Source organism: Sinorhizobium sp. GQ132 (genome assembly GCF_059758575.1).
This window is the reverse complement of the sequence record NZ_JCAXDX010000018.1, coordinates 1-55,073: the sequence shown is the minus strand read 5'-3', so window position 1 is coordinate 55,073 and position 55,073 is coordinate 1. Positions and strand designations below refer to the sequence as shown.

The following is a 55,073-nucleotide window of genomic DNA, read 5'->3' as shown; positions in this document are numbered from 1 at the left end:
AAGTTTTGCGATGCTGCGCGGATTACCAGCCATAACATCATCTTAGTCGACGACCGCGACCCGGCCGAATGATGTGACCAAGGTGGAAGCCCCTGCGACCGCCGCCTAGATCGGCCGGGGCATGACTCGAAGGAGCCAAAGTGAAATGTCATACTCCGCTCGATTGTCGTCGTCAGAGGCGCAGGCGCGTCGGCTGAAGATCGGTTTCATCCTTACCCGCTCCTTCACCCTGTCAGCCTTTGCGTTGTTCGTCGACACTCTCCGGCTTGCGAGCGACCAGCTCGATCGATCAGGTCGCGTCCTCGCGGATTGGCAGGTCCTCGGCAGCACGAGGCACCTGATCACCTCAAGCTGCGGCGTCCAGGTCGCTCCCACATCGGATTTCGTCGATCCCGGTGAGTTCGATTACATTGCTGTCGTTGGTGGCCTTCTCAGGGTCGAGCAGCCGGTCGATTATGAAACAATCCGGTTTCTGAAGCGGGCCGCTTCGAAAAACGTTCCCTTGATCGGTCTGTGCACCGGCTCCTTCATTTTGGCGGAAGCAGGCCTGATGAAGGAACGCCAGACCTGCGTGAGTTGGCTTCACTACCACGAATTTCGCGAACGATTCCCTGACCATGACGTCCGACCGGACCGGCTGTTCAATCTCGACCGCAAGCGCGGCTCCTGTGCAGGGGGGAGCAGTGCCGCCGACCTCGCGGCTGCCTTGGTGCGGGCCACATCAGCCGGGACGCGGAGCGCAACGCTCTGGAAGTCCTGCAGATCGAAAAGGCCCGAACTCAGTTCGACATCCAGACGCGACAGCCGTTGCATGACTATGTCAACGACAATCGTGTCATGGCCACTCTAATAAATATGGAGCAGCATCTTGAAGGTGGGATCACCATCGAGCAGCTTGCGGCCTCCGTGGGGCTGTCACGTCGCCAGCTTGAACGGCTGTTTTCCGAGAAGGCGGGGATGTCTCCCGCGCTTGCTTTCCGGCGCCTCCGGTTAGACCGGGCAAAACAGATCCTGCTGACGAGCAGGAAACCCATAATCGAGATCGCGCTTGACGTCGGATTCGTGAACACCTCGCACTTTACCAAGGAGTTTCGGCGGACCTACGGCCGAACACCCGCGGAGATGCGAGATTTCGCGGCACGGGACGACAAGGGGTCGAAAGCAATCGCGGAGGTGAGCTCTCTAGCCTTAGTCTAAATTAGATTGCGCTGTGTGTGCCGGTGCGATGAATTCCTTGCGTGAGACGGCGAGGTGTGCCCCTAGGCTCGCCTCGAAGCGGCTGATGGAAATTGGTGCGATGGCGTTCTGCGAGCGCTGACGTTTGTGGCGGCCGTCTACGCGCCGGAGCGCTTCCGCTCATCCCGCGCGGTGCGGCCGCACTTCGGATTGACTCCGAAGAAATCTCAGCAGACCCCATAGAGCAGCGGCAAAGCTCCGACTGCGGACAGAGAGGCATGAAGCGCAAAAGGGATTGATGCAAGGGAGAATCTAATCCAAGTGCAACATTGACGGGTGAAGAGTAGGGCACTACGCGCATTCGCGCAAATGCGCCATGAAGACCTCGGTGGGCGTTCGATAGCCCAAGCACTTGCGCGGGAGCGCATTCATATGTTGGGCGAGGGCGACGAGCTGTTGCTGACTGACAGCGGAGAGATCGGTATGGCCAGGCATGCCGCATCGCAATTCCGAGCCGGAAAGGTGAGGGCTAATCGACTTGCGCATCGGGCTCGGGATGGCCTTCGACAAGGAGCGTCCGACCGCCGGGCGTGACGGCATCATTGTCATCGCCTGGGCGCTGGCGCAGGGGAGGTGAGACGGTCCCGCTCAGAAGAGCGCTTTGCTGAGAGAGGGCGGTCCAGGGTTCGGTTCTCGGTGGATGCTCTAGCTGACAGCAATGTTGCCCAATCTGCGCGTCCGGCAGGGCTTGCTGACGCCTAGTTCGACGGTGGACATTATCCCACTCCGAGGCAGCGCCGGTAGGCGGTCACTAAGCCACGCTTACTGAGCAAGTCGCATGCGGCAATACCAAGTCCCCATAATAGCCGCAGCACCCGCCAGCGCCCTCGGTCCTTTTGTCACACCGCGGAACGAAGCCCTGACCATTTCGGATTCAGGTGCAGGGCGAGGATATCGGTGAAGCCAAAGCTTACGGCTGGAGGATCGCAGCCTGGTGCTGATGCATGCCGCCTGATCCAAATCAAATGGGAACAAAGCGCCGAGCCGCTCGTTCGAGCGCCTGTGGGGGGGCAAGTCGCGTCCTCCAAACCGGGAGACCCCGCATGGGCAGTGCAAAGGACAAAGTGGCCGGCAAGGCCAATGAGCTCGCTGGTAAGGCCAAGCAGGCCGCAGGCGATGCAACCGACAACAACTCGCTCCGCGCCAAAGGCGCGGCGCAAAAGGCAAAGGGCGGTGCCCAGCAAGCCAAGGGAAAGCTAAAGGACGCAGTTAAAGGTGCTGTCGACAAGACTTAAGGCATTGAAGCTGCGGTTGGTGCAAAGGTGCGAACCTGTTCCTGCGCCTGCCGGAACAGGTTTCTCTTGCCGCCCATTGCGGGCGCAGAACATGCCATTCGTCGTCGCAAGCGCTTATGACTGACCGACCAGCATACCGGCAGGGGTTCATCCGTGCCTTCATTCCTGCCCTTCGAGAAAGATGCGCACGGTTTGGGAAGAGGCATCCGGACCATGCGGATCTGTATACGTTCCAGCGAAGTGGCCGCCGGACCAGGCTTGGCCGGCGTCCTCCACAAGCCAGCATTCCAGCGCCGGGCTATCCGCGCTGTCCGCGACGATGGTTCTTGCATACGGCCGCCCGCCGGTGGATCGGTCAGCTTTCTTCCGGACGGCCCAGCCCGCGCCACTTGACGTTACCGCCTCGACGATCCGATCGGCGTTAGAAGAATGCACCGTCCGGTCCACACTTCCTTGAAACACGATCGTCCGGAGCCGGTGCCGATTGGCAAGCCGCTTCGGACTGGATGCAAGGCCGCCATCGTCGCGCATCGCGGAGAAAGCGGACACGACGGCGTCGACCGACCCGTAGGCGAGGCCGGAATGGCTTCCCGCGGCTGAATTGAGATCGATGCAGGTCTCGCCCGTGACCGCCGCCATTGCGCCCCCTGCCGATGGGCCGACCACGAAGGTTCGACCGCGATCGAGGCCGAGTTCCGATATGACCTCGGTGGTGATTCCCGCAATGATCGAGGGTTCGCCCTCGTCGCGCATCTGGTGGCGGGCCTGAACCAGTTCCAGCAGGACGACGCGTTTTTAGCACGGTCGGTAGTTCCTCATCTGATTATCGAGTGCGCTCTTAACGTGATAGAAGGAGGCTGTAACGTGGTTCGTAGGCCAACGAGGAGGTCACCATGCCGCCGAAAAAAGGCACCAAGGAGTACCAGAACGAAATTATCAGAGTGCACTACGGCATCAACAACCAAACGCTTGGAGTACAGTCAGTCTGGGAGACACGCGGCGGTAAGCTGGCCTCGATGTCTGCCGGTCACCACTTTAGGCACCAATGTGTTGCTGGAAATATCGGTCACTCGGACGCGGTGTCCGTTGTCTTCGACCTTACCGGCGTTTTCACGCTGCCCGTGGATGTTGAGAACCATCCACTTGTGAACGAGCTTGAAGAGAGGGCCTCGATCATGCGTGCCCAACGAGCTCACGGCGCCTGCCGTGAAGTCATCTCGATCGTCGGCGCCAAGTGAAATACCGGGCTGCTCCACGCGAATGCGGTCGTGGCACCCGTCGGGCGTCAAATTAACATTGAACGATATGCGCGAAGGTGTCACCGACCGTTAAATGATGAAGTCTCGATCCACAATGAACGTGGCCCGTGCATTCTTCTCCTTTCAGGATCTCGGTAGCGATCAAGAGAGGTCGGCAGTCAAGTGCCAAATGTTCTTGCTAAACATTGAAGTCCGCTCACGCCGGGACCTGCGCAAAGGGGCGTTGCAACCCCTGAGCCGGTTGGACGATGTAACCGCCGCGGCATTGTTCCCTTGGGTTCGGTTCGGTGCTCGACAGGGAGCGTTCTGGCTGCGGTGCTTATGAGAGGTGAGTGGAGGAGAGAAAGATGGCAATCGTTCAATACCCCCTAAATATTACTGGACTTTTCCCGCTGTTTGCAAGAAGGTGTCTTTTTAAAAGTCTCTACATTATTTTTAGTAAGTTTTCGTATTGCCGCTCCTTATTACTCTAGTGAAGCTCGCGGTTCGCGGGCTTTGCTATATTCCAAGAAGTTCCGGAATAACCAAGAATGTCACCGAGTGCTCACCCAAAGGGTCCTGAAACTCAAACGGCAAGCGTCAGAAAAGGACGAGCGGAGGCGAGCGGAACTGGAAATCACCAGATGCCCGGAGGATATTACCCAATCCCCCTCTGCTACGGTACTTCTGCGGTTGAGACAGAACGCCCGCGCTGCAGCGAGAAACATGCTTGCGTCAGACGGGTGACGCTGAAACTCGGCCATCAGGAAATTTGCAACGTCTTGAGCACCTTTCCGTTCGGCGAAACCTCAAACTCGACACAAACCGACGCGTATACGCATCGAAGGACACGCACTTCGGCCCTGCTCGAGGTTGCGACGATATCGTCGGAACAGCCGCGCATCGTTCAATCCGAAGCTTTTTGCAACGTATTGAGAACCCGCACTGCCCGTGCTGCGTTTGTGGGGTTAAGCCCTGCCATCGTCCAAAGGCCTATCCTTACTGTCTCTCCCGTAAAAACGTGGTGAATCGTATAGGTGCCGTCCCCTTCGAAACGGCGGCCGTATTGATAGAGTTGTCCAGATCTGTCGGGCGCACCGCCTTCAGACTCCCATACGCTAAGGGCGAGCGCGTGCTCCTCGTTTTTTGTCTTCCTCTTGTGGCCCTCCTCGGGCTTGCCAGTAGCGGGAGCGGCGATCGTCTGTGAGGAGACGGCATTGCCACGTTCAATAGACTCCAAGTTGTCTTCCCCGCTGACGCGTTCCTGGCCGAGTTCGTCATTGCGAATGCGATACTGGTGCCAATCGGATGTCAAGGGCAGTTTGGCTGTGATGCGATAGGTCGTTGCCGCGCCGGGCGAGATATACGCGCGATTCTTGAGGCGCACGGTCACGCCGATTGGAAAGCGATGGTCACGCATTGGATTGGCCTTTACAGGTTGGATCAAGTCACGGCGTCGCGCCGATCGACTGCTATGAGGCCTTCGAGTTCCTCTGGATCGATCGGCACAAGGCGCATTCGATACTTGTTCTCGGTTGTTGCCGGGAGCGTGATGAAAGTTGCCACGCGACGATAGGCCGTCCAGGGGAGACCTTCGATCAGTTCCTCGTCTTCATCGACGACGTAGTCGCCGGCAGTGACCATCTCAGATAGTCCTGATATCCAGAATGGCTTATCAAAATGGACCGTTCGGTGTTTTGTTCTGGCGAACATGATTTGAGTCCTCTGCGGGATTTGAAAGTGGGCCGGATCGGTACAGTTGCGTTCCAGATCGGTGAGCTTACCGTGCCGATGTCTCTTCTAGCAGCGGAAACTCCCGCCGACATCAAGGGGAAATAAATACACCGCCATTGCGGCATTACCAAGTCACCATGCAATAATTCACGGAAAGACCGAATAAAACACTCGTTTGTTCGCAATAAAATATTCCAAAATAATTTGATTTGTTCTGCATATCCACGAATTAGCGTAAAGCGATCGTCACAAATAATAGTCTATTTACATTGTGAACATTAAGGCGCAAAATGGAAAATCTGGATTGCAACTGGCTCTTGGTTAGAGCGCGGGCCCGCCTCGATCCCGATAATCAACCGATTAAAGGGAATAAACTAATGACATTCGAACAGATTCTTGAAAGAACGAAACCCTATGCGATCGGCCTGGTGGTAGGGCTTTTTGCTGCACCCATCGTCGGGTTCAATGCGGGATGGATTACTACCACGACGGCCAGCGCGCAGGCGGCCGAGACAGCCAGAGTGGATGCGCTCACGGGTATTTGCTCAAGTGCCGCAGGGCGAATGGCAACCGCCCGCAGCACAGACCTGGCCACGTTCAAGGGCTACGACAATCGTGCGAAACGCGACGAGTTCGTCGCGGTGATTATGGCCGACATTCAGGTTCCGGCGGACATCCTCCCCCAGATCAGCTCGAGCTGTAGCCGCTCATTATCTTGAAGCAACGCGAAATGCCATGCTTTGGGCATCTCAAATATTCTACAATCAGGAGGTCGAAATGAAAAACCTCATTCCCGCTCGCTTCTATACCTATGATTTCACGCGTCTGGTCGCGATGATTGCCTTTACTCTGGCGATTGCCGTAATCGTCTATTCGGTCCTTTTCGGGAGCATTCTATAGGCGCGATCATGCGTGCATCCGTTCAATGAAGCTGCAAAGCATCCTGGACCGGCGTTCAGGGTGCCGAGCCATTGAATGAAGCCGACAAGTTATCCCGACATTAGCTCTTCGGGCGAGTAAAATGGCCTCGACATCGGAAGAGTTCGTCGGATCCTCGAGATGACACAGCCTCAGGCTTTCGCATTCGCCATCCTGATCGGCCTGATGGTCGCTTTCATATGGGGACGCCTCCGCTACGACCTCATCGCAGTTCTCGCGTTGCTTGCCGCAGTTTTCGCCGGCATCGTGCCGCACAAGCTAGCGTTCTCCGGCTTCGGGGACGACGTTGTCATTATCGTCGCCAGCGCACTCGTCGTAAGCGCCGCGATCGAGCGCAGTGGTGTCATAGAGGCATTGCTTCATCGCGTGGCGCCGAGCGTGACCTCCGTGCAGGGCCAGGTTGTTATTCTGGTGGCAGCCGTCACGGTTCTGTCCGTCTTCATCAAAAATATCGGCGCGTTGGCGATGATGATTCCGGTCGCGTTCCAGATGGCACGCCGTTCGAAAGCATCCCCTTCGTCATTTCTTATGCCGATGGCGTTCGGCTCCTTACTCGGTGGGCTCATCACCCTCGTCGGCACATCTCCCAATATTGTCGTATCACGGATGCGTGAGGAACTGACGGGCCAGCCTTTCAGCATGTTTGATTTTACCCCTGTCGGTATTGGTATTGCCGCAGCGGGGGTGGTTTTCCTGGCCTTCGGCTATCGGCTGCTTCCCCGAGACAGAGAGGCGGTGTCTACGATGGAGAAGGCACTGAATATCAAAGACTACATGACGGAAGCTCGCATCACTGCGAATTCGCCCGTCGTCGGGAAATCGATCAGTGATTTGTCTACTTTGCTGGATGACGAGGTCCTGATCACAGGGCTCGTTCGAAATCAGGTCGAGCGCCTTTTGCCACTGCCGGATCTCGTTCTCCAGCAGGACGATATCGTATTGCTGGAGGGAGATCCTGAAGCGCTGGAGCGAGGTATACGGCGCGCGCGCCTGGAACTGGAGGGGCACAACCGTCCCACCGAAGCAAAAGGAGTCGACGAAGAGATTGCCGGAATTGAGGTGGTAGTCGGTCCGAGATCAGTTTTGATTGGGCAAACGGCCAAGCGCTTGGCGCTGCATGACCGATTCAACATCAATTTGCTCGCGGTAAGCCGGAGTAGCCAGCGCTTCACCGAACGTTTGCGCGACATCGCGTTGAGACCGGGTGACGTTCTCGTTTTAAAGGGCGATCTCGTGCTTCTCCCGACCAAGCTGATGGAACTCGGTCTTCTTCCATTGGCCGAACGGGAGATCCGCCTTGGCAATCCGCGAAAACGCCTGATGCCCATGCTGATCCTAGCCGGTGCTATGGCGCTCACCGCATTGGGTGTACTGCCTGTTGCCACCGCGTTCTTCGCCGCTTCTGTTCTGACGGTCTTGTTTGGTGCCCTTTCACTCAGAGAAGCCTACGAGGCTATCGACTGGCCAATTGTCATAATGCTTGGCGCTCTCATCCCAGTCAGCGAGTCCATCCGTACCACCGGTGGTGCCGATCTTATTGCCGGCGCCCTCACTCAGCTTGCCGGCGCCTTGCCCCTCTTCGGCGCGCTTGCAATGATCATGGTGGTCGCAATGGCGGCGACGCCGTTTTTGAACAATGCCGCCACCGTTCTCGTCGTCGCCCCAATCGCAGTTACCCTTGCTCATCGCCTTGGCTACAATCCGGACGCCTTTCTGATGGCAGTCGCGGTAGGGGCAGCTTGCGATTTTCTCACGCCCGTCGGACACCAGTGCAATACTCTGGTTCTGGGTCCTGGTGGTTATCGCTTCGGCGACTATTGGAAGTTGGGGCTGCCGCTCTCGTTTATTGTGGTCGTGCTGGGTGTGCCTCTGATCCTGTTGTTTTGGCCGCCAGCTTAGTGCGTCGCGCCGATGCAGCGCGTCTGTCGCGCGATATAGCCGCCGGTACAACTAGAGAATGCGGATCGGCATTCTGCGGCAATGTCCTATCCCCTTCATAACGGTCCCGGGCGATGGACGCAGAACAAGGATGCGCAAGGGACCTGTCGCCAGCAACGCCGGTGGGCGCCTGCACTATCGTCTGTTAGGAGACGTTAGCAAGGTCAGCGCCATAAAACCGAGTGCTGCCGATATGACAGAAGCGCCGAGCACACCCAGCTTGACAGGGTTCAGAAGCTCGGGCTCGAAAGCAAGCTCGGCAATGAACAGAGCCATGGTGAAGCCTATCCCGGTCAGCAGACTGCCGGCCGCCAATAGGCTCCAGGATAGCTGGTCCGGGCGGCTCGCGAGGCGAAGTTTCACGGCGAGGAAACTGAAGAGCACAATGCCAGCCGGCTTGCCGACCACGAAGGCGACGACAATTGCGATTGTGAGGTGAACGTCGAAGTTTGCATCCTCTATCGGGACGCCCGCGTTGGAGACGGCAAAGAGCGGCATGATTGCGAATGCGACCCAGGGATGGAGGGCGATCTCGAGACGCTCGATCGGCGACACTGCTTCGCGGGTCGCGACGCCTGCCCGATGGAGGTCGCCGCGTGACGCCGTGTCACGGCTGCGATGGTCGCCGGGGGGATGGGCGATCACCCGGTCGAGTATCGCGTGGAGGCGGATCTCGCTTACCCACCTTCGCGCCGGCGTCATCAAGCCAAGTATCACCCCGACGAGCGTCGCGTGAACCCCCGATGCGTCGAATGCCAGCCAGATGGCGCTACCCATCGCGAAATAGACCGGAATGCTGCGGATGCCCAGAAGCGCAATTCCTGCGACGAAGGCAAATCCGAGTCCCCCGGTTCCGAGTGCCACCCAATTCAACGGTTCGCCATAGCCGACCGCCACGATCAATATTGCGCCGATGTCGTCAAAGATCGCAAGAGAGAGCAGGAACAGTCGCAAGCTCCCAGGTACGCGCGAACCGAGCAAAGCAAGGCATCCGATGACGAACGCCGTGTCCGTGGACATAACGGTGCCCCAGCCGCTCGCACCCGGCCCCCCGCCGACAAGCAGCAAATAGATTCCGGCCGGTGCAACCATCCCCCCGAGAGCGGCGGCGACGGGTAGAGCGGCCATTCGCGGATTGCGCAGCTCCCCCAGCACCAGCTCGCGCTTCAGCTCAAGGGCGATGACGAAGAAAAAAAACGTCATCAGCCCGTCGTTGATCCAGTGCTTCAGCGAACGATAGATCCCGATGTCGCCCAGTCTGACACCCGCGGGTATCTCCCAAAAGGCGAGAAACGACGACGACCACGCGGTATTTGCGAGGCCGAGCGCCAAGAGCGTACTGAGCAAAAGGATAATGCCTGCGGTGGCCTCGATCCGCAGAAACCGCATAAACGGCTTGGTAAGCCGATCTGCCGGTTCCCTGGGAAGCCTTGAGAGACTGTCGTTCATACCGTGAACCACTCCTGCGGTATTGATCGCGACTGGCAAATGTCTCCAGCGACTATTGCGAGGCCGAATCCCATAAAGTCAACACCGGACGACCTTAGGACGGGCGGCCGATAGACTTGATGACATCGGCCGCTCACGGCCTCGACAAACTAAGAATCCTGCCGGTCCGCCGGCACCGGCGACCCAAGAGATCGCGACAGGGATGTCGGCACATCGGGGGGTCAATGTCGCTTCGGGACCGCGAATATCGGCCGCTCGGTCTCGTGGACCGCAGCAGGCCTACGAACGCGGAAGAGTTTGGATGCTTTTAGCGGAAATGGGCGGCCGTCAGCGTGTAGCAATCGCGGCGACCACCCGAATAGGCCTTCCGAGCGACATCGTAGACGGACGAGCGCAATGCGTCGAAAGCAGAAAGGAGCTTCGATTCAGAGATTTTCGTTCTGCCCAGTTCGGCATCGGCCACCACGAGCGCGTCAGCCTCGACGAAAAACCTCACCTCAAACATACCCTCGTGGCCAAGGAAACGGACGGCGTTTCTTTTTTCATCGAAGCTGCGGCTCGAATTTGGAAATAACAGCGTCATATTCAGCGTGCCTCTGTTTCGCACGACGTTAAAGGCGTGGGTGCAGATCGGACTGCCCCGTCTCCTCCAGCGTTCCGTATGCGAAGGTTATGGTCGACACGCGCCAGTGAAGTGGGCGGTGCCTAGGTATAGCAGGTTTGAACGAAGCGACTCTCCACGCCCGCGCGGCGCAAAACCTCGCTCCTAATCGTGGTGAATGGCAGGTCCTGTGAGGCGGCGAACCCAAACCTCAGCCAGATCAACGAGTTGCATATATGTGCCTGAATTGGGCTTTAAACAAGGCGCTTGGGTCTTCCGGACGCCGAATCCGACTGATTGTTCCATCTGTGTGAACGTCGCCGAGACCAGAGACGGCGATAGCACTCGCGAGGAATCAGGAACATCCAGACGCACGCAGCGTTCTGTTTCAGAGGCTTGATGCACTGGGAGGTGATGATGAGAAAGCGCTCTCGCAAACTATCGCCTGAGGTGCGCGCGGCGATCAGCGCATTTTTGAACGGGTGTCTGAAAGAAGCGCGGCCATTTGCGACCTCTGAAGCCCTTGGCGCGGTGCGGCGCATGTTTCCTGACCTGGATATCTCAGATATAGATCTCATGGCCGCCATCAGCAGCGAAGCAGCTTTAGCGGGTTTCGACGTAGACACCCCAGAACCAAGGTTTGCGCCGCGCATGCGGGATTCGCTCGAAGAATGGGACAATGAAGGCGGCGCAGTCGACAAACTGCCGCGCGGCGAAACTCAAGGCAGGCATGGCAATGACACGGACGGCAAAGGACGGCGGGCAAAAGCGATCAAGGAGAGAAATGAGCTTCTCTAGCACGGCACAGCGAGAGGCTCAGAAGTTCGGTATCGCGAACTTCTCAACCCCGGCGTAATTTTTTAGGGCCTGTGCAAAGGCGAGCCTGGTGCGAACGAAGCCGCTCGCACCGCTGAGTAGTCCTTCAGGAAAGCCGGTGAGGGTAGAAGCGCCCATGCCTTTTCTCATCGCGCTCATCTTGGTCCTTCGGCGGGACCCACCTGGTGCCTCCGGCACTCTTGACCCTCCGATCGAGCGCGTCTTTACGAATGAAACTTAGACGATTGCTATTTGCATGACCAAGGCGCAGTGTGCCGACCTTCGGTAGCAAATTTTACGGGCGCTGCTGTTTGAGGGCTAGCAGGCCCTGGCCCCAAGGAAAGGAGGACGTCATGTCTTCCGTCGAAAACAATATCTCACCCGCCGATTTTGAGATGATCCGATCCGTCTTGGACGATGCCGGCTACGATGCCGGCGTCCTTGTCCAGGATCAGTGTTTGTTCGACACGGCGGCGTTGCTCGTGACCAAGCTCTTCCTGTCGGGTGTAGACTCCCGGTCGGCACTAGCGGCGAAGCTGGAGTGCCAACTGGGCAGAGCCGGCAAGCACAGACAAGCGTGCAGCCTGTCGCGGTCGCGCTACGCAATTCAAGGTCTTCCGCTCGAGCTACAGGCGAACAAGTCATAAGCGGTGGCTATTTGAGGCTCTTCGACTGCCAACGAGTGTTTCTCGAGCTTGCTTATTCGAGCCAAGTTCATCGGCAGGCTCCGGGAGTGATCGCGAAGGTGCAAACGGTTGAATAAGGAGTGCACTCAATGGCACCAGGTAATGAACAAAGTAGGGAAGACCGGATCCGCGAACGTGCCCATGAAATCTGGGAGCGCGAGGGTCGCAAAGATGGTGATCACGAGCGCCATTGGGAGGAGGCGGAAAAGGAAATGAGAAAGAAAGAATCCGGCATAGGTCCCTCCGCGATCCCATCTGGGCCGGGCGATCCCGGCGGCCCGCAAGGAGGGGTCCGGCACTAGACTTGCAAGGACAACAATCGAGGGCGACACTCGGGGACACGAATCCCGAGCCGGGGAACTGAACCAAATCTTGGTCACAAGCAAGCGAGGTGCCCATCGTTAGGGGCGCCCCGCAAAGATTGCATAATGTATCAACGGGAACGGCGCTGTCGCCGGCCGAGTCCGTGTGAATTCGGCATGAGACAGTCGCGGCGGCTCTAGAATGTCATGCGTGTGCATTACATTGGCGATGAAGGAGATTGCACATGGCTTCAAATGCACTTGTTCAGACTCGGATCGATGCCGAGGTCAAAGAGCGCGCCACGGCGGTTTTAGAGAACATGGGTCTGACGGTCTCGGACGCTGTTCGAATCCTGTTAACTCGAACGGCGAATGAGGGCGCCCTACCGCTGGAACTCTTCAGCCATAGCGAGGTGCACGACGCTTGGTTCCGCGCCAAAGTGTTGCGGGCACTCGAGGACACCCGACCCGATGTCGACGATGCCGACGCCGAGGCGCACTTTCGAGAGCGCCGGGCGGCAGCTTTGGGCAAGGCTGCGGCGGGTGATCGATGAGGCTCGTCTGGGCGCGATATGCGCTTGACGATCGCGACACCATCTTCAGTTACATCGAAGGGAGAATCCGAGGGCGGCGGTCCACGTCGACGAGGAGATCGTCAGCGCGGTACGTCGTCTGCTTTCCGGAAAGCGACCGCCCTGGCCCGGGTTGCCGGAACTCGAGAGCTTGTTATCCCTCGGACCCCCTACATTGCAGCCTACATGCTAATGGCGGATAGAATTCGAATTCTGCGTGTCCTGCATGCGCACCCAGAATTGGCCCAGCGAGCTCGACGACGAGTAGAAGCAGCCTCCCTTATCGCGTCGTGGCCCCCTGCGGTTCTCTGAGCACGCCGATTATCGCGAGGTCGACGGTTCGATCCCGTTCAAGGCGAGGCCTTCACACACACGCTGATCTCCACCGCCCGTCACGCCGCAATATGCGCGACGTTACTCCCGTTCGTCCTCAGCATCGCCTCACGGATCTGCTGCCGCAACCATGCGCAGCCAAGATCGCTGTCCGTCTGAAGCGGCCAAACCATTGCCACGGGTGGAAACGAAAGCTCCAGTGGCACCGGGCTCACCTCAAGTCCCAGCAGCGGTCCGTAACGAAGTGCAATGCGCGATGATACGGTGGCAATCACGGCAGATGAGCGTGCCGTGGCCAATATCGACATGAAATCGGGTGCTGCCGCTACCACCTCCAGTTCTGCGCCCGCGTGTTTCAGCGCATCCTTGACGCAGCCATGCAGGCTGTCTGTCTGTGAGATCACGGCGTGTTGTGCGGTCATATAAGCATCGAGGCCTACCGGATTCGAAACCTTCAGCAATTGTGGATTGAAACAGCACAAAACGCTGGACTGATACAGCGGCTCGCAATGGTGCCGTGAATCGGGCAGATAGCTGCACCCCACGGACAGATCGACGACGCCGGCCTCCAGCATCGCGTCAACCTCCTGGGCATCACCACCGCGGGCCAGAATACGGATGCCCGGCGCGATATCGCGCAGCCGAGCCGTCAGATCGGGAAGCAGTAGCAGTTCCACCTCGCTGGAAAGCCCCAGCCGGAACGTGCGCCGTTCGGTGGCCGGATCGAATGCGTCTGCCATCAACACGGCCGCCTGCGCCTGTCGCAGAGCCTGCCGCACCGGGCCGGACAAATTGAGCGCCCGTGCGGTGGGCTTCATCACCTGCCCTACACGGACGAAAAGCTCATCCTGAAACAGTGTGCGCAGCGTGGATATATTGTGGCTCATGGCAGGTTGTTGGATTTTCAAGCGCTGCGCAGCACGTGTCACGCTCATTTCTTCCATCATCGCATCGAAGGCAACGAGAAGATTGAGGTCGAAGGAACGAAGATTGAAATGATCGATGACTTGCATGACCGATATCGATTTGATTGCTGACCGAGACATCCTTAGCTGAAGAGCAGGAACTTGCAAGCCGTTCCGAACCATCTTTCAAGGAGCAAACCCATGCCATCCCGTCGTTCCATTCTCAAAGGCGTTTTGTCCGGCATCATCGCTGCACCCTTCGGCGCACCGTCGCCCGCCTTCGCCAAGGCACCTTATGCCGCTGTTCAGGCGCCCGGTTTCTACCGGCTGAAAATCGGCTCCGTAGAGGTCACGGCCCTGTCGGACGGCACGGTCGCCCTGCCGCTGGCTAAGCTGTATACCAATACCAGCCAACAATATGCCCAGAACGTGTTGAAGGATGCCTTTCTGCCGGAGCTCGTACCAACCTCCGTCAACGCCTTCCTGGTCAACAACGGCGATAGGCTGATACTGATCGATGCGGGCACCGGTGCCTATCTCGGGCCATCGCTCGGCAAACTCGTGGCCAACATCGAGGCTTCCGGTTACAAGGTGGATGACATCGATGATGTCATCCTCACCCATATTCACACCGATCATTCCGGCGGGTTGATGAGCAATGGCAAGCATACCTTTCCGAACGCCACATTGCGGGTCAATGAGCGGGAGGCCAAATTCTGGCTAAGCCCGAAGAACGCCAGGGCAGCGACCGGCATCGTCAAGCAGCATTTTCGCGAGGCGGACCAGTGCGTAACGCCTTACGTCAAAGCCGGAAAATTCGAAACCTTCGCGGATAACGCAGCGCCCGTTCCCGGCCTTGGTTCCATTCTTTATGCGGGACATACACCGGGTCACAGCGCCATCACGTTGGAAAGCGAAGGCCAGAAGATCGTATTCTGGGGCGACATCACGCATGGCGATATCCTGCAATTCGATGAACCCGGCATCGCAATCGAATTCGATATTGACCAGAAGGCCGCCGTTGATGCGCGCGACATTGCGTTCCGACAGGCGGTGGCAGGCAAATATCTGGTGGCAGGCGCACACATCGCCTTTCCGGGCATCGGACATGTCCGTAAAGACAGCACCAATTGCGACTGGCTACCTGTCAACTATTCGTAGTTCTGACGACCGGCTATCCTCCAGTGAAACGCGCGGATCAGGCAATCGCCGGGAGAGGCTGTCGTGATGGCTGCCGCGCCGAATCCGCTCAAGGCGAGGAATAAACAGCCGACACTACGGACGGGCGCTCAGCAGCTTGCCGACTGCCTCGGTTGGGTGGAAGGCGGTCGTTCCGTCTTGCTCATCGGGACGAGCAGGTAGCGCCAATAGCGGAAATCAACCCAACGTACCTGCGAACCGTTCTGGCCACCTCTCGCGTTGGAAGACCTCGCTGCCCTCAGCCAAATGCCAGCTGAGTGCCTCCAGGGACTGCGCCACGGCCTCTCGTCCGGCTCTTCAAAGCGACCACGCCCGCTTCAATATCTGCCGAGGCCACTGTTCTGGGGACGCCCAGAAACTGCGCGGTACGCAAACCGCCTTTGGGGACGATGCCTTTCGCGATCGTGTTCGCGATATCGCTTGCGCCAGTAAAGTCGTCGGCGATCACTCCCAAAAGCACTTGCTACTCCCTTCTTTCCCTCGCCGAGCCAGGAGCCTGCTACCCTCGCTCCGCCGCCATCCTGCTTTCAACGCGTGTTAGGGTGGCCGCCTACCGGCCAGCCGTCTCTTTAACCGTTAACATTTCCTCGGCACCGGAGCGGGCATTCAAGGCAGAAGCGACGCGAAGCACACCGAGTTCGGGGCTGGTCAGTATCGGCACCCTGGTCTCGCTCATCTCATTCAGGGCATTTGCCATCGATGCCTGAGCAAGAACAACCACATCAACGCTGTCGACCAGAGAAGCAAGGCCTTCGCGGATCATTGCATCATGTGCCGCCCTGTCCCCGCTTCGCAATTTATCAAAGGCCCCCTCGCAAAGACGGTTGGTCAGCGAGACATGGAGGCCCATCCTCTCGGCATGGCGTTCAATCAAGCCGGTCGTGGGGCGCAGCGTGGTTGCCAGGGTCGCCAAGACGCCAATTCGGTTGCCGCGCTGCAGCGCCTCGATTGCCATCCCATCATCAACGCGGAAGAGCGGTACCGGACACAGGGGCAACGCGACGTCGACGGCGGGGCCGAGCGAGGAACACGTGACGAGCACTGCCGAAGCCCCTGCATCCACCGCAGACCAAATCTGAGTCGAAAGTCGCCGGATCGCCTGATGTGATAGCGCGCCTTCGCGGATCGTGTTTGCCAACAAGCTCTCATCCACCATGTTGAACGAGCGCCAGTCCCGCAGATGCAGACCTACGAGTTCATTGAACACGGGAATAATACCGGGGACCGTATGGATCATCGCGAGCTTGGGGAGCTCATCATAGTCAGTGGTCATGGCGTTTAGACTCTGCTTCTGTTCGTGCTGCTCTTCAATCTGAATTCATGCAGACGGGAGTGAATGAGACTGATCGAACCTGCCCTGGTTGGCCCGGAATGGGCTCGAGGGACGCTGTCGACGATGTTCCGTAGCCTATCGTGCTCAGTGCAGTAGTTTTTGCCGTCGCCGCCACCGGAAACGGAATTTCCCGCTGTCTGTGCATCCCCACTCGATGCATTCTGCGCTCTGACCTCAGATAACTTTTAGCCTCATGCCAAGGTCACTTCAGGTCAGCGATGTCTCCACTTCTCAAACGAATCTACAGCGATCAAGGGCTCCCCGCCAAGGCGGACGTCGTCGTCATCGGCGGCGGCATTATCGGGGCAACGGCGGCATTCTTTCTCGCAGAGCGGGGCTTATCGGTTGCTTTGGTAGAAAAGGGTCAGGTCGGCTGCGAGCAGTCGAGCCGCAATTGGGGCTGGTGCCAACAAAATCGGGATGAGCGGGAGCTGCCGCTATCAGGTGTCGCCTTGCAGCTGTGGAGCGAGTTTCAGTCCAAGATCGGCGAGGACGTTGGGTTTCGCCGATGTGGTTTGCTCTACGCCACAGACAACCCCAAGCAACTGGCGGAATGGGAAAGCTGGCGTGACTTGGCCCGGCGCTTCAACGTCAACACCAGGATGCTCAGCGCCCAACAGGCCGCTGCGGCGATCCCGGCAAACGGCCGGCGATGGCTCGGTGGAGTCCATTCTATCGATGATGGGAAAGCTGAGCCCGCAATCGCCGCGCCGACGATCGCTGAAGGTGCGCGCAAACTCGGCGCGACGATCCACCAGGAATGCGCTGCGCGAGGCCTTGATCTGACAAACGGCGCGGTGTCCGGGGTGATAACCGAAAAGGGCGTGATCCGAACAGAGGCGGTTCTCTGCGCGGGCGGTGCCTGGACGTCGATGTTTTGCCGCCAACACGGCGTGCTCTTTCCACAAGCGAGCGTGCGTCAGACGGCGCTTCGTACCCGGCCCACCTCCGATCTCGGTGAGGCAATCTATACGCCGGAAGTTGCGCTCACCCGCAGGTTGGACGGTAGCTACACGCTGGCGATCAGCGGCCGAGCGATGCTCGACATAACGCCACAAGGTCTTCGCTATGCGCGCTGGTTCATGCCTATGTTCGTGAAGCGTCTGAAGGCGGTCCAGTTCGGGATCGGCGAATCCTTTTTCAAGGGTCCGGAAGCGCTCGGAAGCTGGAAGGGGAACGGAACGTCGCCGTTCGAAAAGACGCGCGTACTTGATCCGTCCCCGAACCGTCGAACGGCCGCCGCCATCCTGAAGCGGGTAAGGGAGCAATTTCCGGCTTTGGCTGGAGTGGAAATCGCCGACAGCTGGGGAGCCTATGTGGATTTCACGCCCGATGCGGTGCCGGTCATCTCGCAGGCCGACGGCGTCACTGGTCTCTATTTGGCTGCGGGCTGCTCTGGTCATGGCTTCGGACTTGGGCCCGGCATCGGCCGGTTGGCCGCGGACTTGGTTGCCAACGATACGCCTTGCGTCGATCCTACGCCCTTCCGCCTGTCGCGCCTTGTCGACGGTTCGAAAGTCAAAGTGGGTGCTATCTGATTGGCAAGCCGATCCCAGGCCTTGAGATGATGTCTTAGGGACGAACCCGCCAATGGATTCTTACGTGATCGTCGTCGGCGGGCACTTTGACGTGCCCCCAGAAAACGCCAGGGCATAGACACCCTCTGATGGCCGCTTAGAGCCGACACCAGAATTTCCGGTCTGTCTCCACGAGCGACTGCAACGTGTCCGGAGCCGCTCCTCACGAGCTCTATGCACGGCTCGCTGCGAGGATGTTCACGTTCTAGGCCAAGAAGATCGCATAATGTATCGACTGCGATCGCGAGTGCTGGTGTTCGCGGCTGTATCCTAAGACAGCATTTCGAGACCGTGCTTCTGGACGATTGAAAGTAGCTTCAATGCTGGGCCGCTTGGCCGCTTGGCGCCGGTTTCCCACTTTTGCACCGTCGATTCACTGGTATTTAGATAGCGCGCGAACACTGGCTGGCTGACATGATTGTTCTCGCGCAGCGCCTTGATCTCGCTTGGCATCAGCTCCTGCGGGATGGACAGGCAAGTGTCATCGAAGGTTTTCATGGTCGCCTTGTCGATCCTGCCTGCCCTATACATGTCTTCGACGGCGCTATGGATCGCCTCAAAGGCATCGCTCTTGAACTTGCGCTTAGTTGCCATTGCAAATCTCCAATAGGGCGCCGGTCTTGATTTCGACATCAAGCTCGGCCTGCGTCTTGCGCCGATAAAGATCGGCGAGCTTCCGAAAAGCCAGGAGCTCGTCGTCATCGATGTTTGCGCCATCCTTTTTTGCAAACAGATATGTGAACACCCAGTACTCACCGGCTTTCGCCAGAACGACCGAACGATGCATGTTGTCGTTGGGCCGCTTCTTGAACACGCCGCCACCGAGATCATCAGCCTCTCCGCGTGCGACTTGCGCAATCGCCTTGCAAAGGGCATTGTCGGAGATCCGCGGCTTTTTTCGCTGCTTTGGAAAACCGTTTTAAAAGTCCGTTCTGACATCGCTTTATATAGCACTTAGTGCTACGCCTATCAAGTTGTCGGGAAGAATCGTAGAGACTACCCCGCTTCCCATACCTGATTCAAAATCCGGGCGGCAAGCGCCGCCTTATCTTGGGGCAGGAACCGACCGTAGTGATTGGCGACCGTCTCCGGTGTGTCCTGGATTGCGTAGCTCGCCTGCTCATAGGATCCGGTCGGCTTGAGGATACCCGAAGGGTTGCGCGCCTTTGTTGTGGGTTCGCGTATCGTGCTGCGGGGCCCTTTGGATCAGTGGTGTGGGCGCGGGGTGATCATGCTCGATCGGTCGTTCCTGGTCGACCCAGCGGATGACCGCCTCGAGGCTGGATCGCAGGCCTCTCTTGAGCGCGGGCGTCATTTCGTCTTCCAGCCCGCAGGCGTCGTAAACGGATCGCCAGTCTATACGGCCCATCCGCGTCAGCGGATGTTTTCGATGAAGGATTAAGCTGGAGAGATAGGGCTTAATGTTCTCAAGAGCCCGCCGAGATACAAGCGGGGAGATGGGGACATCGCAGTCGGTCATCCAGGCATCGGCCCCGGCGCATATCGTCGAAAGCGGCATTCCGACAGAAGCGCTGCTCGCCTATATCGCGGTTTCCAAATATGGCGACGGGTTGCCGCTTTATCGACAGGAGGCGATCTTCCTGCGCGAACATGTCGAAGTCGACCGCGGGATTATGGCGCGGTGGATGGGCAAGCTCGGGTGCGAACTCGAGATCCTCGCGGACTACATCTCAGCCTGTCGGGCGAAATGAAAAATTGACCCCCCCCGATTCGCTTGACACAGCCAGATCAAGAGAGGCGAACGAATATTCGCTGACGAGACGACATTGCTCACTTGTTCCCGGATCGGGGTCGGCAGAGACAGCGTATTTGTGGGCGTACGCGCGGGACGACCGACCGTTCGGTGGCAGTGGACCGCCTATGGTTGCCTATCGCTTTGAAGACAGTCGATCCGGTGATTGTGTTGCTCGGCATCTCGAAAGCTATCGCGGCATCCTGCAGATTGACGGATACACTGCCTATAACCGTGTTGCCCGACCTGACCGCGGAAACGACGGCGCTCTTTTGGCGGGGTGCTGGGCGCATAGTCGACGTCGGTTTGACGAGCTGCACGCAAACGACAGCTCAAAGGTCGCAACGGCGACAATCGAAAAGATGGGCGCACTTTGGTCGATTGAGGAAAAGGTGCGCGGACAAAGGCCCGATGTTCGCGTTGCCGCCCGTCAGGAGGCCTCCGTTGCAGTCGTTGCCGATCTCTACACACTCTGGCAGGACACGCTGCCCCGCATCTCTGGAAAATCAAAGCTCGCCGAGGCCATTCGCTATGCCCTTAATCGGCGGGAAGCCTTCGAACAGTTCCTCCATGACGGCGCATCGAGATAGACTCCAACATTGTTGAGCGTGCAATCGGGCCTCAAGCAATTGCTCGGGAGAATAGCCTATTTGCCGGAAATGCCGGCGGCGGAAGAACTTGGGCCACGCTCTCTACGCTCATCCAGTCCGCCAAGATGAACGAAGTCGATCCGCTGGCCTGGCTGACGCAGACGCTTCAGCGTATCGCCGCAGGTTGGCCATCGAGCGATCTCGACGCTCTGATGCCCTGGAACTTCAAGAAGTAACGGCCTCACGTCACCGCTTACGAGGCATACGGGGTCCTAAATGACGTTTTGGTTGGTGCCCTAGCATCGACCTCGACGGTGATGATCGCAGCACGACAGCTGGGAGTGTCCGAGCGAACGCTTCACCGGCATGTGCGCAAGCGAACCGGGGAAGCACCTTCGTTCTGGATAGAGCTCGCACGCGCACGGCGTGCTCTTCGCGCTCTTCGCATCGGATTGCCTCTCGCGGAAGTCGCATTCGACGCGGGCTATGCGGATCAGGCGCACTTCACCAGAGCGTTCGGTGCACGCTTTGGCTGTTCGCCCGCAAAGTTCCGGCGAAATCCTCTCCTTATGCCCCTCGCCGGTCGGTCGGGCTTCGCTGGATGAACTGCCGGAATTCGTCGGACGGCGGTATTTCCTTGTGGCAGTAGACGATCACTCCGGCCGGGTCGAGCACGCCGAAGCCTCGATCTCCCCAAGGGTTGTCGGCTAGCGGAATGACCACTGTCTCGCCGGCCGCGGACATCCGCCTGTGCATCTCGTCGACGTCCGCGACGATCAGATTGAGCATACCGCCTGTGCTGAAGCTCTGCGCTCCATCCCGCGGCTCCATGAAGCCGAGTTCCGGCGCATCGGGAGTTTTTCCCAGCCGCATAAGAACGTACCATCCGCAGTCGAATGGATACCAGGTATCGAAGAAGCGGTCATAGAAGCTGCGCACCGCCTCCACTTCGCTGGTGATGAAAGTCATAGAATAGGCCGAGATATTCATGAGGAGCTCCGTTGCTGTTAACGGCACCATATGCCGACGCTCGCGCCGCGTCTTGAACGAATCGGACAAGCGGCTGCAGCGCGAAACCGATCAGATCCGGGAAATGCTCTGAGGGGAGCCTCTCATCACGGAAAGCCCCGAAGCGGGCGAGCTCTCTGGCAGGCGTCTGGCAGTTCAAGCTTCATGATTGGCAGCCCGATTGAAGACGGCGGAATGTGTGTTCGGCTGGCAAAGAGTTCCCAAGCTTAGCCCGCGTGGTTGCTCTGACCATCAGAGAAGCAAGACGTCGGAACGCGCCCGATTCTGTTGGAACCCGATAAGCGGGAACTCCGCATTCCAAAATCGTCTGCTTTGACTAAAGTCGGCGCAAAAGCCGCCGTTCCGCTTCCCATTCCAGTGGCACGCGTTCCGCGTCATAACGCAGCTTGGTTGACGGACGATGGGCATTCGATCCCATTCCAGCCATTCGGAGCGAGATTGTCGGTCTGCTCGGCCATAGCGCCGGGGGGCCGACCGGGCGAGCGCCTGATGCGACGGCTCGGCGTGCCGGTCAGCGACGACACGATCCTGCTGCAGCTGAAGCGGGATGCCGCGCTCGTTTCCTGCGATGCCACGATCCGGGTCGTTGGCATAGATGATTGGAGCTGGCGACGATCGTGGCGCTTGCATCCTCGAAAGGGCAGTGCACATAAAAAACCCCAACGGCTACCTGCGTGATCTCACGCGAAGGGCGGCGCGCGGCGAGTTTTCGCTCGGGCCAATGCTGATGGCACTGATGCGGGCGAACCAGGACGCGGGTCAGGATCGACCAGGAGGTCAGCCGCCGCCGCACCGTGCCTGGCGTGTGCGGGCCGGGGGCTCTGAGCAGGCGCTCGTCGCGCAATCCGGCCTCAATGTCCGTCGGCATGCCGTGGGCCGGATCGTCAGCGCGCTTCACCGGATCCCAGAGGTGATGCGCGACAAATTTCAGCAGCAACGACTCTGGCGCCGGCCACGGGAGGGGGGAACCGCTCGCCAGCCGGCACCAAGCCTCGAGGTAGCCGAGGTCGGAGGCCAGCGCGCGTAGCGTATTCTCGCCCATGCCTTCGCTTGCGAGATGGTTCAGGGTCGCGACGTCGTCGTCGGTCAGCAGCGCGCGAGATGGTCGCGTCCGTCGAACGGCAGGATGGCGTCGAGCGCGTCGAGCCCTTCGGCGCGGCGCAGGATTGCATCCGCGCCGATTGTCACAGGACAGTTTCCCTTTGCCACAAGAACGCCTTTCCGTTTGCACCTCCTAACGGTCTTCACGCGTATGCCAGAGCCGCAGCACGTAGATCGTCGACTGCCGGATCTCATACCGTATTTCGTAATGGCCAACGAGAATTCGCCGAACCTCTCGCGGGTCGAATTCCTCCAGCCGTTCGCCGATACGCGGTTGTTCGAGCAGGCGTGCTGGAGCGCTCGTCAACGATTGCACAGAACGAGCCGCAGCTTGCCGATTTACCGGTGCCAGGAAATCATAGAGGCGCCCAAGATCGGCGACTGCCTAACTCGTCCACCCAAGCTTCATCACAGCGGCAAGGATAGCGGCTTGTCACTATCAAGACTGTCGGCCCAGGCCTGGACGGCCTGGTGATCGATAACGCGGCCAGCGTCGACGTCGGCAAGCGCTTCGAGCGTCAAGCGTCGGCGCTCCTCTTCCTGGTCGACCCAGGCGGTCAGCGCCTGCTTGACGATCCACCCGCGCGAGCGCTCAAGCCGGGCCGCGATCTGATCGACTTTCTCGGCGAGCGGCAGTGGTACGTGCGCCGTCAGCACCTTCGTTTCCATGTTTAGCTCCCGCCGATTCATTTTCAATCACAAAGATTATTATTGATTATCATTGAAGCGAAATCAAGGGTTGGGGCGCTGCCCGGACATCGCTTGGGACAGGCTCCATCCTCGCGTCGCCCTCATCGTGCCTGCGCGGGAGCGCCTTCCCCTGAGGCGGACGCTGGCGGTTGGCTGGCAGTGATCCGCCATACCGTATTCGCCAGATCGTCTGCGACGATCAGCGCGCCGCGCGGGTCCATCGTCACGCCCACGGGCGGGCTGCGATTCCAGCTTCCATGCTCGCCCACGAACACGCCATCCGCGAATTTTGCGCCCATCGCCGGCGTCGAGAATGACGCGCCAAGCGCTGCCACATGCGAGCCGAGGCTCTAGTCGGGGCGGATCGCGGAGGCCACCTCGTCGGGGTCCTGCGGCTGCACGCGGGGGTCAACGTTCTGGCCCCAGTAACTGTAGGGCCACCCGTAGAAGCCGCCCTCCTGAACCAAAGTTAGATAGTCCGGGACAAGGTTGGTCCCGATCTCGTCCCGCTCGTTCACCACGGCCCAGAGCTGGCCCGTTCCCGGCTGGATGGCGAGCGCGGTCGGATTGCGAAGACCGGTCGCATAGGGCTTGTGTGCTCCCGTCTGCACATCGCTCTGCCACCCCATTGCCCGGTCGACAGGGCAAGGTGCATCATCCCACCAGCGCTGACGATGCCGCAAGGTGGTGGTGCAAAGCAGCATCAGCGTCACAAGCATTCCGGCTTCTTGCAACCACCGGCTCAGGCCGGGTGGAACTTCCAGCCTCCAAGCTTGTTTTCTGAGTCACGCCCGTTGACACAGCCGCTGCCTAGGGAGGGTATATGAGGAAGCCAGAAGAAGCTGGTCAGCGTCCCGAGATGCCCGGCAGGACCAGTCTGACTCTCATCGGCGATCGTTGCGAACTGTCCAAAACCGCCGCCTGCAAGGGCGCGTCCGTTCGCTCCCATGCCAACGAGGCAAGTGTGTGATGGAGGCCCTGCAGGGAACCTTCTGCGGCCCCGCGCCGGTGCCGGCGGACATCTGGCTGCGCTGGAATCTCGACCCGTCGTTGCTTCTCGCGCTAGGTCTCCTGGCCCTCGCGGTTGGGAGGAGCAGAGCGGGGGCACTCGCCGTGGCGGTGCTGGCAACAGCCTTCGTTTCGCCGCTCTGCGCGCTCTCGGCGGCGCTGTTCTCGGCGCGGGTGATTCATCATGTCCTGATGGTGGCGGTGGCCGCTCCACTCCTCGCGCTCGCCTGGCCCGGACGCAGGCCGGGGTCCCCGTCCGTGTCGTTTCTCGTCTCTACGGCGGTGCTCTGGGCCTGGCATTGGCCTCCGGCGTACGACTTGGCGCTGTCGAACAAAGCGGCCTACTGGGCAATGCAAGTTACGCTCCTCGGTTCGGCCTTCGCCTTTTGGCGGGCGGTCCTCCACCGCGGGCAGGCGGCGGGCACGGGCCTCCTCTGGGTGCTGGTGGGCTACCTGCAGATGGCCCTCCTCGGGGCACTGCTCACCTTCGCGCCCGAGGCTCTCTACGCGATCCATGCGGTCGCGCCGCTGGACTGGAACTTCACGCCGCTCGGCGACCAGCAACTGGGCGGGCTTATCATGTGGGTTCCGGCAGGCCTGCCCTTTGCCGTCTGGGGAGGCTTTGTCGCGCGCCGGGGATGGCAGGCGGTGACGAAAGGGCTCGCATGATCCCTTGGCTCGAGGGCGCGATTCCCTATCTGAAGGCACTCCATATCGCCGCCCTGGTGATCTGGTGCGCAGGGCTGTTCGCGCTGCCCTTGATGCTGGCCCGTCACGACCCGGCGATCGGGCAGGCGGACTACAGCAAGATCAGGCTGGCGACCCATTATGCCTACACGGCCGTGGTCACCCCCGCCGCCCTGCTCGCCATCGCCGCGGGAACTCTCCTGATTTTCCTACGCGACGTTTTCGTCGTCTGGATGTTCGCGAAGCTTGTCTTCGTGGCGATTCTCATTGGCTTTCATGCCTGGGTGGGCGGCACGATTGTCGCCGTCGCGGACTCCGAGGGCGAGCACCAGACGTCCGAGCCGCTGGTCCCGATGCTGATCCTGCTGATCCCGGTCGTCGCGATCCTGGTCCTGGTGTTGTCCAAGCCCCCGCTTGAGGCAATTCCGCTGCCAGACTGGCTGACGACGCCGAGGGGCGGTCAGCTTCCGTTCGACGTGCCTCCTAAGTTGTAATCGAAGACGAGCTTGCCGCCATGCCACCCGGTCACCCCTACCATGAGGACGCAGAGGCCCGACAGCAGGATGCCGTAGGGCAGAACGGCCGTCTCGTAGCCGTGAAGCCGGAAGCCCCAGTTCGCACCCAGAAGCGACAGGAGCACCGTCGCCACGGCGGCGTGGGTCCAGGCGGAGGCCCTCGCACGGATGCCTGGGACCAACAAAAGCTCTGGCAAACCCGTGGCGGCTGCGCCGAGGCCGAAGAGGAAGGCCGTGCCGGCGGCCCATGCGCCGGCCCGCGCCCAGAACACGTCGCCGGTCCACCAGTAGAGCGCGTCCGCCCCGAAGTTGCAGAAGGTCAGCGCAATAGGGAAGGCCACGGCCATGGCATGGATCGGATGGCCCGCGACCGCGATCTTCGACGCGGTCTCTTCGAAGCCGGGAGTTTGGGCGATCGGATCGATCGGCGTCTCGTCGTTCGTTTGCCTCTGGGCCTCGGTCATCGGTGCTGTCTCCTGCGGGGTGTGGTCGGGACCCTAACGCTCGTCGGCCTGACTGGTTGCGAGCAGAGGCTATCGACCGTGCATCCGGCGGGCCCGGCTGCGGCGGCGATCGCTACGCTGTGGTGGGTCATGCTGATCGGGGCGACCGCAATCTTCGTGCTCGTCATGGCGCTTCTCATACTGGGGCTACGCCGCCGCGAAGCCCCGGACACACCCGAGGCGGAATCCCGGCGCGAACGGGTCTTTATCCACGGACTTGGCCTCGGCTTCTCGCTCACCATTCTCGCTGCACTCACTGTCTATGGGCTCGTGATCGGCGAGCGGCTGTTGCCGAGGCCCGAGCCCGGCCTCGTGACCGTCCGCGCCGAGGGGGCGCAATGGATGTGGCGCTTCTCCTATGCCGACGTGCCCGGCCGCGTGACGGAGGGCGTCCTCCACATTCCCGCCGGCCGCCCCGTGGACGTGCAGATCACGACGACCGACGTGATCCACAGCTTCTGGGCGCCGCGTCTTGCGGGCAAGCTCGACGCAATTCCCGGCCATGTGAACGTCTTGCGGATCGAGGCCGATACCCCCGGCGACTATGCCGGCGTCAGTGCTGAATTCAGCGGCCCTGGGTACACCGCGCACCGCTTCACCGTGCGGGCGCATGACGAGGCCGCCTGGGACACCTTCCTCCGCGGAGAGACTGAATGAATGCCCTACGCCGCCACCGCGAACTCGAGCGGATCTGGGCGTCCCGTCCGGGTTGGCGCGGCAAGCTCACGACCGTGAACAACAACGATATCGGGCTGATGTTCCTGGGCCTTGCGGTGACGTTCTTCGTCATCGCGGGCATCCTCGCGATGATGATCCGGGCACAACTCGCCACCCCGGGCTCGGTCTTCATGGGACCTGAGATCTACAACCAGGTCTTCACGATGCACGGGACCATCATGATGTTCCTGTTCGCAATCCCGCTCTTCGAGGGGCTGACAATCTATCTCCTGCCCAAGATGCTCGGCACGCGTGACCTGGCCTTTCCCCGGCTCAGCGCCTTCGGCTTCTGGTGCTACGCCTTCGGCGGCTCTCTCCTGATCTTCTCTCTCATCGCAGGGATAGCGCCGAAGAGCGGCTGGTTCATGTATCCGCCGCTCTCCTCGACCCTCGGGTCGCCGGGCATCAATCCCGACTTCTGGCTCCTCGGCATAACGTTCGTGGAGATCTCCGCCATCTCCGCGGCTGTCGAGATCATCGTAACAGTTCTCCTCTACCGCGCGCCGGGCATGTCGCTCGACAAGTTGCCGATCTTCGCCTGGTACATGCTGGTGGTGGCGGTGATGATCCTGACCGGGTTTCCGCCGCTGATCCTGGGCTCGATCTTGCTCGAGCTCGAGCGCGCCTTCGGGATGCCCTTTTTCCAGGTCGAAGCTGGGGGGGACAGCTTGCTTTGGCAGCACCTCTTCTGGCTCTTTGGCCACCCAGAGGTCTACATCATCTTCCTGCCGGCCGCGGGGGTGGTCTCCACGGTCCTGCCGGTGATGGTGCGCACGACGCTCCTAGGCTACGGCTGGGTGGTGGCGGCGGCGGCATCGCTCGGCGTGCTGAGCTTCGGGCTCTGGGTGCATCACATGTATGCGACCGGCATCCCCCATATGGGGCTGGCCTTCTTTTCGGCGGCTTCGACGCTGGTGGCGGTGCCCACGGGGGTGCAGATCTTCGCCTGGATCGGGACGATCTGGAAAGGCCGGCCCGAGATGCACCTGCCGATGCTCTGGATTCTCGCTTTCTTCGCGACCTTCGTCATGGGTGGGCTCACCGGCGTCATGGTGGCGATGGTGCCGTTCGACTGGCAGTCGCACGACACCTACTTCGTCGTGGCGCATTTCCACTATGTGCTGGTCGGCGGCTTCGTGTTTCCCATGCTCGCAGGGCTCTATTACTGGCTGCCGCATTTCACAGGGCGCAAGCGCTATTTTAAGCTGGGCGAGACGGCGTTCTGGCTCATCGTCCTGGGCTTCCACGGAACCTTCCTGCTCCTGCACTGGGCCGGACTTCTTGGAATGCGGCGGCGGATCGATCATGTCGACGCCGGGCAGGGGTGGGAGCTCATCAACCTCCTCGCGTCAATCGGAGGCTTTGTCATGGCGATCGGCTTTGCGCTCGTGCTGATCGACGTGGGGGTCAACGTGGCCGTCGCAGCTCGTGGGCGGCGCAATCCCTGGCGGGCCGGAACGCTGGAATGGGCCATGCCCGCGCCGTCGCCCTCCTACAACCTCGCCTCGATTCCCGAGGTTCGCAGTCGGTATCCCCTCCATGATGACCCCGATCTGCCCCTGCGGATCGCGCGTGGCGAGGGATACCTCGGCACTCCCCCGAGCAGCGGTCTGCGTGAGATCCTAACGGTGGAAATTACCAGCGGACGGCCGAACTACCTCGTAATCTTCCCGTCCAACTCGGCGCTGCCCATCATCATGGCCCTCGTCACGGGAGGTTTCTTCGTCGGGATGCTCCTCAAGGCCTACTGGCTCTTACCGCTCTCGGGGCTGGGCGTAACGGCGCTTGCGGTCTGGTGGGCCTGGAGCCTGGGGAGCCTCCAGGACCAGGTCCCGCAGAATGTCGGAAAAGGGGTTGCCTTACCGCCCGCCTCCGAGGTCGACGACCCGCCCGGCTGGTGGGGATCGGTGTTCCTGCTCCTCGCCAACGGGGTGTTTTTCGGCTCGCTCCTCTTCGGCTATGCCTTCCTCTGGACCGTGGCCCCGAACTGGCCACCGCCGGCGTATCTCGAGCCTGGCCGTCTGGGCCCGGCACTGGCGCTGGGCGGCGCGGTCTTGGCCCTGGCTGGCATCCGCATGGCCATCCGCGCGCTCCGCCGCAGTGCAGGGCTTTGGCTTGGCCTTTTCCCGTGCTTCGCAGGCACAGCCGCGCTCGGGGCCGCCGCGGTCACGGTGTTAATGGGAATGCGACACAACGCCCACGCTTACGACGCCACGCTCTGGGTCGTAGCCGGCTACGTCCTGTTCCACGCGGCCGTCGCGGGGCTCATGACGGCGTTCCTCGGGCTGCGGGCCGCCGCCGGCTACCTCTCGGCTCGGCGCGTCGGCGAGGCGCGGGTCGTGCAGCTCTGGTCAGACTACGCGGCCGTCACGGCGCTGCTCGGTCTCGGGGCTGCCTGGTTGCCGGGAGCATTAGTGTGATAGATATCCTCCGCATCTCGGTCCCGCTCACGGCCTGGCTCGCCGCCTTCAGCGCCCTCTATGGCTTGCAGGGTCTCGTCTGCTCGGAACGTTGGACGGAAGCGGGTCTCGACCTCGCCATGGGCCGAGCAGCCATGACAGCGGTCTGGGCCGTTGCGGTAACGCTTCAGCTTGCTTTCCTGCTCGCCTTGCGCTCGCCTCACTTCGTCGCGCGCTCGGCCTTCGTGCGGGCTCTGAGCCTGATGCTGGCCACCGCTGCCCTGGTCGCCACGCTCTGGACCCTCTTGCCTGTCGTCATGACCTCGGCCTGCCTGTGATGCTAGCTCCGCTCACTTAGATCTCACACCAGAAGCTGCCAGTCCGCTTGCGTGAAGGGGTTTCGGGCGCCGGGAGGCGTACGAAACCCTTCACGGTTGCTGTCGGGCAGCTGTTGGTCGTAATCCAATGAGAAGCGGACATCGCAGTGGATACCCGTCGCGCCCTGGCGTTCCGCCGGTTCCTCTCGCACCTTCGAGGCACTGAAATCAATGTGCGCGCCGGCGATACTCTCTGGGGGTGGAATCGGAGTTTAGGGATTCCGGCAGCAAGCTCCCGCGCTTTGGCCAGAAAGACTGGCGACGGGTCCAACCCGACTATTTCACCGACATTCGGGCAATGGGCCAGTTCCCGGGAGATGGCACCAGATCCGCACCCAAATCTCCAACACCCGCGCCGCCTCCGGAAAGTCGACGGAGGCAAAGAATTTCTCCCGTATCGCTCGCGAGCGAGAACCGGCAGCACGCAGCTCCATCGCCTTGATGAGGACGCCCAGTAGGCTTGGGTCTACCGTTGTAGTTTGAGAGTAGGGATCGGGCATCGTCAGCAGCTCCGAAGTGAGAGACGGTTGCCGCTCGTCACGATAACAGCCGCGGCTCCCGTGGAAGCGGCTTCCCGCTCTTCGATCGATTGAACAGACTTGTGCTCGCCGCGGCCGGTCGCCTCCCGAGATACTCGAACGCGCCCGCGTGATTTCCGACGCTGCCGTCGCCGGGGAATGTCGTGCGAATGGGATCGATGGTAGTATGAAAAGCCCGGGCTAGCAGTAAAGATTGGATTAGCGTAAATCGCGTTCGGCGTGTCCACATGATGCAGCACCACTATGCTTCGGACACGTTTCTGGCAACCGTTCGCCGGGCAATGCGTTTTGCGCGAACGCACGGGCGAGATTTTGATCGAGAGCACGGATGGCGCAAAGCGATGCCGCGTCGAAGATTGGCTCGGAGAGCCGTCAGGCAGAAAAAGCTGAGCCAAGCCGAGATCACCCGGGTCGCGCGGACGGCGCCGCATTCGTAAAAACTCGAAGGGCACTTGCCGGCGTGGGCCGAGCGCTGGTGAGGCTTGGCCGGGCGCTGCGCGCAGAAGTGCCCGTTGCAGCACGTCAGGCCTGGGAAAAACTGCGCACGGCAGCGCTTGGCGGGTTGGAGCGGCTGAGACGGGCCTCGAGCGGCAAGGCCGCGTTCTCCGCTTTGGTGGAGGGCTTGCCAATCCACTGGTCGTTTCCGCGCCGACGCGCAAGGGCCGCAGACCACCAGGTCGAACGAAGTGGCGCGAGCGACAGGCGCTCGATCCTGCTGCGGAGTGCAGCGGCGACGGCCTTGGCTGGCTCCGTGCTGCTGGCCGTCGTCTTTGCCTGGGCCCTGCGCGATGTTCCCTGGGACGAAATCGCCGAGGGCTCGCTGAAGCCAGTTGTCCTGCTAGAAACGGCCGCCGGTAAGCCTCTCTTGAACCAGGGGCCGTTTCAGGGTTCCTATGCGGCACGGACGGACTTTCCGCCGCATCTTATTGAGGCTGTGCTCGCCCGAGAGGATCGCCGCTTCTACGAGCACCTCGGCATCGATTTGAAGGGCATTGCCCGTGCGACCTACAGGAATTTCGTAGCGCGTGAAGTCGTCCAGGGAGGTAGCACGATCACGCAGCAACTGATCAAGATCCTCTACCTCGAGCGCGAGCGCACCTGGAAGCGGAAGATACAGGAAGCGGTGATCGCCTTCTGGCTGGAGCGGAAGCTCGGCAAGGACGAGATCCTCACCCGCTATCTGAACAACATCTATCTCGGAGCGGGCGCCACGGGCGTGCCGGCCGCCGCCCGGATCTATTTCGACAAGGACGTCAAGGAGCTCGACATCGGTGAGTCGGCGATGCTCGCCGGCATTATCCGCGCCCCCTCGCAACTCAATCCGCTGACCAATCCGGAAAGCGCGCGCCAGCAGGCGGAGGTGGTCGTCGATGCGATGCTCTCGGGCGAGAAGATCACCCCGGAACAGGCCAAGGTCGCGAAAGCGGACTTCGTCAAACTCCAGCCGACCCAACCGGCGACGAGGTCGGGAAGCTGGTTCGCCGACTGGATCATACAGGATGCGCGCGAGTTGGCTGGCCCGTATCGCGGGACGATCAAGGTCAGGACGACCATGGTGCCGCGGCTGCAGGCCATTGCCGAAAAGGTTGTCTCCGACGCGCTGAAGCGAGAAGGCGGCAAGGCTGGCGCTTCGCAGGCCGCCCTGGTGGCGATGACCCCGGAGGGCGCCGTCGTCGCGATGGTCGGTGGTCGCGACTATTCGAAGAGCACCTTCAACCGCGCCGTCTCGGCCATGCGCCAGCCCGGCTCCGCGTTCAAACTGTTCGTCTACTACGCCGCCCTGAAGCGGGGCCTGACGCCGTTCGATCCGATAGAGGATGCACCGATCGAGATCAACGGCTGGACGCCGGAAAACTTCGGCGGCGGCTATAGCGGCATGGTCAGCATAGCGGAAGCCTTCGCGCGCTCGCTGAACGCGGCCACCGTTGCGCTGGCAATGGAGGTCGGTATCAAGGAGGTTATCGCCGCGGCGCGCGAACTCGGTGTCGATACCAGTCTTGCCGAGACACCAAGCCTTGCGCTCGGCTCGTCGGAGGTGAACCTGCTCGATCTGACCGGAGCGTATGCGTCGGTCCGGGCGGGCCGGGCACCAATTGAACCCTGGGGCATCGAGTCACTGCATGCGGAGGGCCAGCCGCGGGCCTTCCGCGTCGGCCCCTCCAAGCAGGCGACAACCGATATCAGCCGGTACCAGCGGGACCTCGTGGCGTTGCTGCGGCTCGTCGTCGAACGCGGAACCGGCCGTGAAGCCAATATCGGCACGCTTGCCGCGGGCAAGACCGGCACCAGCCAGAACCACCGCGACGCCTGGTTCGTCGGCTTCACCGAAGCGCTGGTCGTCGGCGTCTGGGTCGGCAACGACGATGAGACGCCGATGAAAGAGGTGACCGGCGGCAAGCTGCCGGCGCAGATATGGCGGAACTTCATGACCGCTGCGGTCGCCGAAGGCACTCCGCGGGGCGACGTGCAAGCGCCAGGCTCTGCCCCCGCCTGCAACTTCAGGGCCTGCGCGCGGGCCTATCGGTCATTCCGGCCGGATGACTGTACGTTTCAGCCGTACTACGGGCCCAGGCGTTTATGTGAGAAGTAGGGTTAATGCGGAGTTTGCGAGAAAGAAGCAGGGCAGGCGGAAAGATGCGAAAAGTACATGCAACGAGGGAGTTCGAAACCATGTAGACGGCCCCCATAGCTTCGACGGCCCAAAGCAGCGTGCACTGCTCCGACTCGAATCCTGACATCCCGTCGGACCTGTCCTGGAATCTCTTTCTGCAGCTGCGGCCATCACGATTGCTGTAATCTAACAACGAATGCTGGAACCCAACCAAAGGGCAAAGCTGGCGAGTATTCTGACCGTCGTACATCGAGGGTCCCGTATCCATTCTTTCCTTTTTGTCGGTGCGAGGCTAAGAAAGGATCTTGTTCGGGAGGGCCATCCACTCGGCAAAGACGATTGGCTGCTGCTGGATCTCTATGGGACGACCCACGACGCACGTCTCTTCCCTCGGCCGGCAGTCTTCAATCCCAAGCGGGAAATCATCGTGGCGCAATGGGACTTCCGCTTCATTCCACAAGGAGGAGGTCGGCCTGAAACCAGCCATCGCTGCCCAGGCGAGAAAATGACGGTCGGGATTCTACAAGAGACATTGAAGCTCATTTGCCGAAGCCGCCCTGTTCGAATAACACCTGCGGATGCCAACATTCCGCTCGGCTCAATTCCGGCCTCGCCGGCACCGCCAGTCTCGATAATTCTGGCCCATGCAGAGGCGAACGCCGTTGCAGCGAGGTTTCGCAGATGACCGGCGACAGGCGGATGTTCTACGATGAATGCTCGCGAATACTCGGCGCGTCGCATGCTTACAGGCACCCGCCCAGCAGGATCACGCGGTGGAACAATCGAGTTGCAGGTAACGGGCGCTTTCCCGGTCATGGGCTGATCCGAGTGTTCGGCCCGCACCACATCCAGATCGCGCTTCGGAGACCCGTCAAACTCAATCTTCTTTGCCGCTCCGAGGAGGAGGCGCTAAAGGCCCTGCGAGCGGTGTGCCAGCTTGATGAGCCGCAATAGCGCCAATCAGGTACGCTTTCGGGCTTTTGATGTAGTGGAGGCGATACAACCGCTGTCTCACGTCAGCTCACATGACTTGACGCAAAAGTCTACCCGAAGATGCTCGGGACGTCTGGCAAGAGTGGCACCGACGGCAGTCGCCAGCAGACCGCAGACGTATCGGTCGATCGACATCGGACGCGTGTTCTCGATACTGCAGTTCGAGGCACATGAATGCGAATATCTGAGGTATTCGCATCGACGCATCGCGGATGGCAATTGGTTGTGATCCGAGCTACCGCCGCGTGCGGCGTCCAACATCGACTTCGGTTCCCTCCTCAATCGGGCTGCTGACCGCGCCGCGAGAGTTTGGTGCGGGTGGGGCGTCCATCTGGGTCTTGTGCATTGTCCGGGCCATTAGCGCATCGGCCGCGCTCGGAAGAAAGCGCCTCATAGCGATCTTGATAGTCCCATCCCATCCGACGATGTCCTCATCGCTGGGATCGCGTGCTGCGGCCACAATGGCTTCGGCGACATTCTCCGGATCATGCAGAGGCATTGGCGGTTCAACCTGATGTCCGCTATAGTTCGCCACATGATCGAAGAATGGTGTGTCGTGTGCTGTCGGCATGATCGCGCATATATGAATATTCTCAAGACCTGCTTGCTTCACCTCTTGGCGCAGCGCGTCGGACAACCCGATTACGCCGTGTTTTGACGCCGTATAGGCTGCGTAGTAGGGCACGCTTTCCCTGCCGAGCTCGGAAGCGATATTGATCAAGATACCTGAGCCCTGCTTCTGAAACTGCCGATAGGCATGAGAGCTGCCGTAGAGGGTGCCTAATAAGTTCGTTTCGATGACTTTGGCCTGCTCTTCAAGCGGAATATCCTCAAAACGGCCGATGGCACCGACGCCGGCGTTGTTGACCCAAACATCGATCTGGCCGAACTCGGCAAGCGCAGCAGACGCCAAATTTGCAACCGCAATGGGGTCGCTGACATCTGTCTCGAGCGCGAGAGCCCGAACGCCAAGCGAACGACACTCCTGCGCAAGCTCTTCCAAAAGCTTTTTGCGGCGTGCGGCAAGGACCAGTGAACAGCCTTCCTTGGCGAACCGACGGGCGGCGCCCTTCCCGAAACCACTAGACGCACCCGTAATCACGACGATTTTGCCGCTCAAATCCTTCTTAGCCATGAGACCGCTCCATTAATAGTGTGACGCCGACGCTCGTGCAGAGTTCATCGGGCCCGTCACCTCCCAAGCGTTTCGCAGCCGCTCAAAACCGATAAGCTTGCAGGGGGCAAATGGTCTAGCCTGCCTTTTCGCCTTCAAGCTTTGCCTGTTTCAGGTCTTCGTCCGACAACCCATGCCGGGACGGAGAGCCACAGCTACGCATCTTTGAACCCCCATTTCTGCTCCGGTTCGATCTCCAGACCAACGATTTGCCGCGGACCTCCGTCCAGTTCGTCGCGTCGGCGGGTGACAACGTCGGTAACAAACGCTTCTGTATCGGGCTCATCAAGCAGACGTTCGTCTGCCCCCATGCCGCTTTCCCTAAGGGCTGAGACGAGCATCGACGCCGTAAAGGCGGTACCGCTCTGATCAAAGTCCTGCAGGACATCGCGAACGCTCTGCTCAAGCGTCAATTTCTGTTCTTCAGTCAACATGTTGCCTCCAGGGACCGGCCCTTGCTAATATCGGATCAGCTTCAAACCGTCAGAGGAGAAGATTGTTTCACCGCGGCCTCACGGCATCTGCAAAAGCCGCGCCGAGATCCCTCCTGGCAGAGAGCGTGCGCAACGAACATCGGTGCAACGGAGGAGCCGATGTGAGCGTCTGTTTGGGGGGGTGAACTGAGCCGGCCGCGCCACCAGACCGGTCACGAGCGAGTGGTCGAGCGATAGTCTTCACGCACCCGGCAATCACGCCAAGCGCCATCACCGCCCCGGCCAGATGAATCGAGGTTCCCGGTTCGCCGCTCGAGGTGATACTCATAGGACCATAGTCCGATGATGAAAAGGCAAAGGTCCTACACCCATTGCGGGAGTGCAAGGCCGAGGCACATACTCACTGTCCCGAGGGAGCGGCGATTCATCCACTTCAACATCTTTCGGAGTCTTCCACTATGTCAGCTAACAAACGATGGAAAGATCGAGCAGCCACGTTCGTTTGGCGCATGGCAACAAGCCCCTTTTCAATCGGCGTCTACATCGCAATGGCGACATGGATCTCGTTTCTTGTGAGCGCCAAGACGGGTATTCCGGCTTATGTGCTCATGGCTGCCCAGTTTTTGCTCGTGATATTTGTCGACCCTCCAAAGAGACTGGCTCGGTTCACGGATCGGAGCAACGGCCGGTCAGCACGTTCGCCGAACTCTCGCATGGTTCGCGGCAGGCAGCACCGATAGCTGCCCAGGGCACTTCACCGTCCATGAAGTCCGCGGCCCCTTGCCTGCGGTCGCTCGACTCCTGTCCTTCATTAATGCTGAGGGAGAAAATGCAATGGCAAATGAGCAAGAGAAGAGAGGTCAAGGCGAAGACCCCATCTCTACTGAAGTGCACACTTTGAAAACGAGCGGAGGTACCGCCGCCCAGAGGCAAAAGGACGTGCAAGAAGCACTCCGACGAGCAAATCCTGCTCAGGCGAAGGCGGTCGAATATCTTGATAGAAGATGGCTATCCCATCGCTAGGTCGAAGCTTAGGGATATTCGGCATCGGTTTGCTGAGGAATATAGACCGCGACTACGCCGCTTCCGTTGTTCGAGAAAGCGCCGACGACGATTAGATAACGACGATCGTCAACACCGATAAAAGCATTACGCTGAGCGGCAGGCGGGTCGATGCTCTTTGCTCCGGCTGGATTTTGGACGCCGACATCCAGAACTTTTTCGGGAGCGTCAGCCAGGATTGGCTCGTACGCTTCCTGGAACACAGGATCGGCGACAAGCGCATCATCCGCCTGATCCGGAAATGGCTGAAGGCGGGCATCCTCGAAGACGGGATCGTGACGGTGGATGACAGGGGAACGGGTTTTTCGCCGCTTCTGGCCAATATCTACCTGCACTACGTCTTCGACCTGTGGGCGGAGCGCTGGCGACAGCGTGGGGCCACCGGCGATATGATCATCGTGCGTTATGCCGATGATGTGATCGTTGGTTTCGAGCACGAGGACGACGTCCGTCGCTTCCTCGATGCGATGCGCGTGAGGCTTGAGGAGTTTGCGCTGTCGCTTCATCCGGACAAGACCCGCCTGATTGAGTTCGGCCGCTTTGCGGCGGTCGACCGCAAGCGACGCGGGCTCGGCAAACCGGAAACCTTTGCATTCCTGGGCTTTACCTTTATCTGCGGGAAATCGCGCAAGGGGCGCTTCCAGGTTAGATGGAAGACCCGAGGCGACCGCATGCGGGCGAAGCTCAAGGACATCAAGGTGGAGCTACGGCGGCGCATGCATTGGCCGATCCCCAAACAGGGGAAATGGCTGGAGCAACTCGTAAAAGGACACTTCGGCTACTTTGCGGTTCCAACGAATATCCGGGCGCTCACGGCGTTCAGGTATCGCGTGATCGACCTCTGGCGACGATCGCTACGGCGGCGTAGCCAGAAGGACGATGCAACGTGGGAACGGATCACAGAGCTAGCCAACGACTACCTTCCCAAGCGTTGCAACCTTCATCCATGGCCGAGCGTCCGCTTCGCTGTCAGTCACCCAAGGTAGGAGCCACGTGCGGGAAAGCCGCCCGCGTGGATCTGTGCGGGGGGCGTCCAGTAATGGGCGTCCCTACCGCGAAATCACCGTCTTTTACGGTGTCATGTTCGCGATCCTCGCTTATGCGGCCGTCTCAGCCTGTTTGTCGCGCTGCAGGCTGCGTCGTAACGCTTTAAGCAAATAGCAGCGGCGGCTTGTAGAGAGAAGCTTTAGGTTGCCCGCCACGCGCCAGCCGGCATGCGAGGCAATCTGTCTGACCTGTGTGGCGCCACGCTGCGCCACACAGGACGATCCCGCGTTACTTTCCAGCCGCTTGGGCAGCATACACGTAACTGTCGTAGCTGTATTCGGCGACGCGGAACCACTCGAAGGACTCGTCGCGGAACTTCTTCCAGGCCGGATAGATCTTCGCCCAAGCAGGGTGCTTGTCGCTGTATTCGGCATAGAGCTCGAAGGTCGCCTTATAGGCGGCGTCCATCACGTCGCGCGGCATCGGGCGAAGGTTGACGCCGTTGCCAACCAGCGAGCGGATCGCCGTCGTGTTCTTGACATCATAGAGTGCCTGCATGTTGATGTTGGCGGCCTTGCAGGCCGTGTCGAGCGCGACCTTGTAGGCCGCGGGCAGCATTTCGTACTGCGTCTTGTTGATGAAGAAGTGGATGGTCAGCCCGCCCTCCCAGTAGGCCGGGTAGTAGTAGTACGGAGCGATCTGGTAGAAGCCGAGGCGCTCGTCGTCATAGGGGCCGACCCATTCGGCGGCATCGATCGTGCCGCGTTCCAGCGCCGGATAGATATCGCCGCCCGGAAGCTGCTGCGGCACGACGCCAAGGCGCGACATGACCTCGCCGGCAACGCCGGCAATGCGCATCTTGATTCCCTTGAGGTCGTCCAGCGTCTTGATCTCGTTGCGGAACCAGCCGCCCATCTGGGCGCCGGTGCCTCCGCCAGGCTTGCCTACGATGCCGTATTCCTTCAGGAACTCGTCGTAAAGCTCGTTGCCGCCGCCGTGGTAGAGCCAGGCATTCTGCTGGCGGGCGTTGAGGCCGAAGGGAATGGTCGAGCCGATCGCGAAGGTCGGGTTTTTTCCGGTGAAGTAGTAGCCGCAGGTATGGGCGATTTCCACGGTGTTGCTCTGCACCGCGTCGATCGCCTGGGGCCCCGGCACCAGTTCGCCGGCCTGGAAGACCTGGATCTGGAACTTGCCGTCGGTCATCTTCGACAGCGCTTCCGCCATGACGACGGCGCCGCCATAGATGGTGTCGAGATTGTTCGGGAAGCCGGACGTCAGGCGCCATTTCAGGGTCGGGAGTTCCTGGGCGATTGCAGGTGCCGCGAGCGATGCCCCGGCGACCGCGGCCGCGCCGCCGAGCGCGCCCTTGGCCAGAAAGTTGCGGCGGTTCAAAATGTCAGTCATCGTATCCTCCTCAGGTGGCTGTGTGTCCGGCCGGCGCGGATGTCCAACCGGGACCTTGGTTGTGGTCAGTTGGACTGGGCGGGTTGGCCGAAGCTTGGCTGCGGCGAACCGAATTCCGGTGCTTGCGCTCCCAAGGACGGCATCGAACTATCATCAGACGATTCCGGGCCGCCGAAGGGCTGCGTCGGCGTTCCGAACGGGTTTGCGCCCTCGGCACCAGGCATCGGCACATTCAGCTGGATCGTTGCCGGATCGACCGCCGTCTGACCCGACTTGTAGTGGGTGACGAGGCCCGGGAATGCCACGACCATCGCGACCATAAATAGTTGGATCCCGAGGAATGGCAGGGCGCCCATGTAGATCTGGCCCGAGGTCACCGGCTGGATCGTCGCGCCGGTCATCCTGTCCTTGTAGGCCCGGGTGGGTGCAACAGAACGCAGGTAGAACAGCGAGAAGCCGAAGGGCGGATGCATGAAGGAGGTCTGCATGTTGATCGCCAGCATCACGCCGAACCAGATCAGGTCGATGCCGAGCGCATCGGCGACCGGCGCTAGCAGCGGGATGATGATGAAGGCCAGCTCGAAATAATCGAGGAAGAAGGCCAGGAAGAACACCAGCAGGTTGGCAACGATGAGGAAGCCGATTTCCCCGCCGGGGATCGAGGTCATCAGGTGCTCGACCCAGATATGGCCGTCGACGCCGTAGAAGGTCAGCGAGAAGACGCGCGCGCCGAGCAGGATAAAAATCACGAAGGACGACAGTTTTGCCGTGGCATAGAGCGCCGACCTCATCATTGAGAGATCGAGGCGGCGGTTGGATGCGGCCAGGACGAGCGCGCCGACGGCTCCCATCGCGCCGCCCTCGGTGGGCGTCGCAAGGCCGATGAAGATCGTGCCGAGCACCAGGAAGATCAGAACGACCGGCGGCACCAGCGAGGTCACCACCTTGCGGCCAAGCTTCCAGCCGCGCAGTGTTCGGGCCTCCGGCGGCAACGCCGGAACGCTGGCGGGCTGTAGGTAGGACATGAGAATGATGTAACCGGCATAGATCGCAACGAGCAGCAGGCCGGGCACCAGCGCGCCCTTGTACATGTCGCCGACCGAGCGGCCGAGCTGGTCGGCGAGGATGATCAGCACGAGCGACGGTGGAATGATCTGTGCGAGCGTTCCCGACGCCGCGATCGTGCCGGCCGCCACGCGCCGGTCGTAGCCGTAGCGCAGCATGATAGGCAGGGAGATCAGGCCCATCGAGATGACCGAGGCCGCGACGACGCCAGTGGTCGCCGCAAGGATCGCGCCGACGAAGATGACCGCGAAGGCAAGCCCGCCGCGGATCGGACCGAACAGTTGACCGATTGTATCGAGCAGGTCCTCCGCCATGCCACTTCGTTCCAGGATCAGCCCCATGAAGGTGAAGAACGGAATGGCAAGCAGGGTTTCGTTCGACATTTGCCCGAAGATGCGGTCGGGCACGGCGCCGAACAGGTTGATCGGCAACAGGCCCATTTCGATGCCGATGAAGCCGAAGACAAAGCCGACGAAGGCGAGTGCGAAGGCGACGGGATAGCCAATCAGCAGCACGACCACCAGCGACAGGAACATGATGGGCGCGAGGTTTTCCGCGAAGAAAGCAAACATGGGATCGGTTCCTGGCGTTAGAGCGTCTGGGCTTCGGCGTCGGCGAGTGCCGTTGCGTCGGGCATGTCGCCTCGCAAAATCGCTATGCGCTTGATGAGCTCGGAGACACCTTGCAGGGTCAGCAGGCCGAAGCCGGTGGGAATCAGCGCCCAGACCGGCCAGAGAAGCAGGCCGCCGGTGTTGTTCGACACCTCGCCGCTCAGGAACTTCGACACGACGATCGGCCAGGAGAGATAGATGGTGATGAGGCAGAAAGGGAACAGGAAGAAGATCGTGCCGAGAATCTCGACCCAGAGCTGGGCCTTGCGCGGCATATGGCCGTAGAGAAGGTCGACCTTCACATGTTCGCTGCTAAGCAGGGTATAGGCAGCCGCGACTAGGAAGACCGCGGAAAACAGGTACCACTGCGCTTCGAGCCACGCGTTGGAGCTCAGGTTGAATAGCTTCCGCGTGACGGCGTTGACGGCACTGATCAGCACCGCGGCGAGCAGCAGCCATGACACCGATTTTCCAATAAACGTGTTGAGCGCGTCGATGACGCGCGACAGCGACAAAAGGCCGGACATGATGAATTCCTCCCCAGCCGGCACCCTCCGCCGGCCGTCATCGGAACTCGTATGGCGTCCTTATTGGGTGAACAAGATAGCTGGGATCCCAATTAAAACCGCCTACCCAGTAGTGGGTAGGCCTACCGGTCAGCCGTCCGTGAGGCTAAAACCGCTGTCGATCGCATAGCGAATAAGGCCAGCGGTGCTGGAAATTCCAAGCTTCTTCTTGATGTTCTTCCGATGTGTTTCGACCGTCGCCTCGGAAAGGGCCAGCGACTGGGCAATGGCGCGGTTGCTCTTGCCGGATGCCAGTAGCATCAGCACGTCCTGCTCGCGGGTGGTCAGCGGATTTGCGGGCTCGCTCGGCCGGCGATCGAGAAGAACTTCGGAGACGCCGGTGGAGAAATAGGTCCGCCCCGCAGCAACGGTCTCGATCGCCGTGACGATCTCGTCAGTCGAAACATCCTTGAGGACATAACCGGACGCGCCATGCAGGACAGATGCCGAGATGTATTCTCGGCTGTCATGCATGGACAGCATCACGATGCGACAGTCGGGCAACTTTGCCTTGAACAGCTCGATTGCCTCGATTCCGCTGAGCTTCGGCATGTTAATGTCGATCAGCACGACCGCTGGGTTGGTCTGAATCGCGACTTCCAAGCCGGTCAGCGCCAGGCCCGCCGTGCCGACCACCTCGACATGCGAAAACGTCTCCAGCACGGCCCGAAGGCCGTCGAGAACCAGCGGGTGATTGTCGATGAGGACGACCTTGATTGGCTTGACAACACTCATGCAGCTTCCGTCCGGTTCTCCAGGTTGACATTGGCCGAAAGAGGAAGCATCGCGGTTAGCACAGTTCCTTCCGGCTTGCTCCGGACGAGGAGAACACCGCCGAAATGCGCCATGCGCTCCTGCATGTTGCGAAGGCCAAGGCCGCTCTGCTGCGCGGTCCGGCCAAGGCGAGCGCTCTCTTCGAAACCGTTGCCATTATCCGAAACCGTCATACGCATCCGGCCACGATTACTCCAGAGCTTGATCCGCACCTCGCTGGCGCCCGAATGGCGCTCGATGTTGTTCAACGCTTCCTGGGCAACCCTGTAGAGCGCCGTGCTCGCTTCGGTCTTCAGCCTGTCCTTGCCGGCGTCGGCCTCCAGTACCGTGCGGATGCCGGTCCGTTCGGAGAAATGGTTGCTCAGTGCTGTCAGCGCAGCGGTCAGGCCGAGGTCGTCGAGCGCGGGCGGCCTCAGATCGTGCGACAGTCGGCGGACCTCCTTGATGGCGACGTTGAGCGCCTCGACGCCTTTATCGATGGCGCCGGAGGCGTCATCGGCGTGGTTCCGGACCTTTCGGCCGGCAAGGTCGATTGCATAGCGCACGCCGACAAGGTTTTGCGATATGCCGTCGTGCAATTCGCGGGCAAGGCGTGCGCGCTCTTCCTCCTGGGTGTCGATGATGCGTTGTGTGAGGGCCTTGAGCTTGTAATCTGCCATGCGCCGTTCACGCAGTGTGACGAGCATGCAGGTGGCAAAGACGACCATAACGGCGGGCACAGCTATCAACGCCACCACGAGGAAGGTATGGCCGATCTTTTCGCGCAGGTCCGCTTTCGCTGCCGCCGTCTGGGCGAAGACGTCATCGAGATAAACGCCGGTTCCCAGCATCCACTGCCACTTGTCTAGCCCCATGGCGAAGGAGAGCTTGTCGGCCATCGTGCCGGATGAGGGTTTCTCCCACTTGTACTGATACAGACCGCCGCCCTCCTTGGCCTTCTGGATTAGGTTGGCGATCACCTGGTTGCCGTCAGGGTCGGTCAGATCCAACCAGTTGTGGCCCGGCCGGAAGGTCTGCCGCGGGTGCACGACATTGTTGCCATCGTAGTCATAGACGAAGAAATAGCCGTCCTTGCCGTAGTCGAGAGACGTAAGAATGCTGCGCACGCGATCCTTTGCCGCTTCATCGTTCGCCTCCGCCGCGGCATAAACGTCCTCGATCGCCGAGCGGGCGAGGTTGGTGAGGTTGAGCAGCTCAGTCTCCTTCGCTTTCAGCATATTGCGTTCGAACGTGTCGATGCTGCTCTGCGCGAGGCTCGTCGCCTGCCACGTGATAAAGGTGGTAATGGTGAGGATCGCAATGACGAGCGGCACGACCGCAAGAGCGACGATCTGATGGCGAAGGTTCACGGCACTCCCCGATGCATTTATTAAGACGATAAAGGTAAAGCGAGCCACGGCTCCGCGCCAGACCTCTCGTCTCACCTAGTCAAAATTGCTCCTCAGGAGCGTGTTCGTTTAGCTACGTTTGGAGGCAACTCAATCAACAAGACTCTCATATAGGGGCCAGGCGTATGATGAAATGCCCGACTTTCAGGTGACTAGGGCTTCGTGACCGCCTGGTGGTAATATAATCAGCCAGTGGCAGAGGGTTAGAGCTCAACGAGCGCATGCCGGCGGGCGCGCCTACCGGCGACGCTCATGGAGGAAACAATGACGGATTGGGAACTCCACGGAATGGAATTTGGAAATTGCAACTGTTCCTACGGATGCCCGTGCCAGTTCAACGCCTTACCGACCCATGGCCATTGTCAGGCCATCGGATTCTTCACGATCGCCAGGGGAAATTTCGGCGCGGCGAAGCTAGACGGATTGAATATGGCCATCGCCGTTGCTTGGCCAGGTGCGGTTCATGAGGGTCGCGGCGTCATGCAGCCGATCATCGACGAACGGGCGGACGACGCTCAGCGCCGTGCACTCTTCAGTATTCTGACCGGCGAGGAAACCGATCCGATGGCAACGTTCTGGGCGGTCTACACTGCGATGTGCGAAGCCGTCCGCGATCCGATCTATACGGCGATCAGCATCGATGTCGACATGAAGGCTCGTCGCGCGAAGTGCAAAGCGGAGGGCGTTGCCATTGGGCGTGGCGAGCCCATCGTGAACCCGGTGACGGGCGAGGAGCATCGCGTTGGTATCCTCCTGCCGAACGGCTTCGAATACGAACGGAACGAAGTCGGTCGAGGATGGTCGTCCTCATCCACGGGTGTGCCGTTGAACTTGGAAGACAGTTACGCTCACTGGTGCGAGCTGCACTTCAACCAGCATGGGCGTATTCAATAGCCCGGCAAGGGGGCGATGCGGCCAGAGGTGACGTGGCGGTGCAAAGCGCCACCGGCGCAGTGAAATGTCGGATGCAACCTTTCACGTTCGTGCCGAGACTGCCATGGCACCGCGTGATCCAACGGAGTCAAGGAATCGCTTCTGTTTGTTCCGGCAAGAGCGTTCCCTTTGAAGACCTGCGATTTGGGGGGTAAGGGTCAAAAATGCGCATGGGCCGATGACGGGAAGCTTCGTCTCATCATTCAGGAACCGAACCTGGCTCGCCCAGGGCGTGGAGGACCGTGCTGACTCACGCGCTGCCCTCCGTCTCGCGAGAGCAGACGGACCTTCGAGCTTCGGCAAAGTGTATCGCAGGGTGTTCTCGATCTGTGCTCAAAGATCGAATAATGTATCAAAAGGAATTTCGGCGCACACCGCACACCGCGATAGGTGGCTGCTGATCTCCGTCGCCTGGCGGATGTTCGCTTGTCATAGGACAGGCGAGGGAATTGGGGTACGGTCCGCTACCGAAACTTCTATTAGGATCCACCCGACTGCATTTTACGCCAGGCTGTTGGCGGCATCTCAAATGTCCTTTTGAAGGCCCGGTTGAAGGCGGCCTCCGACTCGTAGCCAATTTCAAAGGCGATGCGAGCAATGGGTTCATGAGAGCCCCTTAGCCGTTGTGCCGCGACCTGCATCCGCCAATTCGCCAGATAGCGCATCGGCGGCTCGCCCAAAAGGCTTGTGAATCGCTCGGCAAAGGCAGAGCGCGACAAACCGACTTCCTGGGCGAGTTCCTCCGTCGTCCAGGGGTGGGTCATGCGGCTGTGCAGGAGAGCCAGCGCCCGCCCAACGGCGCGGTCGCGCAGGCCAGCAAGCCATCCGCTCGCCTCGGGTGGAAGCGACCTTACATATCGACACACCGCTTCTACGAACAGCAGCTCTGCCAGCTTCGCAAGAACCGCTGGCGACTCGATTCTCCCTGCAGATAGCTGTTGCGCGGCAAAGCGGAACGAACTCTCGATCCAATCGCCGGAGGCTCCCTCCTCCACACCAATTTTGAGCATCCTCGGCAAGACGCCGCAGATTGTCGCGTGGGGCGAATTGGTGCCGAGATAGCCGCATAGGATCAGCGTCCGCTCGCCTCCGCCTCCGTACGCTATGCGAGCCAATCCGCCTGCTGCTGCGGGCTGGATTAGGAGATGGGCGTTAACCGCCCTGACATTGGTCGAACTACCGATGACGTGCTCGTCGTTGCGCGGCATCAAAATGATCTCACCGGCTTGAACAGGAACCGGTGAATGCCCATCCGTCTGCAGAATGAGGCGACCGGCCGTCACGTAATGATAGGCGATCAACTGAGCGGGCTGCGGCATGAAAGGGCCGCAGTCCTCTGGCGCGATCTGCGACGTCACGCACCAGGGCGCGGTGAATTCCGCCTCGAGAAAGACGCCTCCGGTAAGCTGCATCGAACGGCAGATGTCCAGCAGCGCATCCATTCGCCACACTCCGTTGTCCGACGGCTCGGACAAGAGAACCGGCGTTCCGGTCATTCTTCAGGAACGTCAGTTGCATCATAACTGATAGCGCAATGACAGTAACGGGAAATACCGGCGAAGGGCCGCGTGGCAGATGAGCGCGTTCAACGCAACCGCGATCACGGCTGTCCAGCATGGGAGGACATAGACAATGATTGATCTTAGACGACTGCCGCAGCGTAGCGGAGGCATCTTTCTAACCGACGCCGGAATGGAGACAACACTGACATTCCGGGATGGTTTCGATCTCCCCCATTTCGCCGCCTTCCATCTGCTGCGGGACGAACAAGGCACGCAAGCGCTGCGTGACTACTATCGCCGCCACGCGGAGATCGCGCGAAAGAACGGAGCGGGCTTCATCCTGGAAAGCGCCACCTGGCGGGCGAGCCCCGACTGGGGCGACATGCTTGGCTATTCCGTAGCTGCGGTTGACGAGGCCAATCGCAAGGCGATCGCACTCCTCCACGAGCTGAGGACAGAGTTGGAGACCGACCGTTCGCCGATGATTATCAGCGGCTGCATCGGTCCTCGCGGGGACGGCTATGATCCAGGCAAGGTGATGAGCCCGCAGGAGGCTCAGGCTTATCACGCTCGGCAAATCGGCGTCTTCGCCGAAGTCGGCGTCGATCTGGTCAGCGCCATCACCATGACGAACACCAACGAAGCAATCGGCGTGACGCGCGCTGCACAAGCTGCCGCACTACCGGCCGTCATTTCCTTCACGGTCGAGACCGACGGACGCCTCCCCACGGGCGATCGTCTTCGGGACGCCATCGAGGCGGTCGATCTGGCAACGGGCAACGGGCCGCAATATTTCATGATTAACTGCGCCCATCCAAGCCACTTCATGGACGTGCTTGACGGGGAAGCCTGGGTTCAACGGCTGTACGGGATAAGGGCCAATGCTTCGGAATGCAGCCATGCCGAGCTCGACAACGCGACGGAACTCGATGATGGCAATCCGATAGAGCTCGGCCTGCAATATCGGGACCTGCGTCGCCGTTTTCCGCACATCAACGTGCTAGGTGGCTGCTGCGGTACGGATCATCGCCACATCGAGCAGATCTGCATGAGCTGTATGGAAGCAGCCTGACGCGACTTTCGAAAGCATACATCCGGGGCAACGCCATGAGCGAGAATTTGAGATCATACACCGTCACACTCGCTGACGGCCTTACGGTTCCTTGCGTCGAGCATGGCGATCCCGCCGGGATGCCGCTGCTCCTCCTGCACGGTTATCCCGATAGCTGGCGCTCGTTTGAATCGGTGCTGTCGAAGTTTCCGATCTCGATCCGCGCGATCGCCTGTACGCAAAGAGGGCACGGCGAGGCAGATAAGCCCGCCAGCGGCTACTCGCCCGTAGATTTCGCAGCGGATGCGGTAGGGCTCCTGGACAGGCTTGGCATTCCCCGCGCAGTCATTGCCGGCCACTCAATGGGAAGTTTCGTGGCACAGCGCATCGCCATCGACTATCCCGAGCGTGTCTCCGGGCTTGTCCTTATGGGCTCGTTCCCGACGCTGATCGGTAACATCGTTGCGGACGAACTCTGGCGGGAAGGGGTTTCGCAGCTCGAAGATCCTGTTGGATGGGCCTTCGTCTCCGATTTTCAGCGAAGCACGGTGAAACAACCAATCCCGGATCAACTCCTTAACATCTTCGTCAGCGAAAGCCTCAAAGTTCCGGCCAGGGTATGGCGTGCGGTGTTAAAGGGGCTGATGAACGCCGATCATACGCTCGATCTCCACTGCATCGGGGCTCCCACACTCATCGTATGGGGCGCTTATGACAACTTCTTTCCGCGGTCGGATCAGAACAAGCTTTTGGGTGCGATCCGCAACGCCGAATTGTTGATCTACGAAGCCTCCGGTCATTCATTTCATTGGGAAGAGCCGGAGCGCTTCGTGCGCGACGTTGCAGCCTTCGTCGAGACTGTGGCACTGTCGCGAATACCCGCTTGAGGAGCGCCAATCGCTTTGTGGCCTGTAGGCGGGCGCTTACAACAATCAACGACTGCGCCCACGCGACTTCCGATAGCGGCCTAAGGTGCTCGAGCGCAGACCCGCGAAAACCGGGCCGCGGGGGTGTTCCGCAACGCCGACCTCACCCAAGACGGAAGAAATATAATCCTGGCCCCACACGAGGGGCAGCAATGGTCGTGTCTGGAACGTGACGTATAGGTGAGCGGACGCGCCCGAGGGAGAGCCGGTCAGGCAACGCCGTATTTGTCCAGCAGCGCATCGAGGATCGTCGCGGAAAGCGCCTCGATACGCGCTTGGTCCTGGCCCAGAATATCCTTCAATGTTATGTAGTTCTCGAAGCCGGACACGGCTGAGACCGCAAGCGTCAACTCTTCCAGTTTTTTCTCGCCGAGTCTCGTGCCGACAGGTGCCAGCGCCTCCCTGAACATCGGCAGGCGCCGTGCCGCGCGCCGATAGCGCGGAGCGCCGTCAGATCCCGACTGCAGTGCACGTGCGGCGAAGACGCGCAGTCGATTCTCCCAGATGCTGTAGAAGGAGAGCCAATAGCGACGTACCGCATGCACGCGTTCGCGCGTCGAAGCTCTCTCCGGTATGACATTTTGAGGAGCGACGACGGCACCGTCCAGCACCGCTTCCAAAGCCAAGGTCGCAGAGTCGGAAAAATAGCGATAGGCGGTCGCGCGGGAGATGCCAGCCTCGTCGGCCACTGCCGCCACGTAGATCTCGGCTCCCCTGTCGATCAACGCCCGCGCGGCGGCAAGCAGGTCGCGACGGGTACGCAGTTTCTGTCCCAGACGTTCGCGGTTCACAAGTTGATTTACTCGTGAATCCAAGATCCAGTGCGTAGAGTCAGGTTTTGACGCGGACCTGGGCAAATTCTGGGATTTTGAAGCGCCGGCGGTAGATCCCAGGCGTCAACCCGGTTACTCGCTTGAAGAGGCGGCGGAAAAAAGCTGGTTCCTCGTATCCGACCTGCCAGCCGATTTCGTCGACTGGTGCCTCTGTTCGCTCCAATCGGCGCTTTGCCTCCTCAATCCTAAGTCGCTGCACATAGGCGATTGGGCTGAAGCCAGTCGCGGCAGTGAACCGGCGCTTGAACGTTCGCTCGCTGAGCCCGGACCGAAGGATCATTTCCTCCAGCGGGTTGGCGCCTGAGAAATGCGTCGCCACCCATTCCTGCGCGGACCGGATTGCGCTGTCGCCATGATCGTTACGCCCTTCGAAGACTATGTAGGGTGCAAGTCCATCCTGATGCCATTGAAGGGCGAAGAAGTGAGCAACGGCCTGCGCCGCAGTCGATCCAACATGTCTGGCGATGAGGTAAAGAACCAGATCGTGCCACGTCATGGAGGCACCGGAACTGACGAGTTCCTCATTTTGACCCGAGACGACCAGAACTCGTTCAGGGTGGATAAGTACCTCCGGGAACACAGTTTTGAAGGCGTTGGCGTAGCCGAAGTGCACCGTCGCCTCCACCCCATCGAAGAGCCCTGTTTCTGCGAGCAGGAAAATACCGGAGCAGGCGGAGCAAAGAAGTGCTCCCCGCCGATGCATGGTTCGGAGCCATCCCACGAGCTCCGGATGGCGATCCTTGTACCAGCCATCCGGCCCAAGCAGGACGGAGGGTACGATGATGATGTCGGTTGTATCGAGCGCCGTGATGCTGCGCTGGACGGTGATCGGGACGCGACTGGCAAGTTCCAACGGCCCAGTATGCAGCCCGACGATTTCGACCCGGAACGGTGGAGCGAGGTGCTGCGGGTTGCCCGGCGGAGGCATCACAGCAAAGGCATTCATCACATCGAAGATCCCGCTAAGCGTCGACACGACGGCCTCGGGGATCGCTACGAGGCTCACATGGAGCGGCTCCGAACCTGGCTGCTCAGCGTGATGCGGCATTCTGAATTCCTTTGACTTGGAAGCCGCAAGATAACGTGGACAAGGCAGCCGCGCCATGCTCGCGATCGGGGGCAACCGCCTGACCGATATCAAACCTCACGTGGCACGATCGGCCCGATTCTGGCCAGTCCCGCTCTGCCGATGGCCAGTAGGAACTGCGATGTTCCAACCATGCTATCTGAGCGGAGAACGGAAAAATGAAACATGTCCAGACCAACACGATCGACACAGCCAAGCTCGATGCACTTGTGGCACGCGTGCTCGGCGACCTTTCGGCCGGATACGGCGGAGTTATGGTGGGCCTTGGCCACCGGCTCGGCCTCTATAAGGCCATGGCGGAAGCCGGCCCGTTGACATCGCACGAGCTTGCCAGCCGCGCGAGCTGTGCTGAACGCTATGTTCGAGAGTGGTTAAATTCTCAGGTCGCCGGCGGATATGTCTTCTACCACGCGGTGAGCGGCACTTACGAACTCACGCCGGAGCAGGTCCTTGTCCTCGCCAACGAGGACAGCCCTCTCTTCATTCCTAACGCCTGGGCTGTCCCGGCGTCGATGTGGGCGGACGAGGACAAAGCGGTTGAAGCTTTTCGCACCGGCAATGGCGTACCGTGGGGCGACCATGACGGGCGGCTCTATTGTGGGGTCGCCGCCTTCTACCGCAATGCCTACAAGGCAAGCCTCGTCTCCGAATGGCTGCCGGCTCTCAGCGGCGTGGTCGAAAAGCTAAAGGCGGGCGCCTTTGTGGCGGATATCGGATGCGGGCACGGGCATTCAACGGTACTCATGGCCAAAGCTTTTCCAGCTTCGCTGTTCCGGGGCTTCGACACGCATCGCGAATCCGTGGATGAGGCTTACGAGGTTGCTGCCGAGGCAGGCGTTTCGGAACGGGTCACCTTCGCGCAAGCTCGGGCAGACAGTTATCCCGGGTCCGGCTACGATCTGATCTGCTTCTTCGATTGTTTGCACGATATGGGTGATCCGGTCACTGCCGCCACGTACGCAGCCAAGGCGATCGCGCCGAACGGCACGGTGATGCTGGTTGAACCTTTTGCCAATGATCGGGTCGAAGACAATGTCTCGCCCGTGGCCAGGATGTACTACGCGGCCTCGACGACGATCTGCTGCGCCCACGCGATTTCCGATGGTGGTCGAATGGTGCTTGGGGCGCAGGCCGGCGAAAGCAGGCTCGCCGCGGTGTTCCGCAAAGCCGGCTTCACCAGTTTCCGGCGCGCGATGGAGACGCCGTTCAATCTGATCCTCGAGGCAAGGCTCTAATTTTCTGGCAGCCCTCTCGTGCGGTTGGATCGCCAGTCGCGTGGCTTCGCCCCCTTCTATTTGGAGCAGCAAAAATGAAAAGTACGGCAGCGACATCACTTGCGGCATGGCCCTTCCGAGGGAAGGAGCGGAATTTGGTCGCAGCATTGCGAGTCGGTGTTAGAAACGTTCTCGACCACAGAAAGCGGCTGGCCACTACCCGTGCCCTTTTGGCCGCCGATGAGCACATGCTGAAAGACATTGACGTTAGCAGGTTTGAGATTGCGTTGGCAGACTGCGGTCTGCAGACGGTCATTTGCGGCAACCAGCCTGGGCGTGCTCAACGTTGCGCAACGAGAGAGGCGTGACGGCGTCGTGAGGCATGTGATTTCCGCGACCCCTTGACAGCAACGGCGAAGGAGTAGGCGGGTTCTCGACATTCCCCTTCAAAGGGGGAGTAGCGAAAGAGTCTTCCGGATGTCGGCTCATCGAAATTCTGCCGGGCGGAACTGGTCTGCAATTGGCTGCCAGCGGTCGGCCGTCTTAGATGAACGGAAATCGTGGCGTACGTCCATCTCAGCCGTCCAGGAACGCCAGAAGCGAGCCATTCACCGCGCTTCCTTCTTCGCGTTGAACCCAATGCGTCGCCTTCTCAAAAGTCTGTAGGCGGCCGTCGTCACAAAGACCGAGGCTGCGCCTCGCAAGCCCGAATTCCAGAGCCTGGTCCTGCGTCCCCCACATGACGAGAGTAGGCGTCGTGATCCGCTCCGTCAGGTTCGGGCGAAGGCGCAAGGCGCGGTACCAGTTGAGCATGCTAGTGAGCGCCCCCGGTCGCTCCCAAGCCTGCCGATATTCCGCGATCTCCCCTTCTTCAAAGGCGCCCTCCCGGCTGGATCCCCTAAGTGCTCGTGCGAGCAGGGCCGAGTGGCGCGCACCCAAAACGGCTTCGGGCAGCAAGGGGATCTGGAAGAAAACCGCGTAACTGCTCCGCAGAAACTGCGTCGGAGATCGCAGGGCATGGGCCAATAGCACATCGGGATGGGGCGCATTCAGGATGACGAGCTTGTCCAGGCGATGAGGCAAGTTGGCCCCGGCCGCCCAAGCGACGATACCGCCCCAGTCATGGCCGACGAGATGAAACCTTCCGATGCCGAGCGCGTCGGCTAGGGCGGCGACATCACCGAGGAGCTTGGGGAGCGTGTACTCGCGGATGCCCTTGGGCTTGTCGCTGGTGTTGTAGCCTCTCTGGTCGGGAACGATGACCCGATATCCGGCGGAGGCGAGCGCATCGATCTGCCGTCTCCAGCCGATCCAGAAGTCGGGGAAGCCATGCAGGAGCATGACCGGCTTACCCCCGGCAGGGCCGGCCTGGACGACATGAAGCCGAATGCTTCCGGCCTTGACGAACTGATGTTCAGCCGCGAGTGAGATCATGGCTGGTAACGCGGTTGTCGCTAAAGTGATCCAGCACAATGATGTGTTAGATCTACGCTGCGTCGATCCGACAAGATGCACGCTCAGGCGTCGCATCCTCCCTAGACGGGATGGGAGCTGAAGGTTCAGATGGCGAAGGCCGCCGGTCCGCTGAGGCCCATTCCTCCCGCCAGTGCGCCGCGCATGGAATCTGTCGAGGGCGCCTGCACGTCGATGGCAAGGCGCATACAGCCGGCGGGTCATCTCTGACGTCTCAGCCATCCCACAGCCAAGTTTGCTAAGCATTCACAAATTCGCGACACAAACCATGACATCAATTGACAGCCACATAATTTAATGTCACATCAAGCGCCATCAATCACGGAGCCTGTCCTTGTCGACGACGCGAGCCTACAACAGCCCACTGCGCGAGGAGAAAGTCCGAGAGACGCGTGAATCTATTCTGGTAGCGCTTCTTTCGCTGATGCAGTCTTCGGCCATGCCTGACGATATCAGCATGGAGGCAATCGCCGCAGAGGCGGGCATCCAGCGCCGGACCATCTTCCGGCACTTCGCCAGCAAGGACGATCTGCTCTTTGCGTTCTGGCCTTGGTTCAATGCGAGGATCGGTGCTTCCGTGAAGCCTGAGACGCTGCAGGACATCATCAGCGGCCCGCCGCAAGCCTTCCCGCTTTTCGATGCGCACGAGGCAGCCATGCGCGCCGCCCTCCATTCCCGCACCGGTCGGCAAATGCGTCTGGGGACCGTTTCAGACAGGCGCAAGTATTTCTCGGCAGCCCTGGCCCCGGTGCTCTCCGCCCTTACGCCTGAACGGGCCCGAAAGGTCGAGGCCCTCGCGCACCTGCTTTACTCCGCCTCCGCGTGGGAGGTGCTGAAGGATTACGGCGGTCTCGACGGCACCCAGGCCGGCGAGACCGCCTCCTGGGCGCTCGAACTGATCCTGTCCGCGGTCAGCTCGGGCGAGATTCCTGCGGACGCAACCATCGCAGCCAAGGAGACACGCGATGAACATCGAAATGACAACGGCTAACAATGCCGAGTACCTCTGGGTGGTGGCTGACCGCATCCGCTTCCTGGGTGGCGTGCCGGGATCGGACCTGGAACTGCTCGACATCGAGGTTCCGCCCGGCTCGGGCACGCCGCCGCATATCCACGAGTCCCCTGAACTCTTCTACATCCTCGAAGGCGAGCTGACGGTCCGCCAGTTTGGCGCTGGACTCCCGCAAGTAATCAAGGCCGGCCCAAGTACGTCGGTGCGGGTGCCCTCGCGGGTGCCGCACAACTATAGCAATGAGAGCGACAACCCCATTCGCATGCTGGTGATGCTGGCCCCTTCGATGATTGCCTTCTTTCGCGACGTCGGCTCGGTGGAGCGCCCCCAGGGCACCCCGACTTCGCCCGCATCGGCGCAGCAATGGATCGCCATGGTATCGAGGCGTTGTCGATGGCGGCGTAACGTACGACGATGGCGCTCGGGACTGCCAACAGGCCGTCCCGAGCCGACAATTAGCGATATCGCCGATGCTTCATCCGACGGCAGCGGCGCGCAGGAGTTGGGTTCCCTTAATCGAGGGGCCTGCGGTTCGAATCTGCTCAAGGCGACAGGAATAAGAGTCGACATCTCGGCGGTATGTTGCCGCCTTCCGATCGTCTCAGTCGGGTGGAACTTTGCCGTCTCAGCCAGTCTGCCGGAATGGGCAAGGAGCACCCGCAAGCGGTCATTCTCAAACTCTGCCTTTTCGCCAGGATGTGGCGCTGTGAGGCGGGCGGCCGGGCACCGCTCAAAGCTGAACAGTGGGAGATCGCCATATCGGCGCGGTCCCCGAACCTAGGCAAGGAATGGCGCGATAAACTCAAGGCTCGCGCTAGAAGGAAGCGCGGCGTTCGCCGTACTCATTCCGCCCTCGTGTTTGCTTTCTAATGCCCTTACCACCATGCCCACGCACAATCCCGCTTCGTCGAGAACGGGTCCGCCGCTATTGCCGGGCGCCACCAAATTGGAAATGATAAGGCTTTCTTCCCCTTTGTAATTCCTGATAATGGCGTTGAGCTCGCCCCCGTGTGCTAACAGGTAGGGAGCGTCGGCGGTCGCAATTAGCGGGTAGCCGAGAGTTATAGTCCGCGCCAAGACGCGTGCTACTCCCACGGGATATATAGGAGTCGGCGCCTCGCTGCACTCAACAGGCATGACTGCCAGATCCAACTTGGGATGCAGAAACCATTCCGATGCGAGGGGCTTGTAACATGCACCCTGCGACGACCCGAAAGACGTGAACGTGATGCCTTCACCAGGGTCAACATTGTGTTTGGCCGTCACGATCACATGCTTCGTGGCATCTGTTCGGTTGGTCGCCAAGAAGCCTGTTCCAGTATATTCGTCGCCTCGTTTTCTGACGAAGACAGCAGGAACGCTTTGCCCGTATTTTTGCGCGACGTATGCCGGTCCCAAAAGGATGTTGTCGAGAATCTTGAGCGCGATGAGTTGCGTGATGCTCGGTTTGTTCCAGTTGTAGCGCGCGTAAGCGTTGGGAACGAGGAGGCCGGTGTCGGATACCAACATCCAATCATTGAGTTGATGGAGCATGGAGGTCACGACCTGCACGTTGGTTCCACGCCCATCATCACAGGCAAGAACCAACTGCACGCGGTCGGGCCCAGAGAAATAGCCTCTTTCAAGCAGCGTCGTTCGCTTCTCAAAGTCGGGAAATTCACAAGTTCCTTGTTGACGAGCTGGCGATACTCTTCGTCCTGAATGGCGATATGCATCGTAAGCGGTGCATTGATCCCGTCTGGCGATAGCGGGTTATCGGGCTTATTCGTGTGAGCTCAGGGAATGAGCTTGGTATGAATTGCTATGTCTGAAGCTATGTCCGAACATAGAACGTTCCATATGATCGAAGCCGTTGCGGGTCGTCTGGAGGGCGCGCCGCGAGAGGTTCGACGCTGGTCAGATGAGTTCAAGGCTCAGGCGGTAGCCGAGAGCATGGAGCCCGGTGCGAGCGTTTCGGCGATAGCGAGGCGT

The 55,073-nt window shown here is 60.3% G+C and carries 51 protein-coding genes and 12 pseudogenes; 32 read left to right on the top strand and 31 right to left on the bottom strand.

The annotated features are described in order from the left end of the window. Window positions 1-145: 145 nt before the first annotated feature. Window positions 146-1,197 (top strand): annotated as a pseudogene (locus AC6CIG_RS27605) (GlxA family transcriptional regulator). Window positions 1,198-1,299: 102 nt separating this feature from the next. After that, window positions 1,300-1,407 (top strand): annotated as a pseudogene (locus AC6CIG_RS27600) (IS110 family transposase); the annotation flags it as partial. Window positions 1,408-1,527: 120 nt separating this feature from the next. Here AC6CIG_RS27600 and AC6CIG_RS27595 read toward each other — a convergent pair. Beyond that, window positions 1,528-1,680 (bottom strand): annotated as a pseudogene (locus AC6CIG_RS27595) (IS30 family transposase); the annotation flags it as partial. A gap of 599 nt (window positions 1,681-2,279) precedes the next feature. Here AC6CIG_RS27595 and AC6CIG_RS27590 point away from each other — a divergent pair. After that, the gene (locus AC6CIG_RS27590; RefSeq protein ID WP_026617182.1) at window positions 2,280-2,471 is read left to right on the top strand and encodes a CsbD family protein; all 192 of its coding nucleotides are present in this window, start codon (window positions 2,280-2,282) and stop codon (window positions 2,469-2,471) included. Between the two features lie 159 nt (window positions 2,472-2,630). Here the strand turns inward: AC6CIG_RS27590 and AC6CIG_RS27585 are convergent, their stop codons facing one another. Further along, entirely contained in the window at window positions 2,631-3,224 is a 594-nt protein-coding gene (locus AC6CIG_RS27585; RefSeq protein ID WP_498324207.1) for a CE1 family esterase, read from the bottom strand. 140 nt (window positions 3,225-3,364) lie between these two features. Between AC6CIG_RS27585 and AC6CIG_RS27580 the strand changes: the two genes are divergently transcribed. Continuing rightward, complete coding sequence (locus AC6CIG_RS27580; protein WP_275598458.1) at window positions 3,365-3,709, top strand: hypothetical protein; 345 nt, start codon at window positions 3,365-3,367, stop codon at window positions 3,707-3,709. Between the two features lie 1,203 nt (window positions 3,710-4,912). On the opposite strand, the pseudogene AC6CIG_RS27575 reads toward AC6CIG_RS27580, so the two are convergent. After that, a pseudogene (locus tag AC6CIG_RS27575) lies at window positions 4,913-5,129 on the bottom strand (hypothetical protein); the annotation flags it as partial. Window positions 5,130-5,152: 23 nt separating this feature from the next. Beyond that, the gene (locus AC6CIG_RS27570) at window positions 5,153-5,422 is read right to left on the bottom strand and encodes a hypothetical protein (RefSeq protein WP_275598457.1); all 270 of its coding nucleotides are present in this window, start codon (window positions 5,420-5,422) and stop codon (window positions 5,153-5,155) included. Window positions 5,423-5,820: 398 nt separating this feature from the next. Here AC6CIG_RS27570 and AC6CIG_RS27565 point away from each other — a divergent pair, with 398 nt between their 5' ends. The 3 genes from AC6CIG_RS27565 to AC6CIG_RS27555 all read left to right on the top strand — a co-directional run bounded on the left by AC6CIG_RS27565 (window position 5,821) and on the right by AC6CIG_RS27555 (window position 8,281). Then, the gene (locus tag AC6CIG_RS27565) at window positions 5,821-6,162 is read left to right on the top strand and encodes a hypothetical protein (RefSeq protein WP_275600268.1); all 342 of its coding nucleotides are present in this window, start codon (window positions 5,821-5,823) and stop codon (window positions 6,160-6,162) included. A gap of 58 nt (window positions 6,163-6,220) precedes the next feature. Next, a complete protein-coding gene (locus AC6CIG_RS27560; RefSeq protein WP_275598456.1) occupies window positions 6,221-6,343 on the top strand; it encodes a hypothetical protein in 123 nt (40 codons plus the stop codon). 159 nt (window positions 6,344-6,502) lie between these two features. After that, window positions 6,503-8,281: an SLC13 family permease gene (locus AC6CIG_RS27555; protein WP_498324206.1), complete on the top strand. Its 1,779-nt coding sequence runs from the start codon at window positions 6,503-6,505 to the stop codon at window positions 8,279-8,281. A gap of 174 nt (window positions 8,282-8,455) precedes the next feature. On the opposite strand, the gene nhaA is transcribed toward AC6CIG_RS27555, so the two are convergent. Together nhaA and AC6CIG_RS27545 are read right to left on the bottom strand one after the other, a co-directional pair. Then, window positions 8,456-9,769, bottom strand: coding sequence for a Na+/H+ antiporter NhaA (gene nhaA / locus AC6CIG_RS27550; RefSeq protein WP_498324205.1), 1,314 nt, complete (start codon window positions 9,767-9,769; stop codon window positions 8,456-8,458). Window positions 9,770-10,076: 307 nt separating this feature from the next. Then, on the bottom strand, window positions 10,077-10,352 hold the full coding sequence (locus AC6CIG_RS27545; protein WP_498324214.1) for a DUF1488 family protein: 276 nt from the start codon (window positions 10,350-10,352) through the stop codon (window positions 10,077-10,079). Between the two features lie 435 nt (window positions 10,353-10,787). Between AC6CIG_RS27545 and AC6CIG_RS27540 the strand changes: the two genes are divergently transcribed. Continuing rightward, window positions 10,788-11,168, top strand: a complete 381-nt coding sequence (locus AC6CIG_RS27540) for a hypothetical protein (RefSeq protein ID WP_498324204.1) — start codon at window positions 10,788-10,790, stop codon at window positions 11,166-11,168. 18 nt (window positions 11,169-11,186) lie between these two features. On the opposite strand, the gene AC6CIG_RS27535 is transcribed toward AC6CIG_RS27540, so the two are convergent. Continuing rightward, complete coding sequence (locus AC6CIG_RS27535; RefSeq protein ID WP_498324203.1) at window positions 11,187-11,345, bottom strand: hypothetical protein; 159 nt, start codon at window positions 11,343-11,345, stop codon at window positions 11,187-11,189. Window positions 11,346-11,539: 194 nt separating this feature from the next. On the opposite strand from AC6CIG_RS27535, the gene AC6CIG_RS27530 reads away from it, so the two are divergent. The 4 genes and pseudogenes from AC6CIG_RS27530 to AC6CIG_RS27515 all read left to right on the top strand — a co-directional run bounded on the left by AC6CIG_RS27530 (window position 11,540) and on the right by AC6CIG_RS27515 (window position 13,014). Beyond that, window positions 11,540-11,833 carry a hypothetical protein gene (locus AC6CIG_RS27530; RefSeq protein ID WP_498324202.1) on the top strand — a complete coding sequence of 98 codons (294 nt, stop codon included), beginning with the start codon at window positions 11,540-11,542 and terminating at the stop codon, window positions 11,831-11,833. Between the two features lie 128 nt (window positions 11,834-11,961). After that, a complete protein-coding gene (locus AC6CIG_RS27525; RefSeq protein ID WP_498324201.1) occupies window positions 11,962-12,174 on the top strand; it encodes a DUF2934 domain-containing protein in 213 nt (70 codons plus the stop codon). 245 nt (window positions 12,175-12,419) lie between these two features. Next, window positions 12,420-12,728, top strand: coding sequence for a type II toxin-antitoxin system RelB/DinJ family antitoxin (locus tag AC6CIG_RS27520; protein ID WP_498324200.1), 309 nt, complete (start codon window positions 12,420-12,422; stop codon window positions 12,726-12,728). Beyond that, a pseudogene (locus AC6CIG_RS27515) lies at window positions 12,725-13,014 on the top strand (type II toxin-antitoxin system RelE/ParE family toxin). The gene AC6CIG_RS27520 and the pseudogene AC6CIG_RS27515 overlap by 4 nt, the downstream one beginning before the upstream one ends. A gap of 124 nt (window positions 13,015-13,138) precedes the next feature. Here the strand turns inward: AC6CIG_RS27515 and AC6CIG_RS27510 are convergent. Further along, window positions 13,139-14,092, bottom strand: coding sequence for a LysR family transcriptional regulator (locus AC6CIG_RS27510; protein ID WP_102761836.1), 954 nt, complete (start codon window positions 14,090-14,092; stop codon window positions 13,139-13,141). A gap of 93 nt (window positions 14,093-14,185) precedes the next feature. Between AC6CIG_RS27510 and AC6CIG_RS27505 the strand changes: the two genes are divergently transcribed. Further along, window positions 14,186-15,145 (top strand): MBL fold metallo-hydrolase, encoded by a 960-nt coding sequence (locus AC6CIG_RS27505; RefSeq protein WP_102761835.1) that lies wholly within the window; start codon window positions 14,186-14,188, stop codon window positions 15,143-15,145. A gap of 267 nt (window positions 15,146-15,412) precedes the next feature. Here AC6CIG_RS27505 and AC6CIG_RS27500 read toward each other — a convergent pair. Both AC6CIG_RS27500 and AC6CIG_RS27495 read right to left on the bottom strand, forming a co-directional pair. Further along, window positions 15,413-15,644 (bottom strand): annotated as a pseudogene (locus AC6CIG_RS27500) (four-carbon acid sugar kinase family protein); the annotation flags it as partial. Window positions 15,645-15,734: 90 nt separating this feature from the next. Beyond that, a complete protein-coding gene (locus AC6CIG_RS27495) occupies window positions 15,735-16,457 on the bottom strand; it encodes an aspartate/glutamate racemase family protein (protein ID WP_102764950.1) in 723 nt (240 codons plus the stop codon). 278 nt (window positions 16,458-16,735) lie between these two features. Between AC6CIG_RS27495 and AC6CIG_RS27490 the strand changes: the two genes are divergently transcribed. Then, entirely contained in the window at window positions 16,736-18,055 is a 1,320-nt protein-coding gene (locus tag AC6CIG_RS27490; protein WP_498324199.1) for an NAD(P)/FAD-dependent oxidoreductase, read from the top strand. Window positions 18,056-18,364: 309 nt separating this feature from the next. Here the strand turns inward: AC6CIG_RS27490 and AC6CIG_RS27485 are convergent, their stop codons facing one another. Next, a complete protein-coding gene (locus AC6CIG_RS27485; protein WP_102763045.1) occupies window positions 18,365-18,688 on the bottom strand; it encodes a helix-turn-helix domain-containing protein in 324 nt (107 codons plus the stop codon). Continuing rightward, window positions 18,678-19,033 (bottom strand): annotated as a pseudogene (locus AC6CIG_RS27480) (type II toxin-antitoxin system RelE/ParE family toxin). The gene AC6CIG_RS27485 and the pseudogene AC6CIG_RS27480 overlap by 11 nt, the downstream one beginning before the upstream one ends. Window positions 19,034-19,569: 536 nt before the next feature. Between AC6CIG_RS27480 and tnpC the strand changes: the two are divergent. After that, window positions 19,570-20,673 (top strand): annotated as a pseudogene (gene tnpC / locus AC6CIG_RS27475) (IS66 family transposase); the annotation flags it as partial. 81 nt (window positions 20,674-20,754) lie between these two features. After that, complete coding sequence (locus AC6CIG_RS27470) at window positions 20,755-21,042, top strand: helix-turn-helix domain-containing protein (protein WP_498324198.1); 288 nt, start codon at window positions 20,755-20,757, stop codon at window positions 21,040-21,042. Here the strand turns inward: AC6CIG_RS27470 and AC6CIG_RS27465 are convergent. After that, the gene (locus tag AC6CIG_RS27465) at window positions 21,005-21,427 is read right to left on the bottom strand and encodes a VOC family protein (protein ID WP_437417075.1); all 423 of its coding nucleotides are present in this window, start codon (window positions 21,425-21,427) and stop codon (window positions 21,005-21,007) included. The genes AC6CIG_RS27470 and AC6CIG_RS27465 overlap by 38 nt on opposite strands. A gap of 473 nt (window positions 21,428-21,900) precedes the next feature. Between AC6CIG_RS27465 and AC6CIG_RS27460 the strand changes: the two are divergent. Together AC6CIG_RS27460 and repC are read left to right on the top strand one after the other, a co-directional pair. Further along, window positions 21,901-22,084: pseudogene (locus AC6CIG_RS27460) on the top strand (ISL3 family transposase); the annotation flags it as partial. A gap of 4 nt (window positions 22,085-22,088) precedes the next feature. Continuing rightward, a pseudogene (repC, locus tag AC6CIG_RS27455) lies at window positions 22,089-22,214 on the top strand (replication initiation protein RepC); the annotation flags it as partial. 6 nt (window positions 22,215-22,220) lie between these two features. Here the strand turns inward: repC and AC6CIG_RS27450 are convergent. The 4 genes and pseudogenes from AC6CIG_RS27450 to AC6CIG_RS27435 all read right to left on the bottom strand — a co-directional run. Beyond that, window positions 22,221-22,675 (bottom strand): annotated as a pseudogene (locus AC6CIG_RS27450) (integrase); the annotation flags it as partial. Window positions 22,676-22,700: 25 nt separating this feature from the next. Further along, a complete protein-coding gene (locus tag AC6CIG_RS27445; RefSeq protein ID WP_498324213.1) occupies window positions 22,701-22,919 on the bottom strand; it encodes a type II toxin-antitoxin system RelE/ParE family toxin in 219 nt (72 codons plus the stop codon). A 56-nt stretch (window positions 22,920-22,975) separates the two neighbouring features. Continuing rightward, complete coding sequence (locus tag AC6CIG_RS27440; RefSeq protein ID WP_013845222.1) at window positions 22,976-23,236, bottom strand: CopG family ribbon-helix-helix protein; 261 nt, start codon at window positions 23,234-23,236, stop codon at window positions 22,976-22,978. 122 nt (window positions 23,237-23,358) lie between these two features. Then, window positions 23,359-23,895, bottom strand: a pseudogene (locus AC6CIG_RS27435) (PQQ-dependent sugar dehydrogenase); the annotation flags it as partial. A gap of 331 nt (window positions 23,896-24,226) precedes the next feature. On the opposite strand from AC6CIG_RS27435, the gene AC6CIG_RS27430 reads away from it, so the two are divergent. Together AC6CIG_RS27430 and AC6CIG_RS27425 are read left to right on the top strand one after the other, a co-directional pair. After that, entirely contained in the window at window positions 24,227-24,934 is a 708-nt protein-coding gene (locus tag AC6CIG_RS27430) for a cytochrome c oxidase assembly protein (RefSeq protein ID WP_180980834.1), read from the top strand. Next, the gene (locus AC6CIG_RS27425; RefSeq protein WP_102763039.1) at window positions 24,931-25,446 is read left to right on the top strand and encodes a CopD family protein; all 516 of its coding nucleotides are present in this window, start codon (window positions 24,931-24,933) and stop codon (window positions 25,444-25,446) included. The genes AC6CIG_RS27430 and AC6CIG_RS27425 overlap by 4 nt, the downstream gene beginning before the upstream one ends. On the opposite strand, the gene AC6CIG_RS27420 is transcribed toward AC6CIG_RS27425, so the two are convergent. Beyond that, complete coding sequence (locus AC6CIG_RS27420) at window positions 25,413-25,931, bottom strand: DUF2231 domain-containing protein (protein ID WP_498324197.1); 519 nt, start codon at window positions 25,929-25,931, stop codon at window positions 25,413-25,415. The genes AC6CIG_RS27425 and AC6CIG_RS27420 overlap by 34 nt on opposite strands. A 78-nt stretch (window positions 25,932-26,009) precedes the next feature. Between AC6CIG_RS27420 and AC6CIG_RS27415 the strand changes: the two genes are divergently transcribed. Genes AC6CIG_RS27415 through AC6CIG_RS27405 form a run of 3 tightly spaced genes read left to right on the top strand, consistent with a single transcriptional unit; the run spans window position 26,010 to window position 29,424 of the window. Next, entirely contained in the window at window positions 26,010-26,627 is a 618-nt protein-coding gene (locus AC6CIG_RS27415; protein WP_234705385.1) for a cytochrome c oxidase subunit II, read from the top strand. Beyond that, the gene (gene ctaD / locus AC6CIG_RS27410) at window positions 26,624-29,107 is read left to right on the top strand and encodes a cytochrome c oxidase subunit I (RefSeq protein WP_437406813.1); all 2,484 of its coding nucleotides are present in this window, start codon (window positions 26,624-26,626) and stop codon (window positions 29,105-29,107) included. Before AC6CIG_RS27415 ends, ctaD begins: the two co-directional genes overlap by 4 nt. Then, entirely contained in the window at window positions 29,104-29,424 is a 321-nt protein-coding gene (locus tag AC6CIG_RS27405) for a hypothetical protein (protein WP_437412918.1), read from the top strand. Before ctaD ends, AC6CIG_RS27405 begins: the two co-directional genes overlap by 4 nt. A gap of 16 nt (window positions 29,425-29,440) precedes the next feature. Here the strand turns inward: AC6CIG_RS27405 and AC6CIG_RS27400 are convergent, their stop codons facing one another. Next, entirely contained in the window at window positions 29,441-29,887 is a 447-nt protein-coding gene (locus AC6CIG_RS27400; protein ID WP_437412917.1) for a class I SAM-dependent methyltransferase, read from the bottom strand. Window positions 29,888-30,330: 443 nt separating this feature from the next. Between AC6CIG_RS27400 and AC6CIG_RS27395 the strand changes: the two genes are divergently transcribed. Further along, a complete protein-coding gene (locus AC6CIG_RS27395; protein WP_437412916.1) occupies window positions 30,331-32,592 on the top strand; it encodes a PBP1A family penicillin-binding protein in 2,262 nt (753 codons plus the stop codon). A gap of 1,249 nt (window positions 32,593-33,841) precedes the next feature. On the opposite strand, the gene AC6CIG_RS27390 is transcribed toward AC6CIG_RS27395, so the two are convergent. Continuing rightward, a complete protein-coding gene (locus tag AC6CIG_RS27390) occupies window positions 33,842-34,741 on the bottom strand; it encodes an SDR family oxidoreductase (RefSeq protein ID WP_018096627.1) in 900 nt (299 codons plus the stop codon). Window positions 34,742-34,935: 194 nt separating this feature from the next. Beyond that, complete coding sequence (locus tag AC6CIG_RS27385; RefSeq protein WP_437412915.1) at window positions 34,936-35,214, bottom strand: hypothetical protein; 279 nt, start codon at window positions 35,212-35,214, stop codon at window positions 34,936-34,938. A 1,196-nt stretch (window positions 35,215-36,410) separates the two neighbouring features. Here AC6CIG_RS27385 and AC6CIG_RS27380 point away from each other — a divergent pair. Then, window positions 36,411-37,262: a reverse transcriptase domain-containing protein gene (locus AC6CIG_RS27380; protein ID WP_498324196.1), complete on the top strand. Its 852-nt coding sequence runs from the start codon at window positions 36,411-36,413 to the stop codon at window positions 37,260-37,262. 289 nt (window positions 37,263-37,551) lie between these two features. Here the strand turns inward: AC6CIG_RS27380 and AC6CIG_RS27375 are convergent, their stop codons facing one another. From AC6CIG_RS27375 to mctS, 5 genes are all read right to left on the bottom strand, one after another. After that, window positions 37,552-38,667, bottom strand: a complete 1,116-nt coding sequence (locus AC6CIG_RS27375) for a TRAP transporter substrate-binding protein (protein ID WP_437406228.1) — start codon at window positions 38,665-38,667, stop codon at window positions 37,552-37,554. Window positions 38,668-38,732: 65 nt separating this feature from the next. After that, entirely contained in the window at window positions 38,733-40,304 is a 1,572-nt protein-coding gene (locus AC6CIG_RS27370; protein WP_437416937.1) for a TRAP transporter large permease, read from the bottom strand. Window positions 40,305-40,321: 17 nt separating this feature from the next. Next, window positions 40,322-40,870, bottom strand: a complete 549-nt coding sequence (locus tag AC6CIG_RS27365; protein ID WP_018098214.1) for a TRAP transporter small permease subunit — start codon at window positions 40,868-40,870, stop codon at window positions 40,322-40,324. A 129-nt stretch (window positions 40,871-40,999) separates the two neighbouring features. Further along, on the bottom strand, window positions 41,000-41,644 hold the full coding sequence (gene mctR, locus AC6CIG_RS27360) for a two-component system response regulator MctR (RefSeq protein WP_018098213.1): 645 nt from the start codon (window positions 41,642-41,644) through the stop codon (window positions 41,000-41,002). Further along, entirely contained in the window at window positions 41,641-43,032 is a 1,392-nt protein-coding gene (gene mctS / locus AC6CIG_RS27355) for a two-component system sensor histidine kinase MctS (protein WP_498324195.1), read from the bottom strand. The genes mctR and mctS overlap by 4 nt, the downstream gene beginning before the upstream one ends. Window positions 43,033-43,335: 303 nt before the next feature. Here mctS and AC6CIG_RS27350 point away from each other — a divergent pair, with 303 nt between their 5' ends. Beyond that, a complete protein-coding gene (locus tag AC6CIG_RS27350) occupies window positions 43,336-43,965 on the top strand; it encodes a DUF1326 domain-containing protein (RefSeq protein ID WP_018098211.1) in 630 nt (209 codons plus the stop codon). A gap of 518 nt (window positions 43,966-44,483) precedes the next feature. Here the strand turns inward: AC6CIG_RS27350 and AC6CIG_RS27345 are convergent. Further along, a complete protein-coding gene (locus AC6CIG_RS27345; RefSeq protein WP_437406224.1) occupies window positions 44,484-45,446 on the bottom strand; it encodes an AraC family transcriptional regulator in 963 nt (320 codons plus the stop codon). A 190-nt stretch (window positions 45,447-45,636) separates the two neighbouring features. On the opposite strand from AC6CIG_RS27345, the gene AC6CIG_RS27340 reads away from it, so the two are divergent. Both AC6CIG_RS27340 and AC6CIG_RS27335 read left to right on the top strand, forming a co-directional pair. Further along, window positions 45,637-46,578 carry a homocysteine S-methyltransferase family protein gene (locus tag AC6CIG_RS27340; RefSeq protein ID WP_498324194.1) on the top strand — a complete coding sequence of 314 codons (942 nt, stop codon included), beginning with the start codon at window positions 45,637-45,639 and terminating at the stop codon, window positions 46,576-46,578. 119 nt (window positions 46,579-46,697) lie between these two features. Then, the gene (locus AC6CIG_RS27335) at window positions 46,698-47,444 is read left to right on the top strand and encodes an alpha/beta fold hydrolase (RefSeq protein WP_498324193.1); all 747 of its coding nucleotides are present in this window, start codon (window positions 46,698-46,700) and stop codon (window positions 47,442-47,444) included. A gap of 248 nt (window positions 47,445-47,692) precedes the next feature. On the opposite strand, the gene AC6CIG_RS27330 is transcribed toward AC6CIG_RS27335, so the two are convergent. Next, complete coding sequence (locus tag AC6CIG_RS27330; protein WP_498324192.1) at window positions 47,693-48,274, bottom strand: TetR/AcrR family transcriptional regulator; 582 nt, start codon at window positions 48,272-48,274, stop codon at window positions 47,693-47,695. 40 nt (window positions 48,275-48,314) lie between these two features. After that, window positions 48,315-49,364: a GlxA family transcriptional regulator gene (locus AC6CIG_RS27325; protein ID WP_437406221.1), complete on the bottom strand. Its 1,050-nt coding sequence runs from the start codon at window positions 49,362-49,364 to the stop codon at window positions 48,315-48,317. A 197-nt stretch (window positions 49,365-49,561) separates the two neighbouring features. Here AC6CIG_RS27325 and AC6CIG_RS27320 point away from each other — a divergent pair, with 197 nt between their 5' ends. Further along, the gene (locus tag AC6CIG_RS27320; RefSeq protein ID WP_018098204.1) at window positions 49,562-50,638 is read left to right on the top strand and encodes a class I SAM-dependent methyltransferase; all 1,077 of its coding nucleotides are present in this window, start codon (window positions 49,562-49,564) and stop codon (window positions 50,636-50,638) included. 555 nt (window positions 50,639-51,193) lie between these two features. Here AC6CIG_RS27320 and AC6CIG_RS27315 read toward each other — a convergent pair. After that, the gene (locus AC6CIG_RS27315; protein WP_018098202.1) at window positions 51,194-52,051 is read right to left on the bottom strand and encodes an alpha/beta fold hydrolase; all 858 of its coding nucleotides are present in this window, start codon (window positions 52,049-52,051) and stop codon (window positions 51,194-51,196) included. A gap of 373 nt (window positions 52,052-52,424) precedes the next feature. On the opposite strand from AC6CIG_RS27315, the gene AC6CIG_RS27310 reads away from it, so the two are divergent. Further along, entirely contained in the window at window positions 52,425-53,081 is a 657-nt protein-coding gene (locus AC6CIG_RS27310; RefSeq protein WP_411924034.1) for a TetR/AcrR family transcriptional regulator, read from the top strand. Then, the gene (locus tag AC6CIG_RS27305) at window positions 53,056-53,883 is read left to right on the top strand and encodes a cupin domain-containing protein (RefSeq protein WP_498324191.1); all 828 of its coding nucleotides are present in this window, start codon (window positions 53,056-53,058) and stop codon (window positions 53,881-53,883) included. The genes AC6CIG_RS27310 and AC6CIG_RS27305 overlap by 26 nt, the downstream gene beginning before the upstream one ends. Here the strand turns inward: AC6CIG_RS27305 and AC6CIG_RS27300 are convergent. Beyond that, on the bottom strand, window positions 53,880-54,653 hold the full coding sequence (locus tag AC6CIG_RS27300) for a S1 family peptidase (RefSeq protein ID WP_498324190.1): 774 nt from the start codon (window positions 54,651-54,653) through the stop codon (window positions 53,880-53,882). The two genes, AC6CIG_RS27305 and AC6CIG_RS27300, sit on opposite strands and share 4 nt — an antisense overlap. Window positions 54,654-54,905: 252 nt before the next feature. On the opposite strand from AC6CIG_RS27300, the gene AC6CIG_RS27295 reads away from it, so the two are divergent. Further along, a partial coding sequence (locus AC6CIG_RS27295; protein ID WP_498324212.1) for a transposase occupies window positions 54,906-55,073 on the top strand: 168 nt, incomplete at its 3' end.

Bases quoted from the DNA above. Each gene is read 5' to 3' on its own strand.
- AC6CIG_RS27590 (WP_026617182.1), top strand. From the start codon at position 2,280: ATGGGCAGTGCAAAGGACAAAGTGGCCGGCAAGGCCAATGAGCTCGCT.
- AC6CIG_RS27585 (WP_498324207.1), bottom strand. From the start codon at position 3,224: ATGCGCGACGAGGGCGAACCCTCGATCATTGCGGGAATCACCACCGAG.
- AC6CIG_RS27580 (WP_275598458.1), top strand. From the start codon at position 3,365: ATGCCGCCGAAAAAAGGCACCAAGGAGTACCAGAACGAAATTATCAGA.
- AC6CIG_RS27570 (WP_275598457.1), bottom strand. From the start codon at position 5,422: ATGTTCGCCAGAACAAAACACCGAACGGTCCATTTTGATAAGCCATTC.
- AC6CIG_RS27565 (WP_275600268.1), top strand. From the start codon at position 5,821: ATGACATTCGAACAGATTCTTGAAAGAACGAAACCCTATGCGATCGGC.
- AC6CIG_RS27560 (WP_275598456.1), top strand. From the start codon at position 6,221: ATGAAAAACCTCATTCCCGCTCGCTTCTATACCTATGATTTCACGCGT.
- AC6CIG_RS27555 (WP_498324206.1), top strand. From the start codon at position 6,503: ATGACACAGCCTCAGGCTTTCGCATTCGCCATCCTGATCGGCCTGATG.
- nhaA (WP_498324205.1), bottom strand. From the start codon at position 9,769: ATGAACGACAGTCTCTCAAGGCTTCCCAGGGAACCGGCAGATCGGCTT.
- AC6CIG_RS27545 (WP_498324214.1), bottom strand. From the start codon at position 10,352: ATGACGCTGTTATTTCCAAATTCGAGCCGCAGCTTCGATGAAAAAAGA.
- AC6CIG_RS27540 (WP_498324204.1), top strand. From the start codon at position 10,788: ATGAGAAAGCGCTCTCGCAAACTATCGCCTGAGGTGCGCGCGGCGATC.
- AC6CIG_RS27535 (WP_498324203.1), bottom strand. From the start codon at position 11,345: ATGAGCGCGATGAGAAAAGGCATGGGCGCTTCTACCCTCACCGGCTTT.
- AC6CIG_RS27530 (WP_498324202.1), top strand. From the start codon at position 11,540: ATGTCTTCCGTCGAAAACAATATCTCACCCGCCGATTTTGAGATGATC.
- AC6CIG_RS27525 (WP_498324201.1), top strand. From the start codon at position 11,962: ATGGCACCAGGTAATGAACAAAGTAGGGAAGACCGGATCCGCGAACGT.
- AC6CIG_RS27520 (WP_498324200.1), top strand. From the start codon at position 12,420: ATGGCTTCAAATGCACTTGTTCAGACTCGGATCGATGCCGAGGTCAAA.
- AC6CIG_RS27510 (WP_102761836.1), bottom strand. From the start codon at position 14,092: ATGCAAGTCATCGATCATTTCAATCTTCGTTCCTTCGACCTCAATCTT.
- AC6CIG_RS27505 (WP_102761835.1), top strand. From the start codon at position 14,186: ATGCCATCCCGTCGTTCCATTCTCAAAGGCGTTTTGTCCGGCATCATC.
- AC6CIG_RS27495 (WP_102764950.1), bottom strand. From the start codon at position 16,457: ATGACCACTGACTATGATGAGCTCCCCAAGCTCGCGATGATCCATACG.
- AC6CIG_RS27490 (WP_498324199.1), top strand. From the start codon at position 16,736: ATGTCTCCACTTCTCAAACGAATCTACAGCGATCAAGGGCTCCCCGCC.
- AC6CIG_RS27485 (WP_102763045.1), bottom strand. From the start codon at position 18,688: ATGGCAACTAAGCGCAAGTTCAAGAGCGATGCCTTTGAGGCGATCCAT.
- AC6CIG_RS27470 (WP_498324198.1), top strand. From the start codon at position 20,755: ATGATCGCAGCACGACAGCTGGGAGTGTCCGAGCGAACGCTTCACCGG.
- AC6CIG_RS27465 (WP_437417075.1), bottom strand. From the start codon at position 21,427: ATGAATATCTCGGCCTATTCTATGACTTTCATCACCAGCGAAGTGGAG.
- AC6CIG_RS27440 (WP_013845222.1), bottom strand. From the start codon at position 23,236: ATGGAAACGAAGGTGCTGACGGCGCACGTACCACTGCCGCTCGCCGAG.
- AC6CIG_RS27430 (WP_180980834.1), top strand. From the start codon at position 24,227: ATGGAGGCCCTGCAGGGAACCTTCTGCGGCCCCGCGCCGGTGCCGGCG.
- AC6CIG_RS27425 (WP_102763039.1), top strand. From the start codon at position 24,931: ATGATCCCTTGGCTCGAGGGCGCGATTCCCTATCTGAAGGCACTCCAT.
- AC6CIG_RS27420 (WP_498324197.1), bottom strand. From the start codon at position 25,931: ATGACCGAGGCCCAGAGGCAAACGAACGACGAGACGCCGATCGATCCG.
- ctaD (WP_437406813.1), top strand. From the start codon at position 26,624: ATGAATGCCCTACGCCGCCACCGCGAACTCGAGCGGATCTGGGCGTCC.
- AC6CIG_RS27395 (WP_437412916.1), top strand. From the start codon at position 30,331: ATGGCGCAAAGCGATGCCGCGTCGAAGATTGGCTCGGAGAGCCGTCAG.
- AC6CIG_RS27390 (WP_018096627.1), bottom strand. From the start codon at position 34,741: ATGGCTAAGAAGGATTTGAGCGGCAAAATCGTCGTGATTACGGGTGCG.
- AC6CIG_RS27385 (WP_437412915.1), bottom strand. From the start codon at position 35,214: ATGTTGACTGAAGAACAGAAATTGACGCTTGAGCAGAGCGTTCGCGAT.
- AC6CIG_RS27375 (WP_437406228.1), bottom strand. From the start codon at position 38,667: ATGACTGACATTTTGAACCGCCGCAACTTTCTGGCCAAGGGCGCGCTC.
- AC6CIG_RS27370 (WP_437416937.1), bottom strand. From the start codon at position 40,304: ATGTTTGCTTTCTTCGCGGAAAACCTCGCGCCCATCATGTTCCTGTCG.
- AC6CIG_RS27365 (WP_018098214.1), bottom strand. From the start codon at position 40,870: ATGTCCGGCCTTTTGTCGCTGTCGCGCGTCATCGACGCGCTCAACACG.
- mctR (WP_018098213.1), bottom strand. From the start codon at position 41,644: ATGAGTGTTGTCAAGCCAATCAAGGTCGTCCTCATCGACAATCACCCG.
- AC6CIG_RS27350 (WP_018098211.1), top strand. From the start codon at position 43,336: ATGACGGATTGGGAACTCCACGGAATGGAATTTGGAAATTGCAACTGT.
- AC6CIG_RS27345 (WP_437406224.1), bottom strand. From the start codon at position 45,446: ATGGATGCGCTGCTGGACATCTGCCGTTCGATGCAGCTTACCGGAGGC.
- AC6CIG_RS27340 (WP_498324194.1), top strand. From the start codon at position 45,637: ATGATTGATCTTAGACGACTGCCGCAGCGTAGCGGAGGCATCTTTCTA.
- AC6CIG_RS27335 (WP_498324193.1), top strand. From the start codon at position 46,698: ATGCCGCTGCTCCTCCTGCACGGTTATCCCGATAGCTGGCGCTCGTTT.
- AC6CIG_RS27325 (WP_437406221.1), bottom strand. From the start codon at position 49,364: ATGCCGCATCACGCTGAGCAGCCAGGTTCGGAGCCGCTCCATGTGAGC.
- AC6CIG_RS27320 (WP_018098204.1), top strand. From the start codon at position 49,562: ATGAAACATGTCCAGACCAACACGATCGACACAGCCAAGCTCGATGCA.
- AC6CIG_RS27315 (WP_018098202.1), bottom strand. From the start codon at position 52,051: ATGATCTCACTCGCGGCTGAACATCAGTTCGTCAAGGCCGGAAGCATT.
- AC6CIG_RS27305 (WP_498324191.1), top strand. From the start codon at position 53,056: ATGAACATCGAAATGACAACGGCTAACAATGCCGAGTACCTCTGGGTG.